At 36.2% G+C, this 57,671-nt stretch carries 55 protein-coding genes and 1 pseudogene (1 of these 56 only partly in view); 6 read left to right on the top strand and 50 right to left on the bottom strand.

The features are described from left to right. Positions 1–159 precede the first annotated feature (159 nt). Positions 160–615: a hypothetical protein gene (locus tag APF76_16750; protein KUO51141.1), complete on the top strand. Its 456-nt coding sequence runs from the start codon at positions 160–162 to the stop codon at positions 613–615. Between the two features lie 33 nt (positions 616–648). Here the strand turns inward: APF76_16750 and APF76_16745 are convergent, their stop codons facing one another. The 3 genes from APF76_16745 to APF76_16735 all read right to left on the bottom strand — a co-directional run bounded on the left by APF76_16745 (position 649) and on the right by APF76_16735 (position 2,875). Next, positions 649–1,434, bottom strand: coding sequence for a hypothetical protein (locus APF76_16745; GenBank protein KUO51140.1), 786 nt, complete (start codon positions 1,432–1,434; stop codon positions 649–651). Positions 1,435–1,501: 67 nt separating this feature from the next. Further along, positions 1,502–2,095 carry a hypothetical protein gene (locus tag APF76_16740; GenBank protein KUO51139.1) on the bottom strand — a complete coding sequence of 198 codons (594 nt, stop codon included), beginning with the start codon at positions 2,093–2,095 and terminating at the stop codon, positions 1,502–1,504. A gap of 72 nt (positions 2,096–2,167) precedes the next feature. Further along, positions 2,168–2,875: a uracil-DNA glycosylase gene (locus APF76_16735; protein KUO51138.1), complete on the bottom strand. Its 708-nt coding sequence runs from the start codon at positions 2,873–2,875 to the stop codon at positions 2,168–2,170. Between the two features lie 173 nt (positions 2,876–3,048). Here APF76_16735 and APF76_16730 point away from each other — a divergent pair, with 173 nt between their 5' ends. Further along, the gene (locus APF76_16730; GenBank protein KUO51137.1) at positions 3,049–4,047 is read left to right on the top strand and encodes a hypothetical protein; all 999 of its coding nucleotides are present in this window, start codon (positions 3,049–3,051) and stop codon (positions 4,045–4,047) included. A 91-nt stretch (positions 4,048–4,138) separates the two neighbouring features. Continuing rightward, positions 4,139–4,720, top strand: coding sequence for a hypothetical protein (locus tag APF76_16725; GenBank protein ID KUO51136.1), 582 nt, complete (start codon positions 4,139–4,141; stop codon positions 4,718–4,720). A 76-nt stretch (positions 4,721–4,796) separates the two neighbouring features. On the opposite strand, the gene APF76_16720 is transcribed toward APF76_16725, so the two are convergent. The 11 genes and pseudogenes from APF76_16720 to APF76_16670 all read right to left on the bottom strand — a co-directional run bounded on the left by APF76_16720 (position 4,797) and on the right by APF76_16670 (position 16,013). Next, entirely contained in the window at positions 4,797–5,930 is a 1,134-nt protein-coding gene (locus tag APF76_16720) for a hypothetical protein (protein ID KUO51135.1), read from the bottom strand. A 163-nt stretch (positions 5,931–6,093) separates the two neighbouring features. After that, positions 6,094–7,524, bottom strand: a complete 1,431-nt coding sequence (locus APF76_16715; GenBank protein ID KUO51134.1) for a hypothetical protein — start codon at positions 7,522–7,524, stop codon at positions 6,094–6,096. A gap of 15 nt (positions 7,525–7,539) precedes the next feature. Continuing rightward, positions 7,540–8,088 carry a hypothetical protein gene (locus tag APF76_16710; protein KUO51133.1) on the bottom strand — a complete coding sequence of 183 codons (549 nt, stop codon included), beginning with the start codon at positions 8,086–8,088 and terminating at the stop codon, positions 7,540–7,542. A 348-nt stretch (positions 8,089–8,436) separates the two neighbouring features. Continuing rightward, the gene (locus APF76_16705) at positions 8,437–9,897 is read right to left on the bottom strand and encodes a ferredoxin--NAD(+) reductase (GenBank protein ID KUO51132.1); all 1,461 of its coding nucleotides are present in this window, start codon (positions 9,895–9,897) and stop codon (positions 8,437–8,439) included. 246 nt (positions 9,898–10,143) lie between these two features. Next, positions 10,144–10,677 carry a 2-oxoacid:ferredoxin oxidoreductase subunit gamma gene (locus APF76_16700; protein KUO51131.1) on the bottom strand — a complete coding sequence of 178 codons (534 nt, stop codon included), beginning with the start codon at positions 10,675–10,677 and terminating at the stop codon, positions 10,144–10,146. Beyond that, a complete protein-coding gene (locus APF76_16695) occupies positions 10,678–11,427 on the bottom strand; it encodes a hypothetical protein (protein ID KUO51130.1) in 750 nt (249 codons plus the stop codon). Between the two features lie 70 nt (positions 11,428–11,497). Beyond that, positions 11,498–12,550 (bottom strand): annotated as a pseudogene (locus APF76_16690). A gap of 2 nt (positions 12,551–12,552) precedes the next feature. Beyond that, on the bottom strand, positions 12,553–12,765 hold the full coding sequence (locus APF76_16685; protein KUO51129.1) for a hypothetical protein: 213 nt from the start codon (positions 12,763–12,765) through the stop codon (positions 12,553–12,555). Between the two features lie 86 nt (positions 12,766–12,851). Continuing rightward, on the bottom strand, positions 12,852–13,931 hold the full coding sequence (locus tag APF76_16680; protein KUO51128.1) for a butyrate kinase: 1,080 nt from the start codon (positions 13,929–13,931) through the stop codon (positions 12,852–12,854). A gap of 33 nt (positions 13,932–13,964) precedes the next feature. After that, positions 13,965–15,023 (bottom strand): leucine dehydrogenase, encoded by a 1,059-nt coding sequence (locus tag APF76_16675; GenBank protein ID KUO51127.1) that lies wholly within the window; start codon positions 15,021–15,023, stop codon positions 13,965–13,967. 78 nt (positions 15,024–15,101) lie between these two features. Continuing rightward, positions 15,102–16,013, bottom strand: a complete 912-nt coding sequence (locus tag APF76_16670; protein KUO51126.1) for a phosphate butyryltransferase — start codon at positions 16,011–16,013, stop codon at positions 15,102–15,104. 120 nt (positions 16,014–16,133) lie between these two features. Between APF76_16670 and APF76_16665 the strand changes: the two genes are divergently transcribed. Beyond that, entirely contained in the window at positions 16,134–16,340 is a 207-nt protein-coding gene (locus APF76_16665; GenBank protein ID KUO51125.1) for a hypothetical protein, read from the top strand. Here APF76_16665 and APF76_16660 read toward each other — a convergent pair whose 3' ends face one another. The 6 genes from APF76_16660 to APF76_16635 form a co-directional block, all read right to left on the bottom strand. Beyond that, a complete protein-coding gene (locus APF76_16660) occupies positions 16,341–18,059 on the bottom strand; it encodes an AAA family ATPase (protein KUO51124.1) in 1,719 nt (572 codons plus the stop codon). A 97-nt stretch (positions 18,060–18,156) separates the two neighbouring features. Continuing rightward, complete coding sequence (locus tag APF76_16655) at positions 18,157–19,020, bottom strand: hypothetical protein (GenBank protein KUO51123.1); 864 nt, start codon at positions 19,018–19,020, stop codon at positions 18,157–18,159. A 138-nt stretch (positions 19,021–19,158) separates the two neighbouring features. Beyond that, positions 19,159–19,863: a hypothetical protein gene (locus APF76_16650; GenBank protein KUO51122.1), complete on the bottom strand. Its 705-nt coding sequence runs from the start codon at positions 19,861–19,863 to the stop codon at positions 19,159–19,161. 162 nt (positions 19,864–20,025) lie between these two features. Beyond that, the gene (locus APF76_16645) at positions 20,026–21,276 is read right to left on the bottom strand and encodes a hypothetical protein (GenBank protein KUO51121.1); all 1,251 of its coding nucleotides are present in this window, start codon (positions 21,274–21,276) and stop codon (positions 20,026–20,028) included. A gap of 54 nt (positions 21,277–21,330) precedes the next feature. Beyond that, positions 21,331–23,694, bottom strand: coding sequence for a hypothetical protein (locus APF76_16640; protein ID KUO51120.1), 2,364 nt, complete (start codon positions 23,692–23,694; stop codon positions 21,331–21,333). Beyond that, complete coding sequence (locus tag APF76_16635; GenBank protein KUO51320.1) at positions 23,694–24,371, bottom strand: macrolide ABC transporter ATP-binding protein; 678 nt, start codon at positions 24,369–24,371, stop codon at positions 23,694–23,696. The genes APF76_16640 and APF76_16635 overlap by 1 nt, the downstream gene beginning before the upstream one ends. Positions 24,372–24,598: 227 nt before the next feature. On the opposite strand from APF76_16635, the gene APF76_16630 reads away from it, so the two are divergent. Beyond that, complete coding sequence (locus APF76_16630; GenBank protein ID KUO51119.1) at positions 24,599–25,219, top strand: hypothetical protein; 621 nt, start codon at positions 24,599–24,601, stop codon at positions 25,217–25,219. Positions 25,220–25,242: 23 nt separating this feature from the next. Here APF76_16630 and APF76_16625 read toward each other — a convergent pair whose 3' ends face one another. From APF76_16625 to APF76_16525, 21 genes are all read right to left on the bottom strand, one after another. Next, positions 25,243–25,434, bottom strand: coding sequence for a hypothetical protein (locus APF76_16625; protein ID KUO51118.1), 192 nt, complete (start codon positions 25,432–25,434; stop codon positions 25,243–25,245). Then, a complete protein-coding gene (locus APF76_16620) occupies positions 25,416–26,051 on the bottom strand; it encodes a hypothetical protein (GenBank protein KUO51117.1) in 636 nt (211 codons plus the stop codon). Before APF76_16620 ends, APF76_16625 begins: the two co-directional genes overlap by 19 nt. Before the next feature lie 35 nt (positions 26,052–26,086). After that, a complete protein-coding gene (locus APF76_16615; protein ID KUO51116.1) occupies positions 26,087–26,938 on the bottom strand; it encodes a hypothetical protein in 852 nt (283 codons plus the stop codon). A gap of 649 nt (positions 26,939–27,587) precedes the next feature. Continuing rightward, on the bottom strand, positions 27,588–27,773 hold the full coding sequence (locus APF76_16610; protein ID KUO51115.1) for a 4-oxalocrotonate tautomerase: 186 nt from the start codon (positions 27,771–27,773) through the stop codon (positions 27,588–27,590). Between the two features lie 497 nt (positions 27,774–28,270). Continuing rightward, positions 28,271–29,338: a hypothetical protein gene (locus APF76_16605; GenBank protein KUO51114.1), complete on the bottom strand. Its 1,068-nt coding sequence runs from the start codon at positions 29,336–29,338 to the stop codon at positions 28,271–28,273. A 2-nt stretch (positions 29,339–29,340) separates the two neighbouring features. Further along, positions 29,341–30,276 carry a hypothetical protein gene (locus tag APF76_16600; GenBank protein ID KUO51113.1) on the bottom strand — a complete coding sequence of 312 codons (936 nt, stop codon included), beginning with the start codon at positions 30,274–30,276 and terminating at the stop codon, positions 29,341–29,343. Between the two features lie 4 nt (positions 30,277–30,280). Further along, positions 30,281–31,132, bottom strand: a complete 852-nt coding sequence (locus APF76_16595) for a hypothetical protein (protein KUO51112.1) — start codon at positions 31,130–31,132, stop codon at positions 30,281–30,283. Positions 31,133–31,412: 280 nt separating this feature from the next. Beyond that, entirely contained in the window at positions 31,413–31,985 is a 573-nt protein-coding gene (locus APF76_16590; GenBank protein KUO51111.1) for a hypothetical protein, read from the bottom strand. Positions 31,986–32,066: 81 nt separating this feature from the next. Further along, positions 32,067–32,603 carry a hypothetical protein gene (locus APF76_16585; GenBank protein ID KUO51110.1) on the bottom strand — a complete coding sequence of 179 codons (537 nt, stop codon included), beginning with the start codon at positions 32,601–32,603 and terminating at the stop codon, positions 32,067–32,069. Positions 32,604–32,704: 101 nt separating this feature from the next. Beyond that, positions 32,705–33,055 carry a hypothetical protein gene (locus APF76_16580; protein KUO51109.1) on the bottom strand — a complete coding sequence of 117 codons (351 nt, stop codon included), beginning with the start codon at positions 33,053–33,055 and terminating at the stop codon, positions 32,705–32,707. Positions 33,056–33,546: 491 nt separating this feature from the next. Continuing rightward, a complete protein-coding gene (locus APF76_16575) occupies positions 33,547–33,936 on the bottom strand; it encodes an HIT family hydrolase (GenBank protein ID KUO51108.1) in 390 nt (129 codons plus the stop codon). A 56-nt stretch (positions 33,937–33,992) separates the two neighbouring features. After that, positions 33,993–36,539 (bottom strand): hypothetical protein, encoded by a 2,547-nt coding sequence (locus APF76_16570; GenBank protein ID KUO51107.1) that lies wholly within the window; start codon positions 36,537–36,539, stop codon positions 33,993–33,995. Then, entirely contained in the window at positions 36,514–38,679 is a 2,166-nt protein-coding gene (locus APF76_16565) for a hypothetical protein (protein ID KUO51106.1), read from the bottom strand. The genes APF76_16570 and APF76_16565 overlap by 26 nt, the downstream gene beginning before the upstream one ends. A 198-nt stretch (positions 38,680–38,877) precedes the next feature. Then, positions 38,878–39,135, bottom strand: a complete 258-nt coding sequence (locus tag APF76_16560) for a hypothetical protein (GenBank protein KUO51105.1) — start codon at positions 39,133–39,135, stop codon at positions 38,878–38,880. A 73-nt stretch (positions 39,136–39,208) separates the two neighbouring features. Then, positions 39,209–39,649 carry a hypothetical protein gene (locus APF76_16555; GenBank protein ID KUO51104.1) on the bottom strand — a complete coding sequence of 147 codons (441 nt, stop codon included), beginning with the start codon at positions 39,647–39,649 and terminating at the stop codon, positions 39,209–39,211. A 3-nt stretch (positions 39,650–39,652) separates the two neighbouring features. After that, the gene (locus APF76_16550) at positions 39,653–39,847 is read right to left on the bottom strand and encodes a Cro/Cl family transcriptional regulator (GenBank protein ID KUO51103.1); all 195 of its coding nucleotides are present in this window, start codon (positions 39,845–39,847) and stop codon (positions 39,653–39,655) included. Positions 39,848–40,092: 245 nt separating this feature from the next. After that, complete coding sequence (locus tag APF76_16545) at positions 40,093–40,728, bottom strand: lysine transporter LysE (GenBank protein KUO51102.1); 636 nt, start codon at positions 40,726–40,728, stop codon at positions 40,093–40,095. Positions 40,729–40,789: 61 nt separating this feature from the next. Next, entirely contained in the window at positions 40,790–41,008 is a 219-nt protein-coding gene (locus tag APF76_16540; GenBank protein KUO51101.1) for a hypothetical protein, read from the bottom strand. After that, positions 40,998–42,176, bottom strand: coding sequence for an arsenic-transporting ATPase (locus tag APF76_16535; GenBank protein KUO51100.1), 1,179 nt, complete (start codon positions 42,174–42,176; stop codon positions 40,998–41,000). The genes APF76_16540 and APF76_16535 overlap by 11 nt, the downstream gene beginning before the upstream one ends. A gap of 185 nt (positions 42,177–42,361) precedes the next feature. Further along, positions 42,362–42,841 (bottom strand): hypothetical protein, encoded by a 480-nt coding sequence (locus tag APF76_16530; GenBank protein KUO51099.1) that lies wholly within the window; start codon positions 42,839–42,841, stop codon positions 42,362–42,364. A gap of 134 nt (positions 42,842–42,975) precedes the next feature. Next, positions 42,976–43,956, bottom strand: a complete 981-nt coding sequence (locus APF76_16525) for a hypothetical protein (GenBank protein KUO51098.1) — start codon at positions 43,954–43,956, stop codon at positions 42,976–42,978. Between the two features lie 356 nt (positions 43,957–44,312). Between APF76_16525 and APF76_16520 the strand changes: the two genes are divergently transcribed. Continuing rightward, entirely contained in the window at positions 44,313–45,179 is an 867-nt protein-coding gene (locus APF76_16520; protein ID KUO51097.1) for a hypothetical protein, read from the top strand. Between the two features lie 91 nt (positions 45,180–45,270). On the opposite strand, the gene APF76_16515 is transcribed toward APF76_16520, so the two are convergent. From APF76_16515 to APF76_16475, 9 genes are all read right to left on the bottom strand, one after another. Beyond that, positions 45,271–46,584 carry a C4-dicarboxylate ABC transporter permease gene (locus tag APF76_16515; GenBank protein KUO51096.1) on the bottom strand — a complete coding sequence of 438 codons (1,314 nt, stop codon included), beginning with the start codon at positions 46,582–46,584 and terminating at the stop codon, positions 45,271–45,273. Continuing rightward, positions 46,581–47,090, bottom strand: a complete 510-nt coding sequence (locus tag APF76_16510) for a hypothetical protein (GenBank protein KUO51095.1) — start codon at positions 47,088–47,090, stop codon at positions 46,581–46,583. Before APF76_16510 ends, APF76_16515 begins: the two co-directional genes overlap by 4 nt. 60 nt (positions 47,091–47,150) lie before the next feature. Beyond that, positions 47,151–48,236, bottom strand: a complete 1,086-nt coding sequence (locus tag APF76_16505; GenBank protein ID KUO51319.1) for an ABC transporter substrate-binding protein — start codon at positions 48,234–48,236, stop codon at positions 47,151–47,153. Between the two features lie 338 nt (positions 48,237–48,574). Further along, on the bottom strand, positions 48,575–50,359 hold the full coding sequence (locus APF76_16500; GenBank protein KUO51094.1) for a hypothetical protein: 1,785 nt from the start codon (positions 50,357–50,359) through the stop codon (positions 48,575–48,577). Between the two features lie 20 nt (positions 50,360–50,379). Then, on the bottom strand, positions 50,380–50,607 hold the full coding sequence (locus APF76_16495) for a hypothetical protein (GenBank protein ID KUO51093.1): 228 nt from the start codon (positions 50,605–50,607) through the stop codon (positions 50,380–50,382). Positions 50,608–50,922: 315 nt separating this feature from the next. Further along, complete coding sequence (locus APF76_16490) at positions 50,923–53,640, bottom strand: hypothetical protein (GenBank protein ID KUO51092.1); 2,718 nt, start codon at positions 53,638–53,640, stop codon at positions 50,923–50,925. 441 nt (positions 53,641–54,081) lie between these two features. Next, complete coding sequence (locus tag APF76_16485) at positions 54,082–54,849, bottom strand: ABC transporter ATP-binding protein (GenBank protein ID KUO51091.1); 768 nt, start codon at positions 54,847–54,849, stop codon at positions 54,082–54,084. A 14-nt stretch (positions 54,850–54,863) separates the two neighbouring features. Continuing rightward, positions 54,864–57,203, bottom strand: coding sequence for an ABC transporter permease (locus APF76_16480; GenBank protein KUO51090.1), 2,340 nt, complete (start codon positions 57,201–57,203; stop codon positions 54,864–54,866). 26 nt (positions 57,204–57,229) lie between these two features. Beyond that, positions 57,230–57,671 carry the final stretch of a macrolide transporter gene (locus APF76_16475; protein KUO51089.1) on the bottom strand. The gene runs 851 nt beyond the window's last position, so 442 of the gene's 1,293 nt are visible here — the last part of the coding sequence; its start codon lies beyond the right edge, outside the window — the gene reads right to left on this strand; its stop codon occupies positions 57,230–57,232.

Genomic DNA, 57,671 nt, shown 5'->3' with positions numbered 1-57,671 from the left:
TATTGTACTGTAGTTGAACTAATCCTGTGGGAAAATCCACCTGAAGTCAAGAATCCTGTTTATAGCCCTACTAAAGTTTTCTTAGGAACCTCCCACAAAGGGTTGAGAAAATGTATAATAAACATATCAGAAAAATATGGTAAGGGAGTTAAAAAAATTATGAAGTACTTTTTAAGGAACATTTTAATCGTGATAATTGTTTCTCTCATTTTTCAGGGGCTATGGGAATACTGGGTATGTGGTACTTTTTATGCGATGGACGACACTAACAGTACCGAACATCTATTGCTAATGGTAAGTGCAACCTTTGGAGATATGGTTATGTCCGTGATATTGTTCTGCCTATTAGCAGTACTTAACAAAAATTCTAATTGGTTATTGCATAGATGGAGTTCGAAGGACCGTGTAATAATGATTTTATACGCACTATTCCTGAGTTTTTACTTTGAAATAAGCGCCTTAGATCAGGGAAGATGGGTGTATAGTGACTTTATGCCATTAGTTCTAGAAAGTCCCATTGGACTAGTACCTGTTTTGCAGCTTTTGATCTTATTCCCCTTAACCTTCCTGGTTAGTAGCTACATTATCCGATATTATAGTAAACCTCTGGCTTAAATTTTGGATGTCAATTTGTCAATCCTGACCCTATTATAGGTTTAGTTTACTTTTTAAATCCTTTTTAAATTTTACTACATGAGGCATGACACTCAGCATAATCTCCTCATGTTTATGGAAGTCTAACACATTTATATTTTCTAATTCAGGTTGTGCAAATATGGCAACAGCCGTGTCAACTCCCTTGCATTTAACGATAGCTGATTGCATAATCTGAAGAGTATTTATAATCATTTCTATCCTACTAGAAATACCCCTTGTAGGTGATGGAGTATATTTCCCAGTTACATCAATAGCAATTATTAGATCACATTTATCTTTTAAAATATCATATGGAACTGGGTTAGTTGTGGCCCCATCTATTAAGATTGTGTCGTTATGTGATACTGCTTCAAACAAAACTGGGATGGATATACTAGCTCTAATTGGTTTTATCAAATCTCCACTTTCGAAAATAACATCTTCCCTTTTCCAGTAGTCTGTAGCCACAATTTTTAGTGGAATATTTAATTCCTTAAATTCATGTACTGGCAAAGTATTTCGAATAAAGTTTTCGACACCCTTTCCTTTAATAATTCCTGAAGAGTCAAAAAATGAGAAATCCAAAAATTTGGTCATATCCTTTAAGTCGATATCAAGTAAGATACTATTTATATCTTTAGGCGATAACCCAGCAGCATAATAAGCTCCAATGAGAGCTCCTATGCTACAACCAGATATTATTGTAGGTCTTACCCCCAAGTCTTCCATTGCCTGGAGAAAAGCTAAGTGAGCCATCCCCTTGGCACCACCTGCTCCTAAAGCTAAACCAATTCTCAATTTTCTCACACCTCCTTTCACTACGCACATAGCGGTCGAAAAAAATGTCAATTTGTCAAGCCTGACCCTATTGTGGGGTGCAGATATACCATGCTGCGCGTGTGCCCACGTTGATTACCTGAACTTCTTCAAAACTTTGGGCCATTTCAGCCTTAGCATTCTTTATAAAGTTAAAATAATCCCCTCCTTCGAGCCATTCAACTAGGTCAGTAGGAATTGCTCTATTTGCATTGTAATCATGAACAATTACCCGGTGCTTTGCAATTCTACTCATTTGGGCGTAAGCCTTTTGTCGTTCATATCCTTTCATTCCATGTATTACATAGGATGAGATTGCAATATCAAAGCTTTTATCCTCAAAAGGAATGGGTTCTAATGCACTTGCATGAACCAAATTGATGTCTTTATTTAATCTTTTCTTTGCTTGTTTTATCATTTTTTGTGCGGCATCAATTCCAGTAACCTTAAGTCCTTCTTCGTATAATACCTGACTTAGAGCGCCAGTTCCACACCCTATATCTATTATACTTTCATATTGGGATACATCAATTTCATTTTTAACCCTAGCTAGTATTTTTTCATAATATTTTACTTGATAATTGAAAAACAGGTTATAAATCGGGGCAATAACATTAAACAGTCCACCTTCACTTTCACCCACCTGCCATTCCTCCCAACAATAATTACTTTTGTTATATTAAAATTCTTAATATGAAAAATCTTGTATATTATATCATTTATGGTTATCAATATTGCTCTGCAGTTCACTTAAGCTTGGTAGTTGCCAGCTAATTTCATCCTGCCCATTTTTCTTTAAAAATCTATTAGTTCTAGAAAAAGGTCTGCTTCCGAAAAATCCTCCAGTTGCTGAAAATGGACTTGGATGGGGACTTTTAATTATTAAATGCCTAGGAGCTGAAATTAGCGCCTGTTTTTCCTGAGCATGCTTACCCCATAGAATAAAGACAACTGGCTGCTCCCTCTGATTTAATAACGAAATAACTTTATCAGTAAAGATCTCCCAGCCCTTTCCCCTGTGGGAATTTGCTTCACTAGCACGAACAGTCAATACTGCATTTATCAGTAATACCCCCTGGTTAGCCCAGGGTACTAAATATCCATGGTTGGGAATTGTACAACCCAGGTCAGCTTCTAGCTCCTTAAAAATGTTTTTCAAAGATGGGGGTGGTGCAACACCAGGCTGAACAGAAAAGCTGAGACCATGGGCCTGTCCCTGACCATGGTATGGATCCTGCCCCAAAATTACTACCTTTGTCTGAGAATATGGGGTAAAATGCAGCGCATTAAAAATATGATGCTTATCTGGATAGATAGCCCGGGATTGATATTCACTTATAAGAAACTCTTTTAATTCTATGTAATAAGGCTTCTGAAACTCTTGTCCCAATAACTCATTCCAGTCGTTTTTTAATATTTTCATGGCTGACTCCTTTAATTTGTTCTTTATTAATAATTCCCATTATGGGAGGGGTATTCCTCCTTAAAGAAGTAGATTTTCTACTAAATTCCTACAGGAAATATAACTACTTTGGAGAAACTAATAAGCACAGATTTCCGCGCTAAGATACTGTTGATATTCTAGGGGGCATATACGTGAAACAAATGACATCAAGAGAAAGAGTTTTGGCCGCATTTCAATTAAAACAACCAGATCAGATACCTTTTATGGATGACGTAGGTCTAGAAGTAAGAGAGAAAATAATGGGTACTACTGAGTATAGTGATTTAGAGTTTTCTCGTAGATTAGGATTGGATGCCATGGATTTAAGAACTCTGGAATATTGGTCTCCACTATTCTGTAATAAAATAGTTAAGGATGGACATGAATTTCTTATGGATGGATTAATAAAAACAGAAAATGATTTAGAGATAATGGTTTTTCCTGACCCCCATGATGAAAAGCTGTACGAACCTGTAAAGAAGTTTGTTGAGCATTATGGGAAGGAAGATTTAGCACTTTATGTATATATGACTTGGGGGATTGATTGTGTTCTTCATTCAATGGGAATCGAAACATTCTCCTACGCATTATACGATAATTTGAGGTTAGTTGAAAAGGTATTAGATCGTTATATTGAATGGAATTGTAGCATTGTTGAACGGTTAAATTCTGTCGGGATTGATTTTATTAGCACCTATAATAACATCGCATATAATAGTGGTCCATTAGTGTCCCCACAGATCTTTAGAGATGTTTTTGTTCCCAAGGTCAAACAGATTTCTGATTCATGTAAAATACCTTGGGTCTTTCATAGTGACGGAAATATAATACCCATAATGGATGATTTATTAACCTTGGGAATGGACTGCATTCATCCAATCGACCCCTTATCTATGAATCTTAAAGTTATTAAAGAAACCTATGGCCATAAAGTGTGTCTATGGGGCAATGTAGATCTCACTTATGCACTAACACGTGGCACTCCTGAAGATGTGGAGGAAGAAGTACTAAGGTGTATAAAAGCAGCTGGAGCAAATGGTGGTTATATTTTAGGAAGTGCAAATTGCTTGCCCCATTATGTTAAGACTGAAAATGTCCTAGCCATGGCAAGGGGTGTTAAGAAGTATGGGAAATACCCACTTAATATTTGATAGCACAAAATAACTGGTTATTCATCTTAGCAGCCATATGATATTATATTATTATAAACTATATGTAGATATGCGAAATGGGGCTATGCTTATGAAGAAGAGTGCATGGATTGTAGTATTATTTTTAATAGGAACTTTATATTTTTTATCATCAATTCCAGGTTTAAGAGTGCTACCAGTACTGAAGTTTATCAACTCAATACTGTTAAGGTTAGATCTTACTGTTGTAAGGTTTTCTGAGTGGATAGCAGCACGTATCCCTCTTAACTTTGGAGAATTAGGACACATTGACACTTTAACTAGAGATTTTTTTAGATATGCCAGCGAAAACCCCATTATTATAGAATTCTTTCTACGTAAGTTAGCTCACATATCTATTTTCTTTATAATTACTACTGCCATATTCTTTCTACTTCATCAATATATTAGAAAGTCAGCCTTTGCATTGGTACTCTCTTTTATAGGAGGGGGCGTTTTATCCTTTCTGGATGAATATAGGCAGTCTTTTGTAGATGGTAGGTACTCAAGTACGGTTGATGTATTTATAAATATGATTGGAGTTACCCTTGCCATCTGTCTGATAATATTTTCCCTTTTTATTACTAGAAACGGGAGAAAAAGACTTATCAAAAGGGAAAAACCTGAAGAACAACCTAAGATCCCTGGAGCTTAAGTGCTCTTAGGACATAAAGTAAAACAAGGGGGCGACGAAACTAAAGCTTCGTTACGCCCCCTTTTTAGTGAAAACTTTAGAGCTCTATAGTTAATGGAATAGTAACTGTAAACATTTTTGAACCATCTTTCATGCTCTCACTATACAACTCTAAGAATAACTCAGTATCATCCAAATCCTCGGGAATTTGGATTTCCTCTTCAAAATAAGCCCAGTCACCCATAGCTGCTGTTGTAAAACCTTCAAGCACTACATCGCCTGTATCGGTTATCAGCTCATAGCTGACAGTCCCTTCAAATACACTTGCAATTCCTGCTAATTTAAATGTTCCCTCAACTTCTTCATTTAGTTCTGGCTCAAAAACTTTAATCCAGTCTGATGAAGCCACGATAGGGCTATCAATCTCATCAATACCTAATAAACCCATAAAATACCTGTCTTCATCGTCTACATCCACGAACTTTAAAGGCAGTTCTGTATTTTCAACTACAATTAAATCGTATGGATGGGTAATTGCTTGAGTTACAACGTCATCTTCTCCAGGTTCAATTGATTTTACTTTTATTACTAATTCTTGGTCAACAATTTCTACTTCCTCTACCTCTACCGAATATCCGCCTGTTGGTTTCATTCCTTCAGTAATCAGGATAAATCTTTTGCCATCGTATTCCTTTTCCTGGACTAGGGGTAGTTCCTTGGAAAACTCTATCCAATCTGAAATCTCAGCAGACAAAGCTTGATAATCAGGCCTATAAAATTTGGTTTCAGCAATAGCATCCGTAATACTTATGCTATGATACCCTTTCTTCTGGTAATCAACAACATATCCTAATGCTTCACTAACAAATCTTAAAGGTACATAAGTCCTACTTCCTACAATTACAGCCTCTGTATCCATTGTGATAGTATCATTAGGGGTAATTACCTTGTTACTACCAATAGCAAGAAGGATTTCTTGATTATTAGAGTTGACAATAGTAACCTTTTTATTGATACCATCCCACCTAACTTCTTTTCCTAACCCTTCACTAACTGCCCTTAATGGAATTTGAGTTCTAGATTGATCGTCAATAAAAGGTCTCCCCATGTCACTAGTAATGCTCAATTGTTCATCATTGATAAAGATACGAAACTCACTTTCAGCAGCTCCTACAATGTTAGGAATAAATATTAGCAGAAGCGTGATAACAATAAATATTTTACTTTTCATCTTTGACCTCCACTTAAGTGATTTTATTTTAGGCCTTACAGTATTATAGACGAAAAGAAACACCCTCTTGTTCCAGCCAAATTTATCCTTTTATATAAGCATTGCATAGGTATCTGCCAATTATATGTGTGAGGCTATCTCATCAAAATAGGTTACGACAATTCTATGGAAGAGCTATTTCTAAATCCCAAGGACCATTTTTTACTACTACTGGTTCATGTAAATACAGTTTGAGTTTTCTCACGTCAGCATCTCCTGGTAATGATATATCTAAAAATTCCATTGCTCTCGTTTTTTCATTTATAGTATACCCCCATCCCGTAACTCGTTTGGGAGGCTTCATCTCAGTTAAGCTAAATGACACCTTTGTCTTATCCATCCTAAAGCCAATAAGGTTGTTATCCTTTTTTTCATCATAATTTAAATCTACAAATATACGTATGTGTCCCTCATCAGTTCGTTCAACGCTTTTAAAGCTTATTGGATAACCAGCTAATTCCACTTCTTCATTAATTTCTACTAACCCTTCTTTTGGAATATCTAGACTAAGCGATGCATTAGCTTCATAAACAGTCTCTATGAATGGAATTGACAACAAATATTCTTTTTCTGCACTACCATCTATATCAAAATAGAATTCGCTTAAAGGCGGAGAATACATTCCTGGTGCTGATATTTTAAACTCCTCATTGTTTATATTTTTGAGCGTCATTACCTCTCCATCATTAGAGACATTAGGATTACCACCATAAGCATTTATTTTCCTGCCTGCCTGTGGAGGAGAGATTAGATTAACCTGTAGTTTATCATCCATTAATGTAGTAATGGCAGTTACACTTAGATCTTCAACAGTAACTGTAGGCCCCATTTCAGCATAGCTTTTATAGGTTTCTGCTTTAACCAAAGGTATGGGTAGATCAATAATCTCACCATCTAATAATACTACTCTAAGACCATTAATGTTAGTTATTGTACCTTCATAAACATAAGTGCCCTCCCAAATGTTGGGTTTACCTAGGCTTGGGCCTGCTCCACTACTACTTATTGAATAACCATCTGCTTTGTATTCTAGACCATCAATATCTTTAAACCTAATATCTTTATATATGGGTAAATTGCTACCGGAAATAGTAACAATGGTCCTATCATTATCAATAATAACTCCTTTAATTTCTATCATGCCATTTCCTATATTCTCTACTATAGATTTCTCTAAAACATACCTTGGGGCTTCACCTTCATCTTCGAGGACAATACCCATTCCAGGAATATATTGAAGAAAGTGCTTAACCTTTGCCAATGCCGGCTCATAACCTACAATAGTAATTCCCAATAGAGCCAAAATCAACAAGGAAGCAACTAAGTTTTTCCACATTTTTGCAGAGCTCTTAAAAGACAAATTGCTTTTCTTTTGAGGCTGAGGCATACTACTTACTCCAATTTTTTTATAGGTTTTAGCTTTTATGTTATTTAAAATATCATCTGGAAGCTCGTTAGAAACATCTCCCTTGTTCTGCTCCATAATTTGTACCATTTTTTGTTCCTCCACCCTATCCATTAAAGAAATAATATCTTTATCCTCATAGTCTTTCACTTAGATCCCTCCTTTTTACTCTGCTACGTTTTCTTTTAAAATCTTTCGAATACGCCACAGCCTATTATCTACTGCGTGTCTAGTTAATCCTAGCTGCCCAGCAATTTTGTCTATGGTTTCATACAAAAAATATCGCTTATAGAAAATTTGCTGATCTTTATCTCCTAGTTGATCGATAATTGCAGTAATCTGGCTTATTTCCTCTTTCAAAATAATCTCATTTTCCACCATTTTAGGAGAAACTAATTTTTCAACATTATCTGCTCTAGTAATCCTTTTCTCTCCATACATCTGCCTACGATAATCTAAGGCTTTATACTTTGTTAAGATAAGCAGCCAGGTTTTTATTGAACCTTTGATTGGGTTATAATGGTGACAGTCTTCCCAAACAGACACAAAAACATCGCTAACACATTCCTCTATATCTTCCTGCTGCCCAAGATCCTTAAGGATGTTACAGGCTAATCCATAAACACCAGCAGAATAAGTATCCATTATGTACTCTAAGGCATCTTGATTTTTATATTTTAATTGTTGTATTACATTTTCGTCAGTAATTTCCATCTTGAACCCCCTTCAACTGTCTCCTATATATTACTACGACAAAAGTCTATTGAATCTCCCAAACATTTTTTAACAAAATACTTCTATTGTCCCACCATTGACCTTATTGCTAGAAAAAGGTAATTAAGATATAATCAGGTTAATTATCAAATTGATATGGAAGTGATGGAATGAATACTAATAATGACAAAAGAATTATAACAAAGAAACTTAAAGAGTATTTCTTGCCTAATAAAAAAACCCCCAGCCCCTAGGAGCATATTGCTCCCAAGGTTAGCTGGGGGTGTTTGTTTTCAATTGTAGTCACAGAAGATTGGAAGAAAAAATGTCAATTTGTCAAGCCTGACCCTACGCACTTTCATAGTTGATATCTTGGTTATTTACACCTAATTGTGACAATACAGTTAAAGTTGCATTGGTCATGGGTAGTGGGCCACAAAGATAAATCTTATAATCTTCAAATTGCATTTCTTTTAAAACATCTGTAACAAAACCTTTTCTGCCTTGCCATTGCTCATCCATGGCAACCACTTTTATATACTCAAAATTGTCATTTTTATTTTCTATTTCTTTGAAGAATTCATCATACAGAAACTCATCTTCTTTATTCACTCCATATATTAACTTAACGTCTTTGATATTACTTCTCTTTTCTATCATTTCTCTTACTAGAGGAACAAAAGGTGTAATTCCTATTCCACCTGCTACAAAGACAACTTTGTCTGCATCCTTATCGACCACAAGTTCATTGCCCATCGGTCCAGATATTTGAACACTATCACCTTTCTTAAAACTATTAAAGATAATGCCTGTACCGTAACCATTTGGAGCTTGCTTAATTGTTATTCTTACCTTTTTCGAATTTTCATCATAGTCTGAGACTGAATATGCTCTATACATCTCAGGATTATCTTGAATTTTTACTAGAATAAATTGACCTGGCTTAAAGTCTAGCTTAGCTCGGAGTTCAAAAATATACTCTCGTACATTATTATCCAAATAATTGATATCACTTATTGTTGCTAGGATTTCTTTTCTATTTCTGTAGCCATCAAGACTGATAGTTTTTGAAATGTTTATGGCCTCTTCTTCACTATTAAGTGAAAGAATTTTAGCTGGACAGTTTACAACACAAGTACCACATCTGATGCAGGCAGCATTATTTAACTGGTTGTTTTCCGAAACCTCAAGATATGGAGTTAATTGAACCGGACAAACTCTTGAACACTTGGCACATTTATGACAGGCTTCTGTGCTTGCAATAGTAACCTTTTCATCACTAGCTTTATTCATTCCTAATAATGTTCCTAATTTATATAAAAGAATTTGCACGCTACCCATGGGGCAAAATCTACACCATGTTCTTGGCGATATAAAAACTGCCAAAATTGTACCGACTATTGTTACTACTAGGTAATTCATTACAAATATAAATCCTAGTTTATCAAGAAATGGTGTAGAACCCCATAATTCAGATACTTTTACAAGTCTATTGCCCAGCATATACATGAACCAAAATAGTGCTAACCCTATGGTAATTTTTGATATAGCCCAAGAAGGAATCCTCTTATTAGCACTTACCTGAAGAATAAAACGATCAAATAAACTTCCATGAGGGCAAATATTGCCACACCAAAACTTTCCTTTTTTGAAACCAAATATTGGTAACGCTATCATTACCGGAATCATAAGTAGTCCTAATTTTGGATACCAAAGCCCAGCAAAAGCTACCAATAGGATAAATACCCACGACCAATTTCTTAATGGAGTAAAAATACGATTTGTTTTAATAAAAAATTTTGCTTCCATGATGAACACTCCCCTTTGTTGATTTACGCATACACTAAAGCTAGCCATTTTAGCAATAAGAAAGCTTCCTGATATACTCTATTTAAGAGTATACTATACCAGTATTTCGCTGTAAATATTTATTTGCGAATTAAATTTGAAAATCTCTATTAGCATAACCCAATGTAAAGACCCCCATCTGTTTATCTTGCGAAACGGGGGTCTTTCATGACCTATATATAGAGAACATGGGTTGCTAGAATTCTGTCAGACTATACTAGCACCTAGTTCCAAAGCTTTCTTATTTAAAGGAATAAGGTTATGCCTCCTTTTGGACAAGACCTTTTTTAGTGATTCAATCACAGCTTTGGGAGAAACAGCTGCCGTTGCTTTTAAGAAAGCCCCCAGCATAACCATATTGGCCACCTTGTCATTTCCCAACTCACCTGCCAGCTCATTAGCAGCAACCTGGTAACCCTTGATATCTCTCCTCAAATATTCCTCTTTAATCATGGAAGAATTTACAAGCAGCACTCCTTTTGGCACAAGAGCCGGTTCAAATTTTGTCAAGGAAGGCAAATTCATGACAATTACACAGTTGGGTTCTGTTACAATTGGCGAACCAATTTCATCATCAGAAATGACCACGGTACAATTAGCCGTTCCTCCCCGCATTTCCGGTCCGTAAGAGGGAATATAGGATACATGCTTTCCTTCGAGCATACCGGCATAGGTAAGCAGTTGTCCCATTGACATGACTCCTTGTCCGCCAAACCCTGCTATAATAATCTCATGCAGCATTTAGCCCACCTCCACAGGTATTTTGAATTCACCCAAGGGGAACTGAGGAACCATACTATCTTTAAGCCACTGCATGGCAGCAATGGGTGTCATTTTCCAGTTGGTGGGGCAGGTAGATAAGACTTCCACCAGGGAAAATCCTTTTCCCTGAAGCTGAACTTCAAAGGCCTTCTTGATGGCCTTTTTAGCCTTGTTAATATTACCCGGATTGTGCAAGGACACCCTAGCTATATACGCAGAACCTTCTATAGTTGACAACATTTCAGATACACGCAGCGGACTACCGGAATGGCCTTTTTCTCGTCCATCTGGTCCTGTGGTGGTGCTGTTTTGACCGACAAGAGTTGTTGGCGCCATTTGCCCTCCTGTCATTCCATAAATGGCATTGTTCACAAAAATTATGGTAATGTTTTCTCCACGGGCAGCTGCATGAACAATCTCTGCAGCTCCAATAGCAGCCAAATCTCCATCGCCCTGGTAAGAAAAGACTACACTATCCGGGTGCACCCTTTTAACTCCAGTAGCAACTGCAGGAGCGCGACCATGGGCAGCTTGGATCATGTCTACTTTGAAATATTTATAAGTAAATACCGAACATCCCACAGAAGCAATACCCACAGCCCTCCCCATGACTCCAAGCTCTTCTATAACTTCTGCTACCAGGCGATGTATTATCCCATGGGTACATCCTGGACAATAATGAAACTTCACATCAGATAGCACTTTGGATTTTTGAAATGCCTTTATCATATACCTTGCCTCCTCCTTGGAAGGAATACCTAACACCTTTTTCTAATACTGGTGGTACTTCACTTGAAATTCCGAGAATACGGCAAATTTCCTGGTATATGCCCTTGGTACTAGGTACCATACCACCAGCACGCCCGTAGAAGTAAACAGGCATCTCGCTACCAACCGCTAGACGTACATCATCAACCAACTGCCCCATACTAAGTTCAACAGTCAAGACGGCTTTAGCTCCTGGAACCATAGCCCTGATTAATTCCGTGTCTGGAAAGGGCCATAAGGTAATAGGTCTAAACAGTCCTGCCTTGATATCCCTTTCCCTAGCTTGTTTAACCGCAGCTTTAGCTATCCTTGCAGTTGTTCCAAAAGCAACTAAAACTATATCCGCATCCGATGTAAGATACTGCTCATAAAGCCTTTCTTTTGCTTCTATAGTTTCATACTTGCTTAATAGGGAATAGTTATGCTCTTCTAATTCCTCCGGGTCAAGATAAAGGGAATTCACAATATTCGGTTTTCTTTCTTCCCTGGTACCTGTAGTCGCCCAGGGTTTTTGATAGACGCCTTTAGCCTTATATTCCTTAAATTCTACAGGTTCCATCATCTGGCCTAGAATACCATCTCCTAAAATCATTACCGGATTGCGATAGGCATCTGCTCTATCAAAGGCTTTTATGGTTAGATCAGCTAATTCCTGTACGGAACCAGGGGCATAAACCAATAATCTGTAATCACCATGCCCCCCACCCCTTGTTGCCTGAAAATAATCACCCTGGGCAGGCTGGATACCACCAAGTCCAGGTCCACCTCGCATTATATTTACTATTACGCATGGCAGCTCAGAACCGGCTAAATAGGAAATTCCCTCTTGCTTCAAACTAATGCCTGGGCTCGAGGAAGAGGTCATGACTCTCGCCCCAGCAGCACTTGCTCCATATACCATATTGATGGCCGCAATTTCACTCTCAGCTTGTAAAAAAACACCGCCTACCTTAGGAAGTCTCCTAACCAAGTATTCAGGTAATTCCGTCTGAGGCGTAATAGGATAACCAAAGAAGTATCTGCAGCCAGCCCTTATAGCGGCTTCTCCAATAGCTTCGTTTCCCTTCATTAGCACTTTTACCATCCTTAACTCACCTCTCTCTCCAATTTAATTACCACATCCGGACAAACAATGGCGCATGCCATACATCCAGTACACTTTTCAATTTCAACAATTGCAGCCGGCCTATAGCCATTTTCATTTATCCTGTCAGCTAGACTTATTAAATTTTTGGGACAAAAGGCACTGCACAGTTCGCACCCTTTACACCAATCTTCATGAAAAGTAACTCTTGCCATAGTACTCTCCTCCTTAATCCCAAATACCTTTAATTCTAGTCATGTAACTTCAGCCCATATGACCTTATTATTTTACTTATGTATTATTAATAAATTAAAGCCTCTTCCTCTCTCCTTAAAACCCGCAATACTCCTTGCGCTAATGCGTCCATCTCGTCCTCTCCAGGATAGAGCACGACCGGTGCAAGAAACTTGACCCTTTCTTTAATCCAACCTGTCAGCATCTTGCTGTAGGCAAGCCCGCCGGTAAGTATCACTGCTTCCATCTTTCCTAACAATACCCCTCCACAGGCACAGATTTCTTTAGCTACTTGGTATCCCATGGCATGATAAATAAGCTTTGCTTTTTCATCTCCATCCTGGATTCTTTCCTCAACTATACGGGCGTCATTAGTCCCGAGATAAGCTGCCATACCTCCCTGCCCTACAAATTGTTTCCTTAGTTGATCCTGGGTAAAATCTCCCGAAAAGGACATTCCTATTACTTCCCCTACAGGCAGCCCCCCTGCTCTTTCAGGTGAAAAAGGTCCCTCACCATTAAGAGCATTGTTGACATCCACAACTCTGCCCCTTTCATGAGCTCCTACACTAATTCCTCCACCTAAATGGGCAATAATCAAATTCACTTCCTCATAATTCTTGTTATGTTCCCTGCAGTAACGCCTGGCTACAGCCTTTTGATTTAACGCGTGAAAGATACTTTTACGGGAAATTCCAGGCATCCCTGAAATCCTTGCTGATGGATTTAATTCATCAACTACAACTGGATCAACTATATAAGCCGGCAGCCTATGGGATGATGCGAGTTCGTTGGCTACCAAAGCCCCTAAATTGGATGCATGCTCCCCATATTTACATTCCTTTAGGTCAGTCAGCATTTGCTCATTCACTAGATAAGTCCCGCCCTGAACATGTTTTAACAATCCACCCCTGGCCGCAACTGCGCAAAACCCTTGCAAATCAAAACCCTGTTCAATCAAAGCTCTCTCAATAACCTGCTTTCTAAAAGAAAACTGTTCAACAATCCGGTCATAGGGTTTTAGGTCATCCACAGTATGCTCGAGAGACCCTGACCACTTCAAGTCATCACCCTTAAATACTGCAGTTTTTGTTGAAGTTGAACCAGGGTTAATCACAAGCAGCCATTCATAGCCTAAATCTAACATACAACTCACTTCCCACTTCTTATTCCTACCTGTTTAGTGATTTAAATATATATTCCGAATGCGTCCGAGTTTCTCAATGCGTTCTTCTGCCATCCTATCAGCAGCTATGTTGGCGGGAATCTGACGTTCCTTGGAAATGGCAAGTACTTTCTGAATATTTGAATAAATTGTTTCAATCTTTTTATAAGCTCGCTCTTTATTGTATCCATGGAGTTCTTCTGAAACATTAATCAGGCCTCCTGCATTTATCACAAAGTCTGGTGCATACAGAATTCCCTTTTGCATCAAAAGTTCACCGTGGCGATCATCTTCAAGAACATTATTAGCAGCGCCGGCAATTATATCACACTTAAACTGCGGTAGAGTGTGCTCATTAACCACAGCTCCTAAAGCAGACGGTGCAAAAATATCGCATTTTACGCCAAATATTTCTTCAGGTTTTACTACTTCGGCAGCAACTTCATTTGTTATTTTTTTAATGGCTTCCTGATTAATATCAGTTACAATTAACTTTCCCCCTTCCTTTGCAATATGTTTGCATAAATAGTACCCCACATGCCCTACTCCCTGCATAGCTACTGTTTTTCCTTCCAGGGAATCACTACCATAGACTTCCTGGGCCATAGCTTTCATTCCATACCAGACTCCAAGTGCTGTAGCTGGTGAAGGATCCCCACTACCATTGGAAATCCCAGTAACATATTTAGTTTCCTTCCTGATATATTCCATGTCCTGTACCGATGTGCCTACATCCTCTGCAGTGATGTAGCGACCATTTAAGCTTTCTACATATCTACCGAAAGCTCTAAATACCTGTTCGTTGTTTAACTGGGGTGAGTTAAAAATCACGGCCTTTCCTCCCCCCAGATTTAAACCAGCAGCTGCAGCTTTGTATGTCATTCCCCTGGAAAGGCGTAAAGCATCAATGACTGCCTCCTCTTCAGATGCATAATTCCACTTTCTAGTTCCACCCAGAGCTGGTCCTAATGTGGTATCATGGATGGCAATTATGGCCTTAAGTCCCGATGTTTGATCTTGGCAAAGTACAAGCTGTTCATAGTCATACTTAAAGAAATTGTCAAGCATTTTCATAAAATTTCTCCTTTCATGAATACACTCTCAGCTTAGTCTCAACTAACTCAGCTCAACCTTCTCGGGCAGCATAATTTCCTAGTAAATCTGCTTGTCTGCAGCCATTAAAACCCCTAAAGCAATGGAATAAAGTTTTGTTTCTGCTGAATCAGACCTTGATGTAACAAGTATAGGTGCACTTGCACCAATTACAATTCCCGCTGTCTTGGCCCCTCCAAAGCTAACCAGAGATTTGTACATGACATTGCCACTTTCAATATTGGGCATCAGCAGTATGTCAGCATCCCCAGCCACCTGGCTTTGAATACCCTTATGGAGTGCAGCCTCGACTGAAATAGCCACATCAAAAGCAAAGGGTCCGTCAATTATGCAATCCCTAATCTGCCCACGCTCGCACATCTTAGACAGCACAGCTGCATCCACCGTTGCCTGCATATCAGGATTAACCACTTCAATAGCAGCTATAGGGACCACCTTGGGCCTTTCAATCTTTAAAAACCTGGCCACTTCAAGAGCGTTATTAACTAAATTAACCTTGCGGCTAATACTATACTCAATGTTAATGGCAGCATCAGTCATTAAAATGAATTTAGGATATCGCTGCAGCTGTATCACAGCAACATGGCTTAAGATTCTTCCCGTGCGTAAGCCTCTCTCCCTGTCCAAAACCTCTCTAAATAAATCAGCAGTTCCTACAATTCCCTTCATAAGGATGTCAGCCTCTCCATTACGTATCAGGGCAACTGCTTCTTTGACCGCCAGCAGGCTATCCTGTTCATTAATTATTCTGTATGAGTCTAAATCTATTTCCAATTTAGCAGCCACCGAGGCAATCAGTTCTTCGTCACCAACTAAAACAGGCTCAACCAGACCTGCCTTAAAAGCTTCATCTACAGCACGCATCACATCTTCATCCTGGGCCACTGCAACAGCTAACCTTGGGGTATCATAACTTTTTGCTACTGCCAATAATTCCTGAAAATTTTTCATAAGCAACTCCTCCTGTGTCTTTCATTACTTGATTGTCTTCGTGCTAAAGGGCTATTACATACAGGAGGAAAATAATTATCATCCTGTCTTTTACTATCAATAGATAACAGTGCAAAATACATGCCTAAAAAGCATAAGGCAGTAATTATTATTTACTCTCTTGTTACGCAAAGGCTCAATGATGTTACTAAAAATATAAAAGCACCCCATAACCTTGGGGTGCAAACTTTTGCAGTTGTACAAGTGCAAATTATTGCAAAAAAGAACTATTTTGCACTTTTTTGTAAAATCCATTTGACATACTGGAAATCACCAATGCAGATATAATTAGCTAAGACCATGCATTTGGATCTTGTAATACAGATTGCGTAGAGATATTTTTAACAGTTTTGCCGCTTCTTTCCTGCTACCCCCAGTTTTGGCCAAGGCCCTCTGTAAGGTATACTTTTCCCATCTCTGATGTAATTCTTCATAAGACATTAGAGGCTCTTCTTCCCGATATATTATTACCCCACTATGATTGTTTTTCACATCTAATACAGGCAAGTGATACGCTTCAAGGACAGTCTCCTTAAATTTCATATTAATTATACCCCGGGCCAGCACATTTTCTAATTCACGTACATTACCCGGCCAGTCATAGCCTTTAAGTATCTCCACAGCTTCGTCTGCTATAGTTTCTACATTGCGACCATATTCCTGATTATATTTGGGCAGTAAGTAGTTTACCAGGGGTAAAATATCCTCTTTTCTATGGCGCAGGGGTGGAATAAATATAGGAAGAACATTAAGACGATAATACAAATCCTCTCGCAGCATACCCTTTTGAATGAGTTCCTCCAGCTTGGCATTGGTTGCTGCAATTACCCTCACATCAACCTGGATAGGCTTACTATCCCCCACCCTGGTAATCTCCTTTTCCTGCAGAGCACGCAAAAGCCTTGTCTGGAGATGCAGGGACATTTCACCTACTTCATCCAGAAAAATAGTACCCTCGTTTGCTTCTTCAAAAATGCCCTTGTGACCACCCTTTTTAGCCCCCGTGAAAGCTCCTTCAACATAGCCAAAAAGCTCACTTTCCAATAAATTGTCAGTTAGGGCAGCGCAATTTACACGGATGAACTGCCCTTTACTTCTTTTACTGGCATTATGTATGGCATGAGTAAATAGCTCCTTACCAGTACCGCTTTCACCCCTAAGCAAAACCGTTGCCGGAGTTGAAGCAGCTTTTTTGGCCTGCTCAATAACCCCTAGAATATGGTCACTCACACCAATGATGTCTTCAAACATATATTTCGCTTCCAAATGCCTGATTAGTCTCTTGGCTTTTTTTAATTCTTCATTCAATTCAATAATTTCTGAAATGTCACGAACTACACCAACACTACCCTTTAACTTTCCACCAACAATGACAGGGGCAACATTTACTACAACTTCTTTCTTTTGTGGGCCAACCTTCATACGCCCCCCCCGAACCGGCTTGCCGGTACGCAACACTTCGAGATGCATGCTTTCTCCTTCCGCGATATCAACATCTGCTGGTTTATTCAAAACTTCCTCTCTGGAAAGACCGGATAAATGAGTATAAGCAGAATTAATCAAAACATGGATGCCTTTTTCATTGACTACTGAAATAGCATCCTGGGTAGAATTAATAATAGCCTCTAGAAGTATCTGTATCTCCTTGAGGTTAGAAATCTCTGCTGTCATGGCAATTCTTTCAGCGATGTCACGAAATACTGCTGCAGCTCCAATAATTTTTCCATCCCTATTTATAACGGGTACCCTGTTGGTAATAATGGTAACATCCCTGAGTTCCTGCTGCCTGTTCAGTTCAGGTGCTCCTGTTTCTAAAACTTGATGCAGCCTTGTGTTAGGGATAATCTCACCCACAGGCTTGCCCAAAGCATCACCTGCATCCACCCCTGTAAATTTCTCAGCTGCGGCATTAAATATGGTAATAATGCCCCTTTTATTCACAACAATGATAGCATCGTGAGTATACTTAAGGATATTTTCAATATCTTCCTTTTTAATAACATCCATTTTTTATACTCCTTTTCACCATTGTTACTTCAAGTAAGATTAAGATAGTATTTCGAGATATGAATTATGATATCCTCTTTCATTAGATATCCATTTCTTAAGCTGGTTTATGTAGATATGTACCTATGCTTTTTTTAATAAGGGCTCCTCCTACACCAATAATGACTCCTGTCACTATTAGTAAAAACCCACCTATTTGAATATAACTAATTTCCTCTTTTAAAAATACTGAGGATCCTATTAGGGCAAATAAAGGTACCATGTTTAAAAATATCGCAGTTTGACTTGCACCAACCTTGTGGATAGTAGCATTATACATTAAATGCCCAAATCCCGTTGCCAGGACACCAGATCCAAAGAAAAGTAACCAATACTTGATAGCAATACTGCTTGTATTTATTTGTGATACTCCATTTGGCTCGATAAAAAAACTTAACATAAATAATAATATAGAACCAATAAAAAACATTATTGCTGTTAGCTCTTTAGGATCAATTGAATCGGTTGCTTTCTTTATTAAAATATAACTTAAAGCCTGGGTAAGCATTGCACCGAAAACATATAAATCACCAATGGAAACACTTAAAACATTAATTGTCCCTTGAAATACTACTAAGTAAACACCAAAGATACCCAATGTTATACCTACTAACTTCATTAAAGTAAGCCTTTCGTTGATAAGCATAGCCGCAAATAGAGACGTGGCTAAAGGCGATAGTGCTATGATGATAGCTGCATTTGATGCAGTAGTATGTACTAGCCCAATTGTTAAAAAGGAATGATGCCCAAGTACACCTAATAGTGCAGCACCAGCAGCTAAGAACCACTCTTTTTTAGTAGGCTTCCTAAACTCCTTCTTAAAATACATAAACAATCCAATTACTAGACCTGCAACAAAAACCCGTAAAGATGTCATAGTAAAAGGCGGAAAAACCTGAACTAAAACTTTAAGAGCAACCATATTAAGACCCCATAAAATCATCACAAAACTTAGGCATAAGAAATATATAATGTTTTTGTTCCCCATAGATTAATAGCACCTCACTAATTCAATACTCTATATTATAGCAGTTATTAGTGAAGTTTTTTTATATTTTTTCTAATCTATTATTGCCTTTCCTAGCGCCTCAGCTATAGTTTGCAGATAAGTTGGGTCTTGAAGCTTCTGTTTATCCTCTGCATTAGAAATAAAACCCACTTCTACCAGTACTATTGGTATTTGGGATTTGCTAAGAATATATAAATTACTACGAGGAACAGGAAAATCATGATTAAGATGCTGAACTGAAGATAAAGCCTGAAGTACTTTATTAGCCACTACCTCACCCTGCTCGCTGCCCTTAGCGTAAAATACCACAGCCCCATTTTCTTGTGGATCACTAATATAATTAATATGAATGCTAATAGCTATTGTTCCCTGGTCAATTATTTTGACACGCCCTTGCAAGTCTCTAAGATGGCGTCCCCGTCCGTCAATATCACTAAGATCTTCATCTGTTTCCCTGGTCATAATTACTGGAATTCCTTGTTTATGAAGAAAATCACGCATTCTTAGGCCGATATCTAAGGTAATATCCTTTTCTAAGACTCCATGCCCATCATGAGTTCCGGAATCCTTCCCCCCATGCCCCGGGTCAATTACTACTTTGATATCAGTCCGCATTTCTATTTTAGGTTCCTCTGGAACCTTTGCCTCTTCTGGCATCCTCCCTGTGAAAACAAATATAGTTCCCCCTACCAACCCAATTAAAGCAACTATAAAAATAGCCCATTTAATAACTAAGAGGTTTCTGATATCTCTCATTTACTGACCTCCATTTTATAAAAAAGGGACACAAATATCCCCAATTTAATAATCCTAAGAGATATATATTTCCAGGACCCAAGGTAAATGCCTATTAATTTAAAACGGCCTCACAATTTGAAGTGAGGCCGTTTTATAATCTAAAATTGAATAGTTTTTTACTTAATTACTTACCACTAATTTTTTTCCTTCCTTAAGTCCATCCAGTTGGGAATTAAGGATAATTAAGTCACCTTCGTTTAGTCCATCAATAATCACTACATCTCTATTATTGTCAAAGCCAGTTTCAACAGGCTGAACCTCTGCTTTTCCATCTCTTACTACCCAGACGGCATCCCCTGTTTCATATGGGAAAAGAACCGTTCTTGGAACAGTAAGTACATTTTCCCTTTTATCAGTAGTGAATTCTACATCTAGCCTATAACCCGGGAAAATTTCAACATCACTAGAATCATTAAGTTCAACAGTAACCTTAACGCGTTGCTCTTCTAAACCTAAGGCAGACATCCTCTCTACAGCAGATGGAGCTATTCTTGTTACGGTACCTTTAAAAATCATATCTTCGCCCTTACCATCTAGGACTAAGTCTACTGTCATTCCGGTATTGATACTACGTATATCTGCAGTAAGAACATATACTTCAACTACATATGAGTCTTTCTTAAATATGTTCATTAGCGTTAAGGCTGGACTAGCAATTTCTCCCTTTTTTATAGAAAGATTACTTACAATTCCATCTACAGGTGCAAAAATATTTGTTTTATCTTTTTGATATTCAAGTAAGTTAATTTGTGCCTGTAGTGCTTCAATCCTTCCAGCGTAAAACTGCCCCGTGCCACTTCCAGGACTTGTAGATTCATGTAATAATGTAAGTGCCTGCTTTTGAAGTTCTAAATGGTTTTGAGCTGATTCTATCATATTTTTTGCATCTTCAAAATCCTTTGCTGTTACAGCTCCTGCTTCATATAATTGTTCTATTCTTTCAAAATTTATTTTATAAGCTTCCAAGTCCCTTTGTGCTTGTTCTACAAGCAGTTCTTGGCTAGTTATTTGTGACTCATGTGGTTCCTGAAATGTTCCTGTTCTTTCACCCTCAACACTTTTCAACTGAGCATATAATTGTTGTAATTGATAATCTAGTTCTTTAGAATTTGTAACAGCTAATAAATCCCCTGCTTTTACTTCTTGCCCCTCCTGAACAGCTACTTCAATTATTTCTCCACCATAGATAGAATAAATAGGCTGTTCAACCTCGGGAACCACTCTTCCTTCTTCTTTAAACGTGGTAGCAATTGTATTAGGCTGTACTTCAAGAACAGTTGCTTCTAATCCTTTAGTATTTTCATACACCATAAATCCAATTATAATAATTGCCACTAGAACCCCTAAAATAATCTTCCATTTCTTCTTCATTTAAACCTCACCCACTTTCCTTTTATCCCATTCTTTTCATGCAAATCCTTTACACTACTCACTAGATTTTAAGACCTCTACAAGACTCAATTTACTTATTTTCCTAGCTGCAACCCTTTGGGCAATCCAAATTGACATGACAGTAACGACTGCACCAAGCACATATGAGGAAGAGGTTATGAATACCGGCATAGTAAACACATCAGTACTTACAGCCTGAGATATCCCCGATAGCATAAGAGTTGCAAGGGGAATTCCCGCAATCATTGCCAATACTCCGATAAACCATTGTTCAAAAGTAATCACAGAAAGTACTTCTGCTGGTGTCATTCCAAGTACCATCATAGAGGCTAATTCACGGCTTCTTTCTGATACAGTAATGATTGAAGAACTGTAAATAATAGCAAATCCAATTATAACGCCAATAATCATATAGATATAGATCATGCTACCGTATGACTCCATCATTTCTTGTACCTTTTCAAGTCTCTGGCTCTGTTCGTCCACACCAGCAACTACATCACTTTGCATATATTTCTCCTGAAAGGGAAGAACACTTTGATCCTCCATATTTACCATAATCGAGGTTGCTAGCTCACCCTGTTTTAGAAAACTCTGCACAGAAGTTAATTCCATATATGAACTCATTCCCAGATATTGAGGAATAATCCCTACAACCTCCAATTGTTCACTCTCTTTATTATACAGCATTGGACTCTCTACATTTAATTTGGTTCCTATATCTGCATCAAGAAGATCTGCTAGTCTTTCCGAAAGCAGTAATCCACTTTTGGGTGGTTCTACCTTATTGTATTCTTTATCTACAATGTTATATAACTGACTATCCTCAGGAAGACCCAGCAACAATGTATCCTCTTTATTCCATTTGTTTTTTAATGTTACTGGTATCTCTGCCATGGCCTCTACATTATTAACACCAGGAAAACTACCTAAGTCTCTTATCACATTCTTTCCATTTAGAGGCCTGGATAAAGTTACCTTTACATCATATACCTCTACTATTTCATACTGGTCATACAACATCTTTTGAAATAGATCATTCATGGACCATGTAAATGTGGATATAGAAAAACACACCATAATACCTAAAAATATAAAAATACTACGCCCCTTGTTACGTGATAAATTTCTTACCGCCATCATACCTTGAACAGTAAGCATATTCCACATAAAAGTGATTTTTTCTAAGAGTATCTTTCCGCCTATGGGAGGTGCAGGGGGCCGCATTGCGTCGGCAGGCTCTAAAGTAAGAACCCGCTTACAGCCTTGATAACCCGCAATCAAGGAGAAGCCTACGGAAAGTACAATACTAAAAATCAAATACTTAGGCGTGAAGGTCCCTACCAAACCTGGCATATTAAAAAACAACTCATAAAGAGAGGTAAATGGGTAGGATAGAAAAATCCCCAATAGTGCCCCTAATATTCCTCCAGTTAAACCAATAACAACCGCATAGGACAGATAGTGAATAACTATTTCCCGTTGAGTATAACCAAGAGCTTTTAGTATTCCTATTTGACCTCTTTGTTGTTCTATAAGTCTTTTCAAAACAATATATAAGATCATGGCTGCTATAGATAAAAACATTATAGGCAGGGCCTTTGCCATGGCATCTAGACCATCAAGCTCACCCATTAATAAAAGATGACTTATTTGGTCAGCACGTGGAAAGATTGCTGTTAGACCATGAGGCTTTAATTCATATTCAAGCAATTCTTCCACATCATCATAGTTAGCTTCTGGTTCTAGTGTAAAAACTACATCGTTAAATGCTTTCTCCTGTGGAAATAGTGATTTCATAATTTCTAGTGGTACAAATGCAATCCCGAAGGTTTCAGGATCTGGGTATACATCAGCTGATGTTCTTAAAGCATATATAAACTCTGGACTCTGCCCCACACCCAGAATCTGCAATTCTCTTTTCTTCCCACTTGCAATAATATCGATTTTATCATTTAATTCCAAGCTATTGGCTTCAAAAAAAGTGTTATCTATCCAAATGCTTGCATCCCTGTCACCCAGAGCTATTCCCTGGCTTAGGAGAACTCCATTAATGGGATTTTCTTTAATAGGGTCCATGGAAACAAGTCTTAAATAAACATTTTCATTCCTATCAGGAAATAAAACTCTAACATCTTTTACCAAACGCCCTTGAATATCAGCAATTCCATCTATTTCTTCCAGGTCTTCTACTTTAGTAAAAGGTAATGATTCAATTTGAATAAAACCATCGGCAAAATTTTGATTCTCATAAAAACTTTTCTGGGACATATTTAGATTATCTAATACCATAGAGAACGCCGTGAATACCATTAGTCCAATAACTACAATCACAACGCATGCCAAATATGCTCCCTTATTTTGATTTAAGTCTCGTAATACCTTTTTCCATAGCATTACCAGCTCACCCTCTCAGGAGGAAGTGGGTTTTCATTGCTTTCTATCCTATCTATCATACCGTCCTTTAGATAGAAAACACGGTCAGCTATCTGAGAAATTGCCGTATTGTGAGTAATTACTACTACAGTTTTACAGTAGTCTTTACAGAAATCTTTAAGAAGCTTTAACACTATAATGCTCGTCTGAAAATCTAGTGCCCCAGTAGGTTCATCACATAATAACATAGTTGGATTTTTAGCTAATGCTCGAGCCAATGCTATCCGCTGCTGCTCCCCTCCAGATAATTGGGATGGAAAATGATCTGCACGGTCTATTAATTCCACTTTTCCCAGTAATTCATCTATGGAAAGGGGGTTTTCAGAAATTTGGACCGAAAGGTTTATATTTTCAAATGCTGTTAAGTTGGGCATTAAGTTATAGAATTGGAATACAAAACCAACATCATTTCTTCGATAATATGTTAGTTGTTTAGAATTTGCTTCGTGCAATGGTGTCCCTTTAAAGTGGAGTTCACCACAGCTAGCTTTATCCATTCCCCCCACAATATTGAGCAAGGTGCTTTTTCCAGAACCACTAGGGCCCAGAACTACAACCAGCTCACCCTCATATAATTCAAAGGTAGCTCCCTTTAGGGCTTCTACTTTCACTTCCCCCATTTGATAGGTCTTACACATATCTTTTGCTATTATAACTGGCTTCACCGGTAGCCCTCCCCCTTAGACATACTACTAAATCTATATGCATGTAGCTCAAAAGACAGAATTTAAGATATCCTGATTGTGAGATTAATCTTATGTTTATGATAATTCATATACATTGGTTTTGGCAATATATTTTTTGAAATTTCTTTATTGATTTATTTCATATCTTTTAGTATTCTAAAAGTAGAGGTGGTGGGCATATGGATAATATGGATGGATTTCAACGTCGCCGAGAAAAAAAGAAAGAAATAATCCGGCAGGCCGCATTTGAATTATTTTCAACCTTTGGAATACAAAAGGTTACTATTGCTGAAATTGCAAAAAAGGCTAATGTATCTCAGGTGACAATATATAATCATTTTGGCAGTAAAGATGAGTTGTTCAAAGCTGTGTTATTTGAATTTGCAAATAATAAATGGAAGGATTTCGAAGAAATAGTGGAAAGCAATCTCCCCTTTCCAGAAAAAATAGAAAAAATAGTTTTTAATAAGAGAGAATTAGGAAAAATGTTAAACCAGGATTTTATTAATGCTTTTTTATCAAAAGATCCAGAAATTCAAGGATTTATTGAGGAATATTATAATAATAGGACAATTCCCATGATGAAGAAAATTATAGAACAAGGAAAAGAGCTAGGTTACATTAATCATGATCTTTCTACAGATGCAATTTGGTTTTACATAGGTTTGTTTAAGGAAACACTCAACCGCCCTGAGATTTATGCTAAGTTAGACAAAACAGCCCTACTGGATATTACCAACTTGTTTTTTTATGGACTATTGGAAAAGCCCCCCATGAAAAATAACAAGAAAAAAACATAATCTCCGCAAAAAACAGCAAACCATTATAGTTTGCTGTTTATAAATTTAAACACTTCCATACAGACCAGGATTGTTGCTCCTAGAGCTAAAGTCTGTAACCACTGAGTAGGAGGTATAGGTTCAACGCTTAGCACCATTTGCATAAATGGTATCTGCATACTAATCAGTAGTATATCAATAGACTCTTTCATATTCCTTAAGATATATTTTGCCATTCATAATTGATTATCTTAACACCTCTAAAGCAAATGTAAATTGCATACAAAGCTAATACCAGTAATGCAATGTCGAGGTATACTTTAAAAACCATCACACCTATTACTCCATATACAATACCCATTATGATTGTAATTACATATTGAACCCTACTCACGCTTGGTAAAATAATCAGTAATAGCCCTATAGCGGTTAGAAGAGTTGGACAGGGGATAATTCCTACAGGTGATACCATCAAAAGCATTAATGCATTTTTCTCTACAAATTCTGGATACCATAACCCAATAAGTATAAAGAAAAGGGCAACGACTATATTCCATTTACTACTTGATATTTGAATATTATTCTTTCTAACAAATGGCTGAACTAATGCTGTTAATGCTAATATCCCAAATGTAACAGCATGAAAAGGGTTGCCAAAAATAACTGCATTTAATGTTACAGATGTGAATAGAATACCTACCGCCGCATGGAATATAAATCGCCTTAAGTTTTCTTTAGTTACAATAAATATTGATGCAATTGCTGTAAAAACCACAATATGCATTAATAAATTAACCAGTAAATTATTGTTTGCTACCATTTCAAGATATTTTATAATTGTTTGTGAATGCATTATAAAACCCTCCTATTAAACATTTGTCTTCTTATTCACTCGTACTTTTTAAGGTACTTAATAGTTGACTCTAAAAGAATGCTCCTAAATTCCAACATTAGTTGTGCTGCTTCATCGCCTTCCCATTCAGGGTATAATGCTTTAGGCAGCATAACATCCTCTGAGGCTATATTAAAAAACTCCCAACCAAGAGAATGTAATAACGGCAGAGCCTTCCCTCCCCCTATGAACCATTCTTCCTGATATATTTTCTTAATCTCTTCAAACTTTTCACTAAATGTATTTATAAAGTTTTTATAGAGTTTCTCTAGTTCTTTAAGATGAAAAACACTCTCTACAAACGAGTACATGTCTTGATAAATAGTAAGCTCTCCATACATTTCGACTACCCCTGTGTTCATATTAAATTCAGTTAATATATTTTGAATATCATTGGTTTGGCAGTAAGGGGTAATCCATGTATTGGTACCTAGGACACCAAATCCAATCTGCTGCAATCGTTCTAGTACGACAGGCCTGTTTTCTTTATTCTCTTCTCCAAAATTTAAATTAAGTAAATGCCATTTTTTATCCCATGTTTTATTTCTTAACGTATACCTTTTCCAGAATTGATGTATCCCTTCATTCCATATGTTGATGGCCTCTCTACCACTTGGAGCTAAACTGTAGTGTACTTCCCTGCCATCAGTTTTGTTGATAAGGATACCTGCTTTCACAGTTCTTGATAGTGACATTCTTGTAGCAGTTTCACTTTTTCCAAAGGCCTTCATGATTTCAAGAAGGCTAGATAACTTCAGAGTATCCTTGTTGTATTGGGTAATACAATTATTGTAGATAAATAACAATAAACTAGTTGCACTATCACTCTTTCGTAATATTACTTTCATAAAAATTCCTCCTCTTTTGAAGTTTTGTAACATTTGTTTCCTATTTTTTATTATACGTTATAACACTAAATATTGTCAAGTTCTTTTGCGAATATTATGCCCATAAAATTCTATAAAAAATGCAAAAAGGCTTGGCATTTTCGCCAAGTCTTTTGACAATCCAATTTGCTAAATGAATATCTATTATTAGTTAAATGCACAATCTATTTAAAATGGTATACTTCTATTAAATTTGACTGCAAGTTTTATAGTATGTTTTGAATTGCCATAGCTGTAATTTTTTCACTCACTTAAGAATGCTATAGTTATTAATAAAAAGTCATAACTTATCATAAAGACAATGCTTTTGTAATAATTAGGCGCTGTTTCATTCCTTTAGAAAGCTGGGATACCTTCTGATACATTTTTCTGTTAAATCAAATTGATTTAACAGTTCTCTAATCCGGATAGTAAGCTTTTTCGGATTAAGACAAGATAAAACTCGCAAAAAAGAAGTTTTGCCAGCTCCATTGGTACCAAATATACTGATTTTTTCCCCGATTGTAATTGTGATATTATCATTCAAAGAAAAATGTGGAGAAGCAAATGGTCGATTATCTTGCTTCTTGAATAGATTAAGCCAGCAGAGGCTGGCTTAATTGTAGTAGGTTTATTGGTCACATTTTAATTTTCCTGCTTTTCCTAGATGTTGTTGTGCCATCTCTCTAATAATAATTGTTACATTTTCCTTAGGACAAGTGGCAGTTTCAGAGATAGCCTCAGTAACTTTCTCAACCATAGCCCTTTTTTGTTCTAATGTTCTTCCTTCTAATAAATCAATCTGTACAATAGGCATATTATTTAGACCTCCCGCTTTTTTTTGCATTATAGATTATTCTTCACCAAGAATGGAATACCTTTCGTATAATTAGGTCTTTTATTCCTTATTTAGTTTTCTAATGACAAAACAGTAATATCCATTTTAATGACTATTGTGCTACAACGTAGCTCCAGTATTACTAATTGCTATTTCTCTAAAGAATTAATTTTTCAGATTTTGGTTAGAAACCAACCAGTACCTCATCCATGCTTTTACCTGCTGCAATTGGACTTGCATCAAAATCCATCCAATTAGCCTTTAATTTATATTATTCTGCTTGCCTTCTTTATTATTACTGAGTGCTTTAGAGGCTTTTATAAATGCTCGTTATCTGAAGGATGAGTCCCCCTAAGCTAGAATATTCGACAGGACATCGCACCCTTAAGCTGTCTGAGCATCTCTTGCTGAAAAAATAAAACAAGTCTTTGAGGAACAGGAAATATCTCATAAACCCTAAGACTTGCTAATAATTACTATATTTTATCATAAGTATACTTCAACTCTCGAATATCATAAACGCCTACCGTTATGCATTTAAATAGTCTTTCATCGAATATGGCAAGGTTAAAGCCATCTTTGTTCATCGTACTTTTATACTCTATGCCGTCAAAACCTCTGCTTTTTATAAAATCACTAATATATTGTGTTGGTAAATAATCAAGCGGACTGTCATATCTACGGAGAGGTTTTGCGATATCTATACCTATTTTCTGTAGATATTTTTTATTTACTGCATGAATTGTATTGTCCATCCCCCAGAAAGGGCTAATCTGATCCACTAGGGTTAGGTTGACAACTTCAATCTCTTTTTGAAGTACAAACTTTCCTATAGCCACATAGTCATAAACACCCGCTCTTATTTCATTAAGAGCTGTTTCACCGCTATCTGCAAGATATAGACAACTTATTCCCATAGGGTTGGCTCTTCCAGCTGTGGCTTTTCCAACAGGAGGTGCACCCATTTGGTCAATAGTAAATCCCAACTCATTTGAGCAGATCCTTGCTCTGTAGAATTCAGTCCCGACCTTATATGTTTTTCTTATATAATTGCAGAAAGAGAATAATACTTCTTTGTTTATGTAATCTGTATGGAAACGATTTTGAGTCTTGATCCCTTCAACAAAATTTTCCCATTCAAAGTTTTTTATAATAGAATGTTCTTTAAGAAATTCTTTTTGATTTAATTCTAAAATCCCTATTGGACCATCAAATATTTCTGGATGTTCTTCATATTTCTCCTGACAGATACTAGTAATTGCTCTATATGCTAGATCGCTTTCAATACTGAAAATATTCCACCGTCTACAAAGCTCATCTTTCAAAAGATTTACATTCTCAAGAGGATAATCAACAGGTAAATCTTCTTTAGTAGTATATATATTCAACAAATCATCAAACATCTCAGCTAATTCATTGTTTGTATCTGTATTATAAATAAATACATTCCTTTTTCCGCATAATTCACATATACCCTTTTCCCCTAAGCTACTAACCACAGCTTTGATTTCTATATCACTAAAGCACTTTTCACAACATATCATCTTTACTCCACTCCATCAAGATATTGCCCAAGCAATTCGATATGATGCATCATTGAGAGTTTCTTTACCGTTCCTAAACCTGGATATGTTTCATTCTCGAAATGAGTTAATAGTCCTGTCAAGCCAGCTGTATCCATTTCATGTGCCTTATCCCAATCATTTAGTTTTATTAATGCTTCATAAAACTTTCCTGCTGGGTTTGTTATATCTTCATTGGAATTAGATACGAAGTGCCTAACTCGTAAACTCTGATCTTCAGCAAAATACACAATATGTAATGCTACAGCATATGGTGCAAAGCCTGCTTCTAAATAATTGTCCCCTACAATAGAATAGTCTGAAAATGCTATAAAACCATCATCTTTATAATACAAATGATCATCTGAGAAGGCCTCATCAAAAACCTCTACATAATCAATATTCCTATTTTGTTTTTCAAATTTATCATCGAGGAGAACCTTGTTTCTTTTAATTTTACGTCTAAAAACACTTTCGTCCGGGATAAGCGTATAATATGGAATTACTACGGAAAATACTTCGAAAAATAAATCTATATAATCGCGGTTATTACATATTACCAATAAATCTTTTTTATCAAACCCTTGTGTTTCAAAATCCTTAATTTCTCTCTTTGAACTGCTATTTAAAATATGAGCTTTAATAATTAAATCATTTTTCAATAAATCTTCATATTTCTCTCTATATACATTTTTCTTTTCATCTTCTAGGTCATTAGGAAAAGATCCTACCTGTGGATTATGAATAACGGCTATTTTCTTCCCATTATTTATAAAAGAACTCAGAACTCTATTGAATGTAGAGGATAGTTTTACTGGCTCAATTATTGGTATAATATAATCTCCGATGCGGTCAGCATCAACTAACTCGCATAAAGCAAGCAACTCATATTGTCTTCCACGTAAATATGGGAAATACATAAAGTTATCCTCCAAATTTATTATTTAAGAAATTATTTAACTTCCTATAGTCAGACTTTTTATATTTTGAGAAATATGCTAAAAATTTCAATTCATAAGGAATATCTTTATATTCCTCGATTTCTATTGTAGCTCTCTTTTTAAGCTCATTTAACATATATTGGTATGCAATGTCGATTTTTATATTTTTAAAAAGCTTGTAACATTCATTATAATGATTTACTTGCGTTACCTTAGGAAGTTCTCCGTAATCAGTATTGATAATATTCTCAAATTCCTTTTTCCTTAAAATCTTAAACATAACTTTTGAATCTAAGTTTGAGCCATCTCTAACAGGTTCTTTTTTGTACCTGAGCCTATTACTTTTAGTCAAAATATAAATACCAACAGGGGTGTCTTTTAATAATATTTCTAACTTCTTTTGATTCTCTTCACAACTTACTACACAAACATGATCAAAAGCTTTATAGTAATCGTTCAATTGGCTTTCAAGACGATCAAAACTATCCAATTCTGTTTTGATCTCATAAATAACAGCTTTTTCATTTATTAATAAGAAGTCAGCTTTTGATTTACTAATTGGTATCTCCGTTAAAGCCGTGGTCGTTCTCAAGCTATGTTTGGCAATTAACAATTTGTTTAGTAATGTATTTTTATATATATACTCGTTTCTATAACTATGTGACATAATATTATATATTTCACTTATGAGGATTTTATTGCTTTTCGTACCAATGTTTTCAATATATCGTTTAATAACTTCACCGTATGCACTATTCGACTGCTCCGTGAGCAAATCAGTAAACATATTTCGGGTGAAAACTCTATTCAAAACTATATTGTTATTTGAATTCATTCTTCCACCCCTTTCAAAGCATGTATATCAATTTTATTATATCATAATCCCAATTATTTAAAAGCATTGCAAAGGTAGATTATTCCAATTTTAAATGAAATACTTAAACAAAAGCTCAACAATTAAAACATCAGACTCATTCTGCAAATCCCGACTGGCCCGGCTTGCAGGACTACCGCACCCCGGGCTTCAAGCATACTTTATAGGGTCATCCCACTTAAACCACGTTTAAGTATCTCTAATATTAGTTACTAGAATTCTTATCATTGTGTAGGATAAATCAGGGTTTATCACCATGTGCAAGCTTTTCAAGTTCATTAACGTACTGAATTAGCTCAACATTGATAATTTTTAGCTCTTCTTTTAACTGTTCATAATGAGGATATTCCCGTTGCAACTCCTGTGGCGTTAGCATACCATCATTTTTATTCTCTTGTTCTATACGCCATTCATACCACCTACGAAATTTAGCTTGCCATCTTGTAAGATGTGGGCGCAACCCTTTATTTAGTGCTCCAATTAACACTTTAACAAGTTGACCAGTACTTTTTTGTGTCCTGATTCTTTCAATAGGGATTTCCTTAACTAGCACCCTCATTTCCCGAAATAGCTGATACCATGAATCATAAACTTCAACAATTACATCGTCTTCTTCATCAAAAAGAAGGCCTGCCTTACGAGTTGATAACTCTACCCAAGCCTTATGTGCTATCCTCATTTCATCATAACTTGGTTTAATTAACATTCTCCCCATTCCACCAAGAGTAATTTCTAATTCAACTACTTCGTGATGTCCAAAACGGCGTAATGTAACTTGCTTCCATAGAAAAAACATTAATAATAATACAAGCAAAAAAAGTAGTGAGATATGAATCTCCAACTTCCAAGCATTAAATGTGATTGAAACTACTTCTTTCGTACATATCCCCCCTTACTAATCACATGAACGATTATTTTTGAACATGTCTGCTGAATTAATTATTAGGTCAGCCCGCGATTGTCGTGCTTGAAATGCATCCTCTATCCAGTTTTGCAAGCTATCTTTTCGCTTTGGATATGTATACCACCTTGCATACCCTTCGTCCGCATTGTCTCCTATCAAATTAGCTTTAAGACGTTTGGGGGGCTTAGCTGTATTTCCCATTGAAGATAATAAAATACCTATTAGACCGTTCGGAGTATAACTTCCACGACGCAAACTAGTTTTAATCTCCCAATCGACATAACGACGTGCCCATGTACATTTTCCGATGAGTACAATCGTTACAGTAGAATCTTTCAAATATTTCTGTCTTATTTGACTCATCACATATTCGGGATTATCACTATTGATAATATCGTCGCTCATTGCTCCAACCGCTCTGTAAGTGAATACGTTTCGTTCATCACTGAACGTAGTTAAGAAATCGTCCACTTCCTCTTGATCATCATGATGATATGAGATAAAAGCTCGATGTTTAACATCAGACATTCTAATTCCCCCTTCTATTTTTTCGAGTTCGTGTTTCAACTGTTATCATAAACATCATATTACATACATTAATAGTGGCATTATTAATTACCATCATATTGCTACCTTTCTAAGTACTTTTTTTCTGGTAAAATAATATCCTTAAGTATACTTTTATTAATACCATTTGCAACTCCATAGGCATAAGTTGACCACCAAAATCTATCCAAAAGAACAATCTTTCCCGCTTTCAAATCGGGAATAATTCTATTTTTTATCGTATCGATATGTGCGGCCACATGTAGAATTTGTAAGCTTAATGCGTCAATTTGTTTATCAACAAAGGCTTCTTGATTGTGATGCAAATCGTACACAATTGCACCTAATGTACGGCTCTCTTTACCCGGAAAACTATAAGCAGAATAATCGATATTCATATCTTTCAAGCGTTCGCTCAATTTGGTCACAATCATTGATTTACCTACATGATCTATTCCTTCAAAACAAACACTTTACCTGTAGAATATATAGTATCTATAGATCTATGTTTATTTGTCAACTTTATACCCCCAGCTTGCCTACATTTAGTTGAAACTCTATTTAGACCCCAACTTGATTCAAGTTATATCCCTGAATAGATTATCAATCCTGCTATCTTTTTGTGTAATGGGATTTTATATAATTGAATATTCACCGGTATCATCTACTCATGTCAAGAAAACCTAATATACAGCTAAATAAGTATGAATATTCATTATAAGAGCTACATTCGTCAAACTTTTCCATATTCCTCCTAAATAAGACATTATTTCTATGTCTGGTAATACAAACTAAAAACGCAAATATACTACTTGCTTCTAAATTAGCCTATTATAAGAAAAACAGAAGAAGAAGCCTATAATCTTATATAAGGCTTCTAAATGATGCACGGTACTACAAAAAAACAATTTTGACTAACTTACATCTACTCCTCCCCATCGTCCAAATATTGAACCAAGCTTTTCTTTATATTTCTTATTCCTCCCCTGGGATCCTCTACATCACCTACATACCTGGGCATTATATGATAATGCAGATGAAATATTGTTTGTCCAGCTGCTTCACCTACATTAATTCCAATATTATATCCATCGGGTTTATATTTATCTTCCAAAAAATTTTTTACTTCAAATATTAGTTTATTAATATCTTGCAATTCCTCGAAAGAAGCATCAAATAAAGTTTCTACATGTCTTTTAGGAATTATCAGAACATGACCATGATTTACAGGAAACTTATCATAGAAGGCAACAGCTAATTCATTTTCTATTAAAATTTCTTTATAGGATATTTCACAAAAAACGCACCGTTTCATTCATCTTCTCCTTTTCCATGGAAGACAGTCATATCTTCTATAATATTGAGGTGCTCCTATCCACAATCCCCATACCACATTTTTAATATCTCTTTTATAATTTTTCCAGGACGTTGATTTAAAGTATCAAAAGAATACTCCTTTTCTTTTCCATTAATATTAATATTAAACCCATCATTTTTATTTCTCTCCACTACAAGCCCAGGAAACTCCAGCAATTCTATAACATCTTGGCTATCTATTTGCTGTTTAGGAAACTTAATCTTGCCTCTTTCATCAAAACGTTTTAGTTCTCGCCATAATCTTATTTCAGCTTTATTCGCTAAATGTAATTCTGGATAAACTCTGGCTTCCTCAAATAGAGACCAACTGGTACATTGAGGGCTAGCAGGACCGTAACCAGCAGGTATTATTCTTGGATCCCTTTTTATCCATCTTTCCACATGGAACTTTACAATTAGTTGATCATATTTGCCTCTCGCTGGCATTTCTATTAATTCTGACCTTCTAAGAATATCCAAATTCTTAATTCTACCATAATGCAAAATTCCCTGTTCTATAGAATTTTTGAACTTAGCCTTTGACTGATATATAGCAACATATTCCAAATCTTTCAAGATGGACTGTACTTCCTTTAAATATGTGTAGTAAATGTCATTGTCAAGGCAAACCTGAAGCTGATCTTTTCTTCCTAATGGACCAATTAATACATTACGTTTATTAGCTTCAGTTGTTGAATATTCCTCTGCTCCTTCTTGGACTATTGACCTCTCAAATGAAGTATTATGAGATTCCAACAGTAATTCATCTAAAAACTCTTCGACAAGGGTAGTTTGGCTAGGTAAAAAGGGCAACGCCCCTATGCTTACTTTTTCAATACTCTCAAAAAACTTGTTTGCTTGTTTTTCTTTTCTACCAGAAAACATTAATTCATCGTTATGGGGGAATAGGATAAATGCTCCAAATATATTTCGTTGAAAATCAGACTTATTTTCAACTGCAGAAACTATAGCATCTCTATAACGATGCATAGAATTGATTGCATCCTCAGGTGGACCAGGCTGGTTAAAAGTTCTTATGTATTGATCATCATTACTTATCCGATATTTTGCATCAAAAATATAGTAAAAATTAGTTCTAGATTTGGACTTTTCTAAAATGAGCATATTATCAGGAGCTTGAGCAATTGTTGGTAGATCAATAAACTTTTTATTATATATAACCCTAATCCTTTCGTTATGCTTTGGATTTAGGTATACTAGCTCGGATTTTTGCCCCTTCGCTAGGGTTACTACCATACCATTTCTATCTATGGAAAGCATAGAGTTTTTCTCCATAATATATCTTTTTCGTAACAGAGAATTTAATTTTAGAAAACACCAGTATTCGTAAAGCTCAGCTAAGTTTTTAATAGATAAATCAAATAGATCAGACTTTATGTTCAAACCTTTTGAAAGCATTAAATAGTACTTATACACATCTTTATATCCTGGGGCATTTTGCATCACCAATGAAAACTGTTCAATTTGAGATAAATCCCCAACATCTTTTAGAAAGCTGTTGTTGTAGAATGCTCTAAGCCTTTTTCTCATTAACCTACAACTATTGATTACTTTACCTTCCAAATTCTTATCTGAAATGCCTTCATACTTCTGTAGGAAGGCATGAAGTTTGCTGTCTATTTTCTTAATTATCCATTTTAAAAATCGATTTTCGTATGTATCATATGTTAATTCTTTTCTACCGTTAATAATCTTTCTTGGAATATATCTTGTTCCATTTATATCTATACCAGTTGAAGACTTCTGCAAAAGGTGAGCCCTACGGCTAATCCAACTAAGGGTTTTTGTATCAGTCTTCTTTACTTTCTCTGGTGATACTATATTATTAACCCTAACAATTTTATGATGGGGTTGATTACAAACTCTGTTTAGAGAATTATGTAATTTATCAAAAATGGAACTAATAATATAATAAAATTCCGCCTGGGACGGATCATCTCTAGAACTCCTAATGGAAGCAGCAAAACTAGTTTTCATTAAGAAATCAAATGCCAAATTATATATCTCCTCATTGACTTCTTGGAGTAAAATCCAAAAATCCTTCCTATAATCCAACTTGCTAGGAAAAACTTCAATTTCAAATGAGAGCAATATGTAAACATCGCCTAAAACATCAAAACGCGAGAATCCTACTTCATCATTAAAATTTACAATACCTGAAAGTATACTCCCACTTGTTCCAGTAGGAGTGATTGCTTCTCTCAGTTTTCTATTCAGATGGTCAATTGTAATCTTCTTTTTACATCCTTCTTTTCTCTCCAAAATAATTTCATAATTAGTACGCTCAAAAAAGCAAGGAGAAATCTTCCCTCCATCATATTCTGAAAGCCCTGTAGATGAGTAAGGGTCATACACTTTAACTGAATTATGTCCAGGGGATATCTCCAAGTTGGCTTTTATCGGAATTCCACTATTATCTAAATGAAGCTTGAACCCTTCAACTGTTTTATTGCTGGGTACTCCCTTAATAGTTAGGTTGAAATCCTCTGTAGTTATTACTAAAAGCTCTTGAACTTTAGAGCCAGAAGGAGGTAAAGCCATCTTCAGAGAACCTCCTCAACATAAACTCAATTTTCCTTTTGCTCATCGGATATTTACTGCTTAAAAATTGCTCAAGTTCTTTTAGAATATCTTCTACTCCCATTGAACTACCATGAATACGGGGTAATATCTTTTGCATAATTTGATAGTCTATGGCTTTATCTTCTGATAATAGACTCCACCTTTTATTGTAAAAGAGATAAATACTAAATTCGTCTCGGATTCTATATCCTATACTTAATCCAGAAGGCATTAAGATTTCATTGATTTCACCAAGAATTTTAACCTTTTCCTTAATGAAATCTTCATTGCCAGCATAACAGTCTTTTAATGTCAAGAATTCACTTCGAAGTATGTCATTCTCTATTAACATAACTTTTTGTTTTTCTACTGACTGCTCTGGGAAGTTACTTAAATCAATTTCTGAAAACTCTAAAGTATTAGCTCTATCTAATACCTTACGACTAAATGGATGGGTTGTTTCATCCATATTCACAGTACCAATCACGTATAGATTTTCTGGAAAAGTTATAATATCCTTGAGTCCATTTACTGTAATAGGAGCACTAGTAATTACCCCATTAATACTTTTACGCGACTCCATAATACTTAGAAACTCACTAAAATAATACTCAACCCTGGCTAAGTTCATCTCATCCAGACATATAAAATATGGATATTTTGAATTGCTTTGGGCTGCGAAAATAATCTGGGTTAGTTTTCCCGGCACAAATTCACCCTGCAAATTACTGTAGCCTAGCAAATCAGTACTGTCATTCCAATCGGGTCTTACTGGAATTAAATTATAGCGTCCATTTAAAGTAGTAGCACCAACAGCCTCAGCGAAAAGCTCAACCATTTTAGTCTTTCCAGTTCCTGATATTCCAGCTAGAATTAAAAAGGGTTTGGTTTTTAAACTAAGAAGAAAGTTCTGTATAAAGCTAAGCTCATAATTAAACCCCTTACTTTTAATATATTTATAGATATGCCCTAAAATATCTTTCACATCTCCTGGAAGCTCATTGTTTAACGCTATTATTTCGAATCCTCTCTTAGTAAGGTAAGAATTTGTTTGTTCCCCTCCACTAAAAAGACCAACATTAATACCTGTAGCCATTTTTACAATATATTTAGGTGGATAGATTTTGTTTTTAAAAAGAATTGCATATTTCTGTCTTTTCTTTTTATCCCAATCTATCCAGTCTGGTGTATTTCTTTTTGTAAGGTCAAATTCTTCTAGGGCTTTCAGTATTTCTTCTTTGCTAACATCAGGTATACTACCATTACTTATTTCCTCACCCTTTTCGCTCTCTAATTCAAAATACATATCACCATCATCCTCTGTAACCAGTTGTTTATAAAGAAATTTGCCTTCATAATGGAAAAGCTCTCCTTTTTGTTCTCTTACAAAAACATATAGTGGATATCCATCTTGCAAAGAGTTGCTTATTGATCTATTTGTAGAAAGGTTTTCATTATAAACTTTTTTGCCCTCTGCACCGGTTCTGCTTTCTAGATAATATTTTAATAAAGTTTTTTCATGGTCCAGCCATTCATTGGGATGCTGCTCACCCCCGATTGTGCATAAAATGATGACGGCTTTGAAACTATCATTTTGTATTGGATGAATACCTTTCATCTGATTCTGCTTAGACAATAATGATATATCTTTTGCAGAAACTGCATAACCTATTGGTAAATCTGCTAGGTCTTTTGTTGTTATTTGATAGGTATCTAAGCTTTTATAGTAACCATATAAATTCTGATAGGCTACCATTCTTAATTCCCTTTTTGTTGAGCCATTTAACTGGTTAGCAATTTCCTTTTTAAACCTCAATAAACCCTGATTACTATCATAAATTATAAGACCATTTAAATGATGTACCGGATTTCTTAATACTAGTGATTTAATTTGCTGTAGTGACATTGAATCTACATTTGCCATGTCTCTATCATTTTTTTCAGGCAGCTTATCATTCTCTATTCTGGTTTTATAAAACTTCCGAAATAATGTAACGACATCATCAATATTAGCTGCTCCTTCACCTGAACAGCTTTCCAGCATAGCTAGAATTGTAACCATCATATATGAAGCTTGGCGATTCTTAAATTTACTCTGAAACATTTTTATAATTGACATTTGGCCTTCTCCTTGAAAAAGTATTCTTAATACATTTGTTGTATGTAATTCGGGAAAAATGCTCATAATCCTACTTATAGTTTTTTATTTTTCATATGTTCCGTAGATAGCAAAAAACCCTTGCACTATATTATTGTGCAAAGGTACAATCTTGGATGGGGTCAGATATTCTACCGTATGGAATAAGTAGTGTTAATCCTACCACCTAATTTCATCAGGGTATTCAATGCCCTCAAGGCGAATGTGTTCCTCTGGGCAGCCATATTCTTTTGCCGCTTTTACTACAACCTCTTTTATTTCTCGGTGGTCATCATCTGAACTAAATTCAACAATTCGTTTAGCAATTTTGGTTAGATTCTTTAGACGCTTTTCCCTGTCCATATTAATATACTTGATATTTAGCAAATCTACATATTGCCCGACAATTCCCTCAATACCAATATAATCCTTATTCATAACTTTTAACCAACGAGCAAATGAGGTTGGCTAAACGAGTTCACTAAATCTAATGAGGGTACTATTGATCGTACTATTCTATATCTTTATTTGACTTTTTTTCACTAATTTTAAATAAAATATTTTGAATCGTTATCCAAGCAATAAAAAATGCTATCCCTGACACTATCAAATTAAGAACATCTTGCCAATTGGTAAGATCATAACTCATTACAAAAAGTTGCACAATCGTAAATGTTGATAACCCGACAAAAGCACCTATTAAATTTGATTTTTTTCTAACATTTTTACTCCTATATGTTAAATAGAGACCTTTAAGCACACTATTTGCAGTAATATATATTGAAAGACCAATTGTTAGCAAAAATATATCAATATATTCCATAATAGTCTGCTGTAGCACAAATTGCCTAACTAATAATATCGCCCATAATAATAAAAAACATATTCCAAATGCATTTGAATTAATCCTTCTTTTCTCTGTGATGATTCTTTCATCTTCAATCTTTTTCATTACTCAGTCCTCCCAGAAAATATCATTTAAAGTTTTGTTCAGTTCTTTGCATATCGCAATACAAAGTTTGAGTGTAGGATTATACTTACCAGCTTCTATTAAACCAATAGTTTGTCTCGTCACATTAACATTTTCTGCCAGTTGTTCTTGCGATAAATCCTTTTCAACTCTTGCTAACTTCAATTTTATATTCTTCATTCTCTATAACCCCGTCTCTTTTCAAAAAAGCTTTCAAAAAACTGTTATAGCAACATTTGTCATTATTATATATTATATATGTCTTAATGTAAATTATATATTGCAATTTATAATATATATATTTCATATCTTGTCAGGATCTTGTCAGTTTCTTAGCTTCATACAGTTACTCTAAGTAAAATACAGAGACAATTAATTGCAAAAAGCACCTCTCAATAAGAGAAAGGTGCTTGATATTAAAGAAATTATGATATATATCTTATACCGCTTGCGAAGAAAGTAACTCCGAAACCTATAAGGCAAACTGCTAAAACAACAATTATCACCTTATATGCCTTAATATTTATTAGGTGCCTTGTCTTGCTTATAAGGGCAGCAACAAAGGTAAACCACGAAATATCAGCTAATATATGTCCAATATAAAATATTGCAATACCGGTAATGCCAAAAGCATAGTAAGAATTCATTATTAATGTAAGACCTACCGCTGACCACCAGATGATGAAATACGGATTGGTTGCACTTAGTACTGCACCTGCTAAAAACATATTTCCCTGTTTAGTACTTTTGTTGTCTTCAGTATCTAATGAAATTTTGTTCAAATATACGTCTTTTATCATTCCAAATCCCAGAAATCCTAAAACCACTCCGCCTATCAGCCCTATGACGGCTCTGGCCATATCTGTAGAGAGATATTTTCCAGCTCCTAGAAATATTAAAATTACTAAAACCAATTCAAGAAGCGAATGTCCAAGTGATACAATCAATCCCGTCTTTGTTCCATGGCGTATACTTCTATCTACTGTATATGTAAACAAAGATCCAGGCATCATCGCTCCAGAATACCCAATAAGTAGTGATTGGAAAAAAATACCTATCACAGTAATCCCCCCGTTAACCGAATCTGAAAAACAAATCTTATCCCTATTTTAAACTATCCAGTTACAAAAGGGTTAAAATATTTATTGGTTTAATCATACCTCTTTCTTTTTGCTCCCGATTTTCGTCTTGATTCTCTTGATCAGCTTCAATAATGGCGTCTAACATAGTTTTCTTTAATTCCTTTACCTGGTCTCCTATTGGATCTGGAAACAAATCTATTACGTTATCGGCTAATTTAAGCTTAAGCTTTATGATTTCCTTTATTGAGCTATTTTTCATCTCCGCCACCTCCAAATCTAACCTTTAACACTTCATCCTCAAATTTTGCACCTACTACTGATAGATTTAAGAGAGTTCTAGGTAAAACTATATTCCTTTTGATACTTCCCACTTTAATTATTAACTCATCTCCTTTTTGATTCAGAGACAAATCACCCTTCTCTGTAAAAGGCATATGGATTGTAAAGAGGTACTCATCTCCATCTTTTTCAACGTATTGGGTTCTAGAATTAAACTTTATACTAGCTGGATCTTCCTCGCCAAATACTGTATCTCCCATTCTTTTAAGCATTTGCAGACCAACAACTTCTCTTTCAAAAAGTGGAGCATTATAGATTGGTACAGGTGAAAAACTATCGTAAATGATTTCCTTATACTTTTTTTGAGTATCCTTCCATATATTAAAGTACTCATCGGATACATCGTCGGGGATAACCCTGTTTACTATAATTGCATCTACATTAAAGTCATAAATATTCAAATAGGTGAAGCTACGTTGTGCTTCTTTGATAACCATTTTTTCTGGGTTAACTACAACCCTAACGCTGGTTATTTCTCTATCTGATAAAATATGCCTCATCTCATCCAACTGATTATAGATATTTTCAATTTCGCCCATAACTCCATCCGTAGGCATGGGTAGTCCTAATATAGGCTCAGCTATTGGTTTGAAAATCTTCAAAGCTTTTCTCTTTATTGGGAATAATTTATCCATCCACCACCTTAACATATCAGGAAAGCTTAGAAATGCTAAGGTTTCGCCAGTTGGAGCACAATCTATAATTATTACATCATATGTCTTTTCTTTGTAATACTTTAAAATCCTAATCAGACTTAAAAGATCTTCCATGCCAGGAAAAACAGTAAGCTCTTCTGTAGTAATATCTTTTACAGTTTTAGCAGTAAAAAGGGTAGTCAAATATTTTTGTACTTGACCCCATCCCTTTTCTACCTCGTGCATGCTATCAATCTCCTGAGCCCATAGGTTTTCTGTTATTTCAATTGGTTCAGCTGATAATTTCAGATCAAAGGAATCGCCTAAACTGTGAGCTGGATCAGTACTAACAACCAAGGTTTTATACCCTTCGTTAGCAATTTTTACTGCTGATGCAGCAGCAACACTAGTTTTTCCTACGCCACCTTTTCCAGTATATAATATAATTCTCATTTAAATCCCCTCCGTTAATGTATGGGGACACACCTCAATTACAGGTCTAGCTTTGTGGCAAAGGACTGTCCCCAATTAATATTATTCATTCATATTTAGGATATTACGTTACTCGTACTAAATGCTTTGTAGATGGCCCACTCTATTGGTGGGCTATCTAGCTAAACTAAAACAAAAAGCCTATTCTATTCAATATTAATCTTCTTAATCTTTTTTACTTCTGTTTCTTGCAGTTCACTGGCATTACTTTGACTAACTAGTTTTACTGCTTTGAGCATGATTTTAAATAAAAACTCTCTTTCTTCCTCAGTAAGTCCCTGGTTAATAATATCAATATATTTATTTACACTTACTTTGAAGTTATCCAGCAAATGCTGTCCATCTTCAGTAAGTTGGAGTACAACAATTCTACGATCATAATCACTTCTATCTCGCTTTAAATATCCCTTTTTGACAAGTCTATCTACAATTCCCGTAGCAGTACTCATAGGTATATTTATATAATCTGCAATCTGGCTCATGATTATTTCCTTATGTCTATCTACTAACAAGAGTGTAAACATCTCTGTTTTGGAAAGTGAGAGATCCAAACCTATCCATTCTTCGGGATAAAACAATTTTTTAAGATTATCAAAAAAAATGTCCATCAAATTATCAAACTGCATTGTTGCATCCTCCGTATATTTCGTATACCGTACTATTTGTTCTAAGTATAATATATATAGTCTTTGTCTGTCAATAATATTTTATTACCAGGCGCAAAAAAAATACCCCTATCCTCAAACAGGGGTATGATGTCTTATTTATACTGACTTACTGGGAATATAGTAGCAAGATAGATATTATTTTGAATTACATTGCCATATTTTTTCCCGTCCTTATTGGTAATATTGAAGTATTCAGTTCTATAGGCTATTCCATTTGTGGATTCCTGACTTCCCCAATATTTTAAGCCAATTATCCTATTGTTTTCCCTTATCCACTCAAGAAATACAACAACATGGCCTGTATTATTCTCTCTGAAAAATTGTATAAAGTCCCCAGGCCTTAGTTCTTCAAAGTTTGTAATCCTTTTACCAACTCCATACTGCTCCACAGCTGTTGCAATATTACCGTTTTGTGATCCAGAAGCTGAATACCATTGCATTACAAAATCAAACAATTGGTCATAGGTCATTCCATTAAAGTCATTAGGATCTATTCCTAATTTTCTATTTCTTTCTTGGATTGCTTTGAAGAGTACTTCAAAGGTAATTCCTGTACAATGACTAGCCCTATTGCCAGATGGATGGGCTTTAAGCAAAAGCTTGTCCTTATAATAAAGATTAGTAGTTACTCCATTATAGTTTTGATAGTCAGTATTTAATATGTACGGGTATTTACCTATTTCATATGTTTTTATTATACTTAGAACATAGCTATTTAAATTGTCCCCCAGATTTTGTACAGGTTTCTTTTCGGATTTTTCTTCGGATTTTTCTTCGGATTTCTCTTTCGGCTTCTCTTCTGATTTATTAACTTCTTCTTTTTCTGTTTTGGCTCCCGAAGCACCAGCTTCTTCTGCTTGCTCTTCCAATTCCTTAATTAAATCAAGTGTTTTTTCTACTTCTATATTTCTACCAATATTTATCTCTGGGTTAATCTCCTCATATAACCACTTATCCTCAATGGGATTTAGCGCCCAGGATAAATCAGTTTCCTTACTAGTATCCCTCCCCTCAACGGTAAATCCAAGAGCTATATTTGTTATACTTAAACTCATAAAAAGTAAGAATATCATACAAAACGTCATAAAAAAATGGCTACGGGTAATCCCCCTTACATTATGTATTGGCATCGCTCTCCCTCTCTATTTCTTAATGATATTTTTTTGTAAATCGCGTTTCCCCAATGGTAATTATACCAGCTTTAGGGACAAGTTTTCATTGGTAATGTTTTCAATATTTAAGTATAAAAAATTCTAAATTCAGCATCAATAAAAAACTTTCGAAAAAACAAGATTATCTGGATATTTTGTTGTATTTGCATGAAAAAACCCCTTATAATGAATGTAATAGCTAAATTTTTTAGTATCATAAGGGGGACTGGGGATGATTTGCTTTACTATAGAGGATCCATGTTGTTGGGGGAATAACCATGTTTAGGAACAAAATATTACTCTTATCAATAGTAATATTTCTTTCTATTCTTGCTGCAATCAGTTTATGGACTAATACACAAGCAGATGCGGAAATGGTGGCGCATGAGAACAACTCGGTGACAGAAGATGAACCACAAGAGGACAATAGAGAGTTTCCCACTACGGATGAAACAACCTGGGATGATAATTCTAAGATAGATGAACAACCTTTCACAGAAGAGAAACCTATAGAGCCGGTTGATTTAGAAACAAATACTGAACAAGTTATTGCCTTGTCAGATTTAAATGATATTCTTATTTTGGTAAACAAAACCTTTAAGCTACCATCCGATTATACGCCAGGTGATTTGACTGTCCCTGATGTGAAATTTAGCTTCGCAGGTTCCCATGAGAAACAAAACATGCGTGAAGTAGCAGCTAGAGCACTAGAGGAACTATTTATAGCTGCAGAAGATGAAGGAACTTATCTCTATGCAGTATCAGGATTTAGATCCTATAGCCTGCAGCAATCTGTTTATAAGGGTCATGTTAAAAGGCTAGGACAAGCAGGGGCCGATAAAATCAGCGCAAGACCAGGCCATAGTGAACACCAGACCGGATTGGCAATGGATGTCACAAGCGAAAGTGTAGAATTCTCTTTATCAAAAAGCTTTGGAGACACAATAGAGGGAAAGTGGGTAGCTGAAAATGCCCACAAATATGGTTTTGTTATCAGATATGAAAAGGGCAAGGAAGATATAACCGGATACAGCTACGAGCCTTGGCACCTTCGATATGTAGGAATGGATACCGCCTTGGAAATATTCGAAAACAATTTAACCTTAGAGGCATATCTAGCAAATCAGGGAATAGGGGCGTTATAAAAAATCCCTCAAGTCTGAGGGAACATACATCACACATATGTTTTGATAGAATGGTGATACTGATACAATGGTTTCTTCATTCGAGACGCAATTACAAGCGAAAGAGTATTTCTGGAAGATAAGTGGCGATCTGAGGAAAGGCGATGAGTGCTGCAATACATATAAATAGTGCTAATAAAAAGGGCCAAATGCCCTTAAAGATTACTTCTAGTGGGATGTCGGGTGCCACACCCTTGATTACATAGACATTCATACCGACAGGAGGTGTTATCACACCCATAGCCACTACCATAACAATTATTATTCCAAACCAAATAGGATCATACCCCAAGGTATCAACCACCACCGGAAAAAAAATAGGAATAGTAAGCAGCACTAATGCCAAAGCATCGATAAAACATCCTAATATTAAATAGATAGATAGGATTATTACCATCACGGCAAATGGTGGTAGTGCTAGCTCTCCTGCCCATTTAGCCACCTCAAAGGGGATTTGACTAATTGCTATAAATCTACCAAAAATAGTTGCTCCAGCGACCATCAGCATAATCATAGCAGTAGTTCTCGTGCTATCCACCATGGATTTTTTCAATCCATTCCAACTTAGCCTCCTATTTAATAAAGAAACTGCCAACACTCCGGCAGCTCCTATGGCGCCTGCTTCTGTAGGAGTAAACCAGCCTAAAAACAAGCCGCCCATGGATAGGGCAAAGATGATTAAGGCCTCTCCTAGACCACCCTTTAGAGCATTAAATCTCTCGGGCCAACTGGCTTTAGGGCCAGGAGGACCAAGTTCAGGGTTTCTAGCTGCAATTATAACTATAACCCCGATGTACAAAAACATCAATAGAATTCCAGGTAAAATTCCTGCCATAAACAGTTTACCTATGGATTGTTCTGTTGCTATTCCGTAGACGATTAAGATTACACTAGGTGGTATCAATACTCCTAGTGCACCACCGGCAGCTACGCTGGCTGCTGCCAGGGAATCGTCGTATTTATACTTTTTCATTTCAGGGAGGGCTATAGCACCCATTGTGGCTGCTGTTGCCGTATTCGAACCACAAATAGCCCCAAAAATAGCACAAGCTACCTGAGTTGCTATAGCCAATCCCCCTGCATAATGTCCTATCAGCTTATAAGCAAACACATATAGCCTGGTACCAATTCCAGAATAATAGGCCAAAAAGCCCATCCAGACAAACATGGCAATGACACTTAAGCTGTGAGAGGAAAAGACAGAGTATATTTCATTGGCCACCATGCTGAATGCAGCTGAGGCATTAACCAGGTAACTAAACCCAACAAAACCAACTATAGCCATGGCAAAAGCAATAGGCATTCGTAGAACCAGAAGTATAAAAAAGGCGGCTACGCCACTAATACCTACAGCTAATGTGCTCATCTTACCACCAACCTTTTTAAGTGTTCCATTAGATTGGCTAATAACACTAGCCCCATGGCCAAGAGGCCAAAGGCAAGCACATAAATGAAATAGTAAAAAGGGGTCTGGGTAGTGGGTGATACTACACCACTCAGAGATAGGGTATATGCGTATTTACTCAGATGCCATGCTGATAGAACCCAAAATAAAAGAGCTGTGCCGGTTGTTATGCCGTCGGTAACTTTCTGTGTCTTGAGAGATAAACGCTCCATAAAATAGTCCACAGCAATATGACCCCTCACATAAGCACAGTTTGCCAAAGACAAGCCGATCATTGCAGCAGTTAAGAAACCCACATACTCATATGTTCCAAGAATGGAGCTATTGAAAATAGTCCTAAGCAACACATTTATTACAATTAATCCCATGATGGAAAACATACAGAAGCCAGCTATTCTATCTAAGATGGTGCTTAATCCACCAACAAATCCGGAAAATAAATTAGACCCCTTTTTAATTGATACCATTTCACAATCACATCCCCTAAGTTATGCTACACAATTATATTATTTAGCGAAAAAACTTCGCTAATCCTGATACAATTCGTTATTTTCATCCGCTAAAGCCTTAACCGAGTCTAGTATTTCCTGACCAGGGTATCCCAGTTTATCCATACTATCTATATATTCATCTTGTATAGGTTCAATAAGCTCCATCCAAAGCTGTTGTTCTTGTTCTGTAAGAGTAATTATCTCCTGTTTAGTTTCTTCAACTGCCCATTTTAATGCGGTTTCATTTTGCATATCCCATAAGCCCATGGCTACCTGCTCAAAATACTGCTCACTAACTTCCTCTATAGCCACTTGAACATCTGGCGACAAAGAGTTCCAAGTATCTAGATTGATAGTTATGAAAAATAGAGTATTGTATAGAAAGGGTGTTAGGGTCAAGTAATCAGTTACTTCAGCATGTCTCCATCCTCCTAATACCTCGACTGGAGAAAGATTTCCTTTTACAACCCCTTTAGATAGTGCTTCATAAGCATCCGATTGAGGCATGGCAACGGGCATTCCTCCGAGAGCCTCTATTGTCTTAGCACTTAGTCCAGTAGCCCGTATTTCCAGTCCCTTCATATCTGCTAGATTTCTAACAGGAACCTTGGTGAACAAATCCCCAGGGCCTGTGGCAAACACCATCAGTAATTTAGTATCCTGAACTTCTTCTGGTTCTAACTCCTTTATACCCTCCCAAGCGACTTTGCTAGCAACCTTGGAATTACTGTAAATTATACCAGGCAACTCAAAGGCCTCTAGTACTGGAAACCGTCCTCTAGTATAGGAAAAGCAGGAAAGCCCAATATCAGCAACGCCTGAAATAACTCCTTCGTAGATAGCATCAGCTTGAATCAAAGTTCCACCAGGGTAACTGACAATTTTTACTTTGCCTTCAGTAGCTTCCTCGATAGCTTTTGACCATGGTTGTATCAATTCAGTTTCCGCTGGGTGAGTACCAGGAAAGAAATGAGCTAGGTTAAGCTCAATGGCATCTTGTTCAGAGCCTGTGTCATTGCTGCCAGGAGTATTACCTGAAGAACAGCTGGTAATGGTAATAAGCAGCATCAGCATAATTACTAGACAAATTCCTAATTTTAACCTTTTTTGATCTTTTGACAATAAATTTTTCACTAAAAAATCCCCCTTAAAGTTTTATAAAAAACAAAAAACCCCGTAGGAGGAGTTAATTAACAAGGTTAATAGTATTGCCACATAAAATCAGGCAATTAATATCAAACCATTCCATATAACTACCATCCTACCATTCTACTTTCTTAAACAATTCCATAACTGTTAATCGCAAAACCTACTGCTCTACCATCCTACACTAACAAGTTGCAAATATAGGTCACAAAAATTAAACCAGTTAAACTTATATACTAAAAATGATATCACAACTTATTACTATAAATCAATTAGAAAATTTATCATATTGCATTTTATTATTATAATTGATTTCAAAAGCTTCTTTGAATACTAGATAGTATTTCTGGAATATCTCCTAACATCCCATTATACTCTTCCAGATATTTTTGTTCTGAATGGACATAGGCTATATCACTTGGATATGTCACAGCCACAATTAGGTCTGTATCCTCATAAATCTTCTTCATGGGAATTGTCTCTTGAAGACTGTTATATCTTTCTTCAAAATCATGATTGTTGCTAAACACATGCAAGGTAAAGAGCCTTGCTATTCTTTCATCTTCTATATCATTTATATGGCATATGTCTATCCTCGTGGGTTCAACCTCAGTAATATAATATTTACCCTCCCAGCTTTCAGGAAATAATAGGTTGAAGTTATAGGTTTGGTTGATATAAAGACTGTTCTGGTGGTTATCTGCTTCTGCTTCGCTATTTTTATTGCTAATTAATTCTATTGCAAAGTCTTTTACAGGATCATTTCCAGTTAGATAGTCATCAATTGTAGGTTTAACCTCATAATCCGGTATCACACCCTTTCCAGGTGTTGCTCCAGATGTTACTACTTCATAAGTATCTTGTGAGCAGTAAAGTCTTAGCTGTGTATTTTTAAGGGTGTAATTTCTTGCATTACCAGAACAAAGAAATGAACCGCCTGTTTCCTCACCGATTATAGTCCCTATATTATGGTGTTTTAATAGAGAAACTAGATGCCCAGTAGTAGAAAAACAGGTGCCATTCACAAGAAAATATACATTTCCGTCAAATTTATTTTCTGCTGGTTTTATTGGTTTTTTGTAATTAAAAAAGAAAATGGGAGCATCATCTGTAAAGTATCTTTCTGGTTGTTCTAATAAATAAGAATATAGGAGAACTGAACCTTTAGGTGCACCACCCCAGTTACCTCTAAAGTCTACTATTAGATTTTGTATTTTTTTGTCAGCTACTTCTATAAAGAATTCATCAATATTTTTTTTAAATAGTTTCTGATTTGACATAAAAGAATTTACGTTCAAGACTGCATAATTTTGGTTTATTTCTTTTGAAGGTGCTTCAGCCCAGGCATTCATGTCCATATAAATATTGAGGGAGATTAATTCTTCTTTACGATCTCTTATTTTAGTTACTGGAATAGCAACTAAAGTTTTTTGGTTTACCTGTAGTTCTTGGGGTTCTTGATATGTAATCTCAAATTTATCAGCATTATCAATAAGTGTATAAAACAGGTCATTAAACTGAAGATTAATCACCTCATATTTTCTTGATAGAATTGATCCATCTGAAGCCAAATTTTCTAGAAATGTTGAGATGATATCTTTTGATGTATAGCCATTGATAGTTAAAATCTCTGATCCGGCTGGAATACCCTCTCCAGACATATCTTTAAGAATGTATATTTTATCATCAATTACCTTCATATCAAGGGGTATGACATTACCACTTTCTCGAATATAAGTTTCATATTCCTTTGACAGCGTTATATTCGAATGGCCGCAATTTACTTTTGCCATGATTGGGGAGAGAATACGATAAAATTCTAGTTCACTCATATTATCTCTTAATAGAGAGTATTGGTCTTTATATAGTTTTGATAATTCCTCTTGATTTGTATAGACCTTGGGATGTTTTTTTTCTATGGTATCTTGGAATTGTTTAAAATCCTGCTGTAACTGTGTTAATGGGTAAGTTCTTTCTGATATCGGTTCTTGGTTCTTGTTGCTAGTAGCAATGGCATTATTCCCTAATAATGAATAAGCAATAAATGCTATTATTACTATAGAGAAAATCATTAGTATTATTTTAGTTAGTTTATTCATTTTTAACTAGATACCTCCATTTAATCATCTTCACGCTTCACCAACAAAATAGATAATTGTAAATCCCGTATGCGACTGAACATCCCATGTAATGCAGACTGATCAACAGATCCTCTAAGTCTAGTTATACCTTCTGGTAAACGTATAACTTCCATTCCAGGAAACCATTTTGTCCATCGATCCTCAAGATGACCATCAACAACAATTGTATAGCAGCAACCATTATCTTTTCCTGATTGATTAGTCATATTGTTCACCTCTATAATGATTTTTTCTCTTCTCTATATTAATGTACTAATTTTCGGATAGGGGTGTCACCTAACTAAAGATATGTCTTTCAATTTATTTTGAAATAGGTTTTAAAATAAAAAAAGGTACCATTTTTGGCACCCTTATAAACAGGATTCTTGACTTCAGGTGGAGTTTTTACTCCATCTGAAGGTTAGAAACCGTTATCCAGGGACATAGCACCGCTTATCTCCCACTTATAGAAGATGGGAGTCTTAGCGGTGATAGTCATCGGATAAAGACTGTAAAGTTGTTTAGTTGTTAACACAAAAATTCTAAAGAATGCCTAAGTCTTTTGCTTGGGCTAGTGCCTGAGTACGACTGCTAACCTCTAACTTGCCATAGATATTATGGACATGCCATTTGACTGTTCCTAATGTAACCACCAGCTCATTAGCTATTTCCAGGTTGGACAGTCCTACAGAAAGCAACTGCAAAATCTTATGTTCCTGAATAGTTAGTTGTTCCAGCAAAGCCTTATGTTTCTGCCTTTGATTAGTTATTAAATGATTTGGGTTATTTTGACCAATCTTATCAAGTGCAAGGCATAATCTATTAATGATAGGGTTTAGAAGAGGATCTCTAAGCTGGTTTTCATATTCAGACAAAAGTAAATGCAGCTCATTTCCCTCATCAATAAAAACCTGGATATATCCCTCTGGTTGAGCTAGAGTTAGAGCTTCTTTTAATGAAGCTGAAGCGTCATTATGCATATGCTGAGATCTAGCAGTAATAGCATATAATATTAAGGCTTCAATTAGTGTTCCTATACGACCTGCATTTCTAGCTGAAGCTATTATTCTCTTTAGTATTTGTGCAGCTTCATTAAAACACATCTCAGCCAGTCCAACCCTAGCCAAGGTTATTTTTTCGCATTCCATTAGGTATTCTACAGAATCTGAAGTGCCATCTGAAGTGATGCCATATTTGTATTCCCTTGCCCAGTAGGATGCTTTTTCTCTGTCTCCGTTTTTAAGATATAAACGCACCCTCATTGCTGAAGAAAATAAAGATAAACGCGGAATGTTGTAAGAATTAAGAATTAGTTCTGCCTGTTCTAGTGTGTCAAGGGCACCGCTCCAATTCCTTTGAGATAGCCTTAAATTGAATAAGAATACTAATTCGTGCCTTATGTCATCAATAATACCTCCATTTTGTGAGATATTTATTCCCTTCAATAAATAGTCCTCTGAAAGAGACAATTCATTTTGCCTTCTCTTGATTTCACCCAAAACTACCCATGCCAATCCAACTGGTGGAATATTGTTTTGCTCCTGCCCAGCTATTTTGAGTGCTTCTTGACAGGTTCCCATGGCCTCTGCCAACTGTCCTTTAGTAATTTGAACCATGGCTACTTCACAGAGGGCGTTTATTGCCAGATAAAGAACTCCAGCAGATAAAGCAATATCACTAGCTGTCAAATAGGCCTTAATTGCTTCATCTAGATTTCCTGACTGCTCATATATTAACCCTAGGGTATCATAAGCCCTGGACTGGGTAAGTAAGTCTTCCTTTGGTACATTTGTAATAGTCTTTTTCATAAGAGCTTCCGCCTGATGTATATTACCGTTCATAGCAGCAATTGCCGCCCGATAAACATTAACTTGTTGCTGTTGTACTTGTACCTCTTTAGCATCTACTGACTCAGATTGCAGAGTCTGCTCTGCCTGATCTAGAAGATTAGATGCTTGATTGATCTTTCCAGATAGATATAAAACCCGAGAGGCCCGAACTTGTAATTCCGGACGTGAACGCACACATGCCCCCGGTAGTATGTTTAACCATCTTTCCAACATGGAGACATTACCACTAGCCCATGTTTGAGGAATAGACAAGGCTAACTTAATCTTATCTGCAGCCAGCTCATAATCCCCTGTTGCTAGTGCATATTCTACAGCATATGCAGATAACCCCTTTGTCTCAAACCAGGCAGAGGCTTTTGTGAGGGCATCTATTTGCTCTTTACTATTTAGTTCAGTACGAAGGAAATCAGCAAACATATGATGATAGCGATACCATTTCAATTCGTTATCCAAAGGTATAAGGAAAAGGTTAGATTGTTCAAGATACGATAATACTTCCCGACTGTCTTCTCTGCCAGTAATAGCCGTACAAAGGTCAGCATTAAATTTTTCCAGCATGGATGTCTGATAAAGAAATTTCCGTATATCCTGAGATTGTAGTGTCAGGACCTCATCCATTAAATAATCCATAACATAACGGTTACTACCTCGAAACTTTTCTAAAAACTCAGCAATATCTTCACGGCCTCTAATGGATAATGCTGCAAGCTGTAAGCCTGCAATCCATCCTTCGGTGCGAGTTTTTAGCGTTTCAACCCAATCTGGCTCAAGTTTTAGATTCATGACTTCGTTAAAAAATAGGGCTGATTCCTCTTGGTTAAAACGAAGATTTTTTGCACGAATCTCTGTTAATTCCCCCTGTACTCTCATTCTAGATAGAGCCAGAGGTGGATCCTCCCGGGTAATCATAACAAGATGCAGGTTTGGTGGCCCGTGATCAAGCAATAACTCAATAGTTTGGTGAATTTGCACAAGCCTAATTCTTTGATAATCATCCAGAACAAGCACAATCTTCTGATTAGATGTCTTAGAAATATCATTTATCAAATTAGGTATTAATATATCTGTTGGTGGGAGTTGTGGCATTCCAATTGCTCTGTATGTATTAAAATCTGAATTGTCAATCCCAAGAGCAGCTGTTAAATAGGAAAGAAAACGTACAAGATCATTGTCATTTTTATCAAGTGATAACCAACTGACCTCAACTTTTGAATTGACTCCATCCTTAAATTGATTCAACCACTGGGCCGCCAACATGGATTTGCCATAACCTGCTGGAGCACAAATAAGAGATAGACGGCACCCCTGAAAGTATCCTTCTTCTAATATTTTAAGCAATCGTTGGCGATTGACTAGATTTGGCCTTACTGGTGGGACAAAGAGTTTTGTTTTAATTAGGGAATTAACCATATAATAACCTTCCTATTACTAGACTAATCGCATACCTAAAACCGCAAATCCTTCCGAAGCTAAATCTACCTAAAAACCTTTACACCATAAAAAAGGGGTTTGCTTTGTGCAAACCCCTTTCAGCAACCATCCCTATAGTTTAACAAAACAACTCAACAAACTTAATCTGTACTGATCTAGAATTGTAACCATAAAGATACTTAATACACTTCCTAACTAGAACTTCCTATTAATCAATCGCCGAACAAACAATTAAATAGTTAACACATTACGAACTTACTTACTAGTAACCGATTTAAAACCTATCTTGGTAAAGAAAAAACACTATCCTTAGACTGATCATACTTCCTGCAAAAAACCAAAGCGGTCTTTCAAGAGCATTTAAACCAGAATTTCTATAGGAATGGTGCTTATTAGTATCATAGCAGATAACTCTACACTTTACAACCCCATTTTCATCAACCACGAAGAAAGTTTTTCTTCACGCATTTTTTTATCATGGTTTTCTTTTTTATATTTGCCAAGATATTCTTCGGAAACAATACTGCCATCTAGCATAAAGATAACACGTTCTGTTTTTGCCGCTACTTTAGCATCGTGTGTGACTAATAAAATTGTTGTCCCAGCATGATTAATATCAGCCAATATATCCATAACTTCATCGGTAGCTTTGGAGTTTAGTGCACCTGTCGGCTCATCACCAAAAACGATATCTGGATTATTGATAAGTGCCCTGCAAATGGATACTCTTTGTAATTGTCCCCCAGAAGCTTGTGTAATATCATTATTGGCAAGTTCGGTAATACCTGTTTTTTTCATTAATTCAACAGCTCGTTTGTTGATTGTTTTGCGACTACTGTTTTTTGCCTTATATGCCGATAGAATGATGTTGTCTAAAATGCTTAGATTTTTTAAAAGGTAACTTTGCTGAAAAATGAATCCCATTTTGTTTAAACGCAACTTAGATAGTTCTTCTTCGGGCAGGGTAGATATCTCCCGCCCGTTAAAGACAACACTTCCCGTAGTCATTTTATCCATACCACTAATGTTATAAAGTAGTGTTGACTTGCCGGAGCCAGATGGCCCCATTACGGCTACAAATTCGCCCTCATTGATTTGAAGATTTACATCTTTAAGCACTTGCTGACTGTTGTCTTTATCAACCGAGTAAATTTTATTTAAAGCTTTTGCATCCAATATGTATTTCATACCATATCCACCTCTCACTCTGCAATCATTTCAGAGATATTAGATTTTTTCATAGACATAGTGCTTACCAAGGTTGTGATAGCCACAACAACAATTTGTACAAGAGGGCAAAGGACATATGCAACAACTGGATCAATAACAAAGTTGATTTTAGAAGCACCCATAAAAGATCCCATTATGCTAACCAGGCCTTGACCAAGGGTATTGGAAGCAATGGTTCCAACTATGATTCCAATGCCTAACACCAGTAGTGCCCGTGTGATATATTGCACCCGAATATCCATTAAAGAGAAACCTAGGCTTTTCATTATGGCTATCTCTGAAGAATCCTTGGCAATAAGCATTTTAAGGAATAAGGATGTAATTAGTATGGATACAGATATGGCAATCAGAATAGCCAAAGCTGTAATAAGTTTTAGCTGCTCGATGGTAGCTCGAAATGTTTGAGATAAATATTCATCCAGATGAGTAACCTTTGCCGGATAAAAAGCTTCTGCATATTCATTGATTTTCTCACTAGCATCAATACCTGGCTTCACATCTACACTAACTATATTCCAAAGAACGGTTTCGGCATCATAAGGTAATAGAGTTTTTGCTGTCTTGCCACCATTTGTTACATCCTGATAAATACCACTCACCGTCATTTGCAATTCTTGCCCGTGGGCGATTAACTGGAGCTCATCCCCGACAGCTTTATCTAACTCCTGAGCATTCAGATAGGAGAGTGCAATTTCGTTGTCTCTGACTGGTGCTGCACCGCTTAAATATTCCAACGGGAAAATTGAGAAATCTCCTGTTTCCACATTGATGTTTTTATAAGTCCCATCACTATCTTGCACCTTGAATTTACAGGTTATAAATGGAGAGAACCTCTCCACATCTTTATCATTTTCAATATAGGCAATCATTTGGTCAAACCTTTGAACGACATCATCTGACTGCTGTATGTCAATACGAATATCACTTTGTCCTATCCCCATATAGGTCATAAAGTTCGGGGACTGTATGGTGTTTAGAAAATTCACCGGAACGATGATGATAAATGAACAGATAACAAAAACAAAGCATAGCAATCCAAATACCTTGAAACGCCCAAGCACATCCTTTAGTCCAAGGAATATGTTGACATTCAAGAAGCTGCTTTTACTTAAGGGCAGCAAATTCTTGCTAATTAGGCTCTCTCCAATACTGCCTGACCTTAAAGCTTCCACAGCTGTAATCCGCCGAAATCTTCTAAGGATCAACTGGCAAAAAGATAGCACAATCAAAAAAATTAAAGCTGTTCCAATAAATGGCACTAGATGATCTAAGATACTCTTTTTAGCAGCCCCCATGTACAAGCTCATATTGGCTGTAAACAAATGGTTGATAAACAATGATGCCAAATATCCACTTACAGAAGCTAAAAAAGCCATGACAATATATTTGATCAAATATATTCGCTTAATATCCGTCCCAGCAATACCAATGGCCTTCATAATGCCAATTTCTCTGTAATCTTCTTCCATGGTAGCAATAATTGTAAATCTAAGGCAAAGAATTGCTATGACGGTTAACAGAAGGCTTACAAATATAATAACGGCTGCCACGATTCCGTCCGTTAAGGCGTTGAGGGTTTTGAATAACTTATCGTCAATGGTTGGCCCCTTTTGGGGTAGGTTTGATGTTTGATAATCATTGCTAAACTCACTAAGCCTGCTTAAATCGGTGAGGAGAAATTCTATCAAATATTCCACTTCGCCCAGATTCATTTTAAGCATTTCAAAATTAGATTCATGGACCACAAAGCGTTTTGAACTAATGATCGATGGATTCATCAGAACATCACGTACAAAATCAGTCACTATGAATTCCATATTAAATGACCCCTTGGAAATTCTTACTTTGTCGCCGATTTTCATATTTTTTTGCTGCATATAGTAGATGGGAACCGCAATTTCCCCTTCTGAAACAACGATTACCTGACTATCTAAGTTCAGCAATAAATCAAAGGAACCGTTCTGCTTAACAAAACTGATATCCATAACGCTGTTTTCTTCTGCTGTCTGGCTAGTGCCTAAAAAAATGTTGGTTCCATCAATCCCAATCATTTCTACTGTTTGCTGTTCTTTTACAAGCCTGTTGCCGGATGCGAAAACATCAATCTCGCCTTGATCTATTTCCCCGGAATGCATCTGGACAAAATGTGGTGCCTTTGATTCAGTAAACAAGTATTCCAAAGAACTGGATAGTGCCATGATCATGTTAGAAGCACTGGCAACAAGCAAAGCAGCTAGCATAATAAAAATAAATAATGCAATTGTTATGATTTTATTTCTATGAAAATCTTTCTTTAAGATTTTTAAAAGCACCTGATTTCAAAGCTCCTTTCAGTTACTCAAATCAATTGATTATTTTCCAAAGCTCTTATAGCCTTGATTTTGAAAATGAGGACGGCCAATACTATTACCATAAATCCTGATATAATGAATAGTAAACCAATTCCTCTGCTTGGTCCTGTACCAATCACTACTCCTAATGTCGATGCAAGAGGACCTCCCTCGACTAGAAGCGGATTGAACACATAGTCGGCAAGGACACCTGAAATACAATAGGCAGCAATATATCCCAATTGAGATATGATTCCGATAATACCCCAAGCTCTGCCTTGCTTTTCATTGGCAATAGTTTTACGGATTAACACCTCAGCACTTGTATTTACAAATGGTAGAGCAGCGAAGAACAGGAAGAATGCCCCCGCAATAAAGAAAATATTCGTTGTCAAACCCATCAAAGATATGAACCATCCAGCAAATCCTAATCCTATGACCAACTCATTT

The sequence above is a fragment of the Desulfitibacter sp. BRH_c19 genome (assembly GCA_001515945.1).
Taxonomy (GTDB): domain Bacteria; phylum Bacillota; class DSM-16504; order Desulfitibacterales; family Desulfitibacteraceae; genus Desulfitibacter.
Note: the sequence above shows the minus strand (reverse complement) of the source record. Positions and strands in the feature narration are given on the sequence as shown.

Bases quoted from the DNA above. Each gene is read 5' to 3' on its own strand.
- APF76_16750 (KUO51141.1), top strand. From the start codon at position 160: ATGAAGTACTTTTTAAGGAACATTTTAATCGTGATAATTGTTTCTCTC.
- APF76_16735 (KUO51138.1), bottom strand. From the start codon at position 2,875: ATGAAAATATTAAAAAACGACTGGAATGAGTTATTGGGACAAGAGTTT.
- APF76_16725 (KUO51136.1), top strand. From the start codon at position 4,139: ATGAAGAAGAGTGCATGGATTGTAGTATTATTTTTAATAGGAACTTTA.
- APF76_16720 (KUO51135.1), bottom strand. From the start codon at position 5,930: ATGAAAAGTAAAATATTTATTGTTATCACGCTTCTGCTAATATTTATT.
- APF76_16710 (KUO51133.1), bottom strand. From the start codon at position 8,088: ATGGAAATTACTGACGAAAATGTAATACAACAATTAAAATATAAAAAT.
- APF76_16705 (KUO51132.1), bottom strand. From the start codon at position 9,897: ATGGAAGCAAAATTTTTTATTAAAACAAATCGTATTTTTACTCCATTA.
- APF76_16700 (KUO51131.1), bottom strand. From the start codon at position 10,677: ATGCTGCATGAGATTATTATAGCAGGGTTTGGCGGACAAGGAGTCATG.
- APF76_16695 (KUO51130.1), bottom strand. From the start codon at position 11,427: ATGATAAAGGCATTTCAAAAATCCAAAGTGCTATCTGATGTGAAGTTT.
- APF76_16685 (KUO51129.1), bottom strand. From the start codon at position 12,765: ATGGCAAGAGTTACTTTTCATGAAGATTGGTGTAAAGGGTGCGAACTG.
- APF76_16680 (KUO51128.1), bottom strand. From the start codon at position 13,931: ATGTTAGATTTAGGCTATGAATGGCTGCTTGTGATTAACCCTGGTTCA.
- APF76_16675 (KUO51127.1), bottom strand. From the start codon at position 15,023: ATGAAAATGCTTGACAATTTCTTTAAGTATGACTATGAACAGCTTGTA.
- APF76_16670 (KUO51126.1), bottom strand. From the start codon at position 16,013: ATGAAAAATTTTCAGGAATTATTGGCAGTAGCAAAAAGTTATGATACC.
- APF76_16665 (KUO51125.1), top strand. From the start codon at position 16,134: ATGCCTAAAAAGCATAAGGCAGTAATTATTATTTACTCTCTTGTTACG.
- APF76_16660 (KUO51124.1), bottom strand. From the start codon at position 18,059: ATGGATGTTATTAAAAAGGAAGATATTGAAAATATCCTTAAGTATACT.
- APF76_16655 (KUO51123.1), bottom strand. From the start codon at position 19,020: ATGGTTGCTCTTAAAGTTTTAGTTCAGGTTTTTCCGCCTTTTACTATG.
- APF76_16650 (KUO51122.1), bottom strand. From the start codon at position 19,863: ATGAGAGATATCAGAAACCTCTTAGTTATTAAATGGGCTATTTTTATA.
- APF76_16645 (KUO51121.1), bottom strand. From the start codon at position 21,276: ATGAAGAAGAAATGGAAGATTATTTTAGGGGTTCTAGTGGCAATTATT.
- APF76_16640 (KUO51120.1), bottom strand. From the start codon at position 23,694: ATGCTATGGAAAAAGGTATTACGAGACTTAAATCAAAATAAGGGAGCA.
- APF76_16635 (KUO51320.1), bottom strand. From the start codon at position 24,371: ATGTGTAAGACCTATCAAATGGGGGAAGTGAAAGTAGAAGCCCTAAAG.
- APF76_16630 (KUO51119.1), top strand. From the start codon at position 24,599: ATGGATAATATGGATGGATTTCAACGTCGCCGAGAAAAAAAGAAAGAA.
- APF76_16625 (KUO51118.1), bottom strand. From the start codon at position 25,434: ATGGCAAAATATATCTTAAGGAATATGAAAGAGTCTATTGATATACTA.
- APF76_16620 (KUO51117.1), bottom strand. From the start codon at position 26,051: ATGCATTCACAAACAATTATAAAATATCTTGAAATGGTAGCAAACAAT.
- APF76_16615 (KUO51116.1), bottom strand. From the start codon at position 26,938: ATGAAAGTAATATTACGAAAGAGTGATAGTGCAACTAGTTTATTGTTA.
- APF76_16610 (KUO51115.1), bottom strand. From the start codon at position 27,773: ATGCCTATTGTACAGATTGATTTATTAGAAGGAAGAACATTAGAACAA.
- APF76_16605 (KUO51114.1), bottom strand. From the start codon at position 29,338: ATGATATGTTGTGAAAAGTGCTTTAGTGATATAGAAATCAAAGCTGTG.
- APF76_16600 (KUO51113.1), bottom strand. From the start codon at position 30,276: ATGTATTTCCCATATTTACGTGGAAGACAATATGAGTTGCTTGCTTTA.
- APF76_16595 (KUO51112.1), bottom strand. From the start codon at position 31,132: ATGAATTCAAATAACAATATAGTTTTGAATAGAGTTTTCACCCGAAAT.
- APF76_16585 (KUO51110.1), bottom strand. From the start codon at position 32,603: ATGTCTGATGTTAAACATCGAGCTTTTATCTCATATCATCATGATGAT.
- APF76_16580 (KUO51109.1), bottom strand. From the start codon at position 33,055: ATGATTGTGACCAAATTGAGCGAACGCTTGAAAGATATGAATATCGAT.
- APF76_16575 (KUO51108.1), bottom strand. From the start codon at position 33,936: ATGAAACGGTGCGTTTTTTGTGAAATATCCTATAAAGAAATTTTAATA.
- APF76_16570 (KUO51107.1), bottom strand. From the start codon at position 36,539: ATGGCTTTACCTCCTTCTGGCTCTAAAGTTCAAGAGCTTTTAGTAATA.
- APF76_16565 (KUO51106.1), bottom strand. From the start codon at position 38,679: ATGTCAATTATAAAAATGTTTCAGAGTAAATTTAAGAATCGCCAAGCT.
- APF76_16560 (KUO51105.1), bottom strand. From the start codon at position 39,135: ATGAATAAGGATTATATTGGTATTGAGGGAATTGTCGGGCAATATGTA.
- APF76_16555 (KUO51104.1), bottom strand. From the start codon at position 39,649: ATGAAAAAGATTGAAGATGAAAGAATCATCACAGAGAAAAGAAGGATT.
- APF76_16550 (KUO51103.1), bottom strand. From the start codon at position 39,847: ATGAAGAATATAAAATTGAAGTTAGCAAGAGTTGAAAAGGATTTATCG.
- APF76_16540 (KUO51101.1), bottom strand. From the start codon at position 41,008: ATGAAAAATAGCTCAATAAAGGAAATCATAAAGCTTAAGCTTAAATTA.
- APF76_16535 (KUO51100.1), bottom strand. From the start codon at position 42,176: ATGAGAATTATATTATATACTGGAAAAGGTGGCGTAGGAAAAACTAGT.
- APF76_16530 (KUO51099.1), bottom strand. From the start codon at position 42,841: ATGCAGTTTGATAATTTGATGGACATTTTTTTTGATAATCTTAAAAAA.
- APF76_16525 (KUO51098.1), bottom strand. From the start codon at position 43,956: ATGATATTCTTACTTTTTATGAGTTTAAGTATAACAAATATAGCTCTT.
- APF76_16520 (KUO51097.1), top strand. From the start codon at position 44,313: ATGTTTAGGAACAAAATATTACTCTTATCAATAGTAATATTTCTTTCT.
- APF76_16515 (KUO51096.1), bottom strand. From the start codon at position 46,584: ATGAGCACATTAGCTGTAGGTATTAGTGGCGTAGCCGCCTTTTTTATA.
- APF76_16510 (KUO51095.1), bottom strand. From the start codon at position 47,090: ATGGTATCAATTAAAAAGGGGTCTAATTTATTTTCCGGATTTGTTGGT.
- APF76_16500 (KUO51094.1), bottom strand. From the start codon at position 50,359: ATGAATAAACTAACTAAAATAATACTAATGATTTTCTCTATAGTAATA.
- APF76_16495 (KUO51093.1), bottom strand. From the start codon at position 50,607: ATGACTAATCAATCAGGAAAAGATAATGGTTGCTGCTATACAATTGTT.
- APF76_16490 (KUO51092.1), bottom strand. From the start codon at position 53,640: ATGGTTAATTCCCTAATTAAAACAAAACTCTTTGTCCCACCAGTAAGG.
- APF76_16485 (KUO51091.1), bottom strand. From the start codon at position 54,849: ATGAAATACATATTGGATGCAAAAGCTTTAAATAAAATTTACTCGGTT.